This window comes from Xanthomonas sp. NCPPB 3442 (assembly GCF_056725145.1).
In genome coordinates, this window is record NZ_CM161514.1 from 1 (window position 1) to 57,200 (window position 57,200).

The window sequence follows — 57,200 nt, forward strand, 5'->3', positions numbered from 1 at the left end:
ATGGATGCTTGGCCCCGCTGTCTGGAACGTCTCGAAGCCGAATTCCCGCCCGAAGATGTCCACACCTGGTTGAAACCCCTGCAAGCCGAAGATCGCGGCGACAGCATCGTGCTGTACGCCCCGAACGCCTTCATCGTCGACCAGGTTCGCGAACGGTACCTGCCGCGCATCCGCGAATTGCTGGCGTATTTCGCCGGCAACGGCGAAGTCGCGCTGGCGGTCGGTTCGCGTCCACGTGCGCCCGAGCCGGCCCCCGCAGCGGCGGCGGTGCCAAGTGCGCCGCAGGCTGCGCCGATGGTGCCGTTCGCCGGCAACCTGGATTCGCATTACACCTTCGCCAACTTCGTCGAAGGCCGCAGCAACCAGCTGGGTCTGGCCGCCGCGATTCAGGCGGCGCAGAAGCCCGGCGACCGCGCGCACAACCCGTTGCTGCTGTACGGCAGCACCGGCCTGGGCAAGACCCACCTGATGTTCGCGGCCGGCAATGCGCTGCGTCAGGCCAATCCGGCCGCCAAGGTGATGTACCTGCGTTCGGAACAGTTCTTCAGCGCGATGATCCGGGCGCTGCAGGACAAGGCGATGGACCAGTTCAAGCGCCAGTTCCAGCAGATCGATGCGCTGCTGATCGACGACATCCAGTTCTTCGCCGGCAAGGACCGCACCCAGGAAGAGTTCTTCCACACCTTCAACGCGCTGTTCGATGGCCGCCAGCAGATCATCCTGACCTGCGACCGCTACCCGCGCGAAGTGGAAGGCCTGGAGCCGCGCCTGAAGTCGCGCCTGGCCTGGGGCCTGTCGGTGGCGATCGACCCGCCGGACTTCGAAACCCGCGCGGCCATCGTGCTGGCCAAGGCACGCGAGCGCGGCGCCGAAATTCCCGACGACGTGGCATTCCTGATCGCCAAGAAGATGCGCTCCAACGTGCGCGACCTAGAAGGCGCGCTCAACACCCTGGTGGCGCGTGCCAACTTCACCGGCCGCTCGATCACGGTGGAATTTGCCCAGGAGACGCTGCGCGATTTGCTGCGCGCCCAGCAACAGGCGATCGGCATTCCCAATATCCAGAAGACCGTGGCCGATTACTACGGCCTGCAGATGAAGGACCTGCTGTCCAAGCGGCGCACCCGCTCGCTGGCGCGCCCGCGCCAGGTGGCAATGGCGTTGGCCAAGGAGCTCACCGAGCACAGCCTGCCGGAGATCGGCGACGCGTTCGCCGGCCGCGACCACACCACCGTGCTGCATGCCTGCCGGCAGATCCGCACGTTGATGGAGGCCGACGGCAAGCTCCGCGAGGACTGGGAAAAGCTGATTCGCAAGCTCAGCGAGTAGGCCATCGGCTGCCATCGGCGCCAGGCTGGAAAAAAGCGTGGAAACGTTGGGGTCAAATGCGGGAGAATCTGTGGATAACGTTGCACCGCAGTCCGGCTGGGAAACTATCCACAGGTTTTCCGACCAGCTCAGGCGCACTAGTCCAACGCGTTTCAGATGCTGAAATGTCTTTGGAAACAAATAGTTACGGTGGTTATCCGCTGAAAACGGCCCTACCATCACCACCAAGCTTTTGATTTATTCCATATCTTTTAAAGCATAGGGGCACGGAACCACATGCGTTTTACACTGCAGCGCGAAGCCTTCCTCAAACCATTGGCACAAGTGGTCAATGTGGTCGAACGCCGTCAAACCCTGCCCGTCCTGGCCAACTTGCTGGTCCAGGTCAAGGACGGACAGGTCTCGTTGACCGGCACCGACCTGGAAGTGGAAATGATCTCGCGCACGCTGGTGGAGGACGCGCAGGACGGCGAAACCACGATTCCGGCGCGCAAGCTGTTCGACATCCTGCGCGCCCTGCCCGACGGCAGCCGCGTCACCATTTCGCAGACCGGCGACAAAGTCACCGTGCAGGCCGGGCGAAGCCGCTTCACCCTGGCGACCTTGCCGTCCAATGACTTCCCGTCCGTGGACGAGGTCGAGGCGACCGAGCGCGTCGTGGTGCCCGAAGCCGGCCTCAAGGAGCTGATCGAGCGCACCGCGTTCGCCATGGCCCAGCAGGACGTGCGCTACTACCTCAATGGCCTGTTGTTCGACCTGCGCGACGGCTTGCTGCGCTGCGTGGCCACCGACGGTCATCGTCTGGCGCTGTGCGAGATGGAGCTGGAGAAAGCCGGCGGCGCCAAGCGCCAGATCATCGTGCCGCGCAAGGGCGTGACCGAGCTGCAGCGTTTGCTGGAAGGTGCCGATCGCGAGGTCGAGCTGGAAGTGGGACGTAGCCATATCCGCGTCAAGCGCGGTGATGTGACCTTTACGTCGAAGCTGATCGACGGCCGGTTCCCGGACTACGAGGCAGTGATTCCGATCGGTGCCGATCGTGAGGTCAAGGTGGATCGTGAAGCGCTGCGCGCGTCGCTACAGCGTGCCGCCATCCTGTCCAACGAGAAGTACCGCGGCGTCCGTGTGGAAGTGTCGCCGGGTCAGCTGAAGATCAGCGCGCATAACCCCGAGCAGGAAGAAGCGCAGGAAGAGATCGAGGCCGATACCAAGGTCGACGACCTGGCTATCGGCTTCAACGTCAACTATTTGCTCGACGCGCTGTCGGCATTGCGCGACGAGCACGTGGTGATCCAGCTGCGTGATGCCAATTCGTCTGCATTGGTGCGTGAGGCCAGCAGCGAGAAGTCGCGCCATGTGGTGATGCCATTGCGTCTCTAACGCTTCGTTCCACGTGGAACACGCAAAAGCCCGGCATCTGCCGGGCTTTTTGTTTGCGCCATTCGGGGGCTTGTTGTGTGTAGATAAGCATCGCGGCCAAGTCGTCTGTGGCGACCAAATGGGGCGTGGGTCGAGCTATGGCGCCTGTGCATGATCTGAAGGGATAAAGCGCTGACGTAAGCGTGGGAGCTATGCCTTCGATCCGATCGATCGACCAAACGCGCTCCACGCGCTTGCCACGGCGCTGCTGTGTTGGCTGGACATCGGCGCCAGGGTTGAGACGCGGTACACATCGAGTTTCAGAATCCACATGGGACGGCCGCGGATCCAGCTCCGACTTGGTCGAACGTCAGGACAAGACTCACCGCGGCGCGTACGTGGGTCCTTTACGGCCTGTTGCCGTCGCCACGCCTCTTCGCGTTACGTCAGCAGTGTCCTGAAATTTTGGACGGGCCTGGCACCTGGCGACTCAGCGAGGTCCGAAAGTCTCAACGTGGCCGGAGCCGAGCCTGATTCATGCGCCCTGTCTTTGGCCGTCGAGCTGGCCTGGTCCGGGACACAGCGAAAGCAGGCAGAGAACAAGACATCTTCTCTCTCATGCGCCGTTGGGTTTAAAACTCTGCTCGTTCAACCTGAACAAATTCAGTCCAAGGTGAACCGACTGATTTGCTATCGCACCATGTCGGCGAGATCTAGCGTTCAGCTGTTCAGCTCCCTACTGTTTTTGACTTATGCACATAGCGCTTTGCTTTTAAATCTATAAATAACTTAAGAGCTTTGTGGTGATGGTAGACGCAGATTTCGCGTAAAAACACCTCAAGTGATTGTTCTTAAAGGAAATTAGCGGGTCGAAACCCTGTGTTTATCGACCTGTTTTACGGCTTACAAGCTGTGGATAAGCAAAAACACCGCCCTCGGCCCCTTTTTTGTCCACATGTTATCCCCTGCCTATCCCGCCGTTGTGCCGGCCACAACTGCGCGCGTTTCATGCCGATCCCGTATCCTTCGACCCGACCGGCATGCCGGATTACAGCCCGGAGCACACCGATCGATGCATGTAGTGCGGTTGTCCATTCATCGGCTTCGCCGGTTTCACACGGTCGAGCTTCATCCCTCCAGTACCTTGAATCTGCTGACCGGCGACAACGGTGCGGGGAAGACCAGCGTGCTCGAAGCGCTGCATCTGATGGCCTACGGCCGCAGCTTCCGCGGGCGCGTCCGTGACGGCCTGATCCAACAAGGCGCCAACGACCTTGAAGTTTTCGTGGAATGGAAAGAAGGCAACGGCGCTGCGGGCGAACGGACGCGTCGAGCCGGCCTGCGTCATAGCGGGCAGGAATGGACGGGACGTCTGGATGGTGAAGACGTGGCGCAGCTTGGCGCGCTTTGCGCTGCGCTGGCAGTGGTGACGTTCGAGCCCGGCAGCCACGTGCTGATCAGTGGCGGTGGCGAACCTCGCCGCCGCTTCCTGGATTGGGGCCTGTTCCACGTGGAACCCGATTTTCTCACTATGTGGCGCCGCTACGCCCGGGCGCTCAAGCAACGTAATGCGTTGCTGAAACAGGGCGCGCAGCCACGCATGTTGGACGCTTGGGACCACGAACTTGCCGAATCCGGCGAGAGCCTGACGTCTCGGCGCACGCGCTACCTGGAACGCCTGCAGGAGCGGCTGGTTCCCGTGGCAGATGCGATCGCGCCCGCGCTGGGACTGTCTGCGCTGACGTTCGCTCCCGGCTGGAAGCGCCACGAGGTCTCGCTGGCAGACGCCCTGCTGCTTGCGCGCGAACGCGATCGCCAGAATGGCTACACCTCGCAAGGCCCGCACCGGGCAGATTGGGTGCCCAGCTTTCAGGCACTCCCTGGACGGGACGCGCTTTCCCGGGGACAGGCCAAGCTCACCGCCCTCGCCTGCCTGCTCGCACAGGCGGAGGACTTCGCCTACGAACGCGGCGAGTGGCCGGTCATCGCCCTGGATGATCTGGGCTCGGAGCTGGACCGGCACCATCAGGGGCGTGTGCTGCAGCGGCTCGCGTGCGCGCCGGCACAGGTGCTCATCACCGCAACCGAAACCCCGCCTGGCCTTGCAGATGCCGGCGCACTATTGCAGCAGTTCCACGTGGAACACGGCCACATTACGCGACAGGCAGCGGCCCACTGAGCCGCGACGGCCGGCTCGTGCCGGGTATAATTTGCTCGCTATCCCCCTTTTCCCACGGTGCGGAGCGGCTATCGCCGCCTTCGCCCGTGTTGTGGAGCCAACGGCACGCGCATGACCGACGAACAAAACATCCCGCCAACACCCAACGGCACCTACGACTCCAGCAAGATCACCGTGCTGCGTGGCCTGGAGGCCGTCCGCAAGCGCCCCGGCATGTATATCGGCGACGTCCATGACGGCACCGGCCTGCATCACATGGTGTTCGAGGTGGTCGACAACTCGGTCGACGAAGCCCTGGCCGGGCATGCGGACGACATCGTGGTGAAGATCCTGGCCGATGGCTCGGTGGCGGTCTCCGACAACGGGCGCGGCGTGCCGGTCGACATCCACAAGGAAGAAGGCGTCTCGGCGGCCGAGGTGATCCTCACCGTGCTGCACGCCGGCGGCAAGTTCGACGACAACAGCTACAAGGTCTCCGGCGGCCTGCATGGCGTAGGCGTCTCGGTGGTCAACGCATTGTCCGAGCACTTGTGGCTGGATATCTGGCGCGACGGCTTCCACTACCAGCAGGAGTACGCGCTGGGTGAGCCGCAGTACCCGCTCAAGCAGCTGGAAGCCTCGACCAAGCGCGGCACCACGCTGCGCTTCAAGCCGTCCGTGGCCATCTTCAGCGACGTCGAGTTCCATTACGACATCCTGGCGCGGCGCCTGCGCGAGCTGTCCTTCCTCAATTCCGGCGTCAAGATCACCTTGATCGACGAGCGCGGCGAAGGCCGTCGCGACGATTTCCATTACGAAGGCGGTATCCGCAGCTTCGTGGAGCATCTGGCGCAGTTGAAGTCGCCGCTGCACCCGAATGTGATCTCGGTGACCGGCGAGCACAACGGCATCATGGTGGACGTGGCCCTGCAATGGACCGACGCCTACCAGGAAACCATGTACTGCTTCACCAACAATATCCCGCAGAAGGACGGCGGCACCCACCTGGCCGGTTTCCGTGCGGCGCTGACGCGTGTGCTCAGCACCTACATCGAACAGAACGGCATCGCCAAGCAGGCCAAGGTCGCGCTGACCGGCGATGACATGCGCGAAGGCATGATCGCGGTGCTTTCGGTCAAGGTGCCCGACCCCAGCTTCTCTTCGCAGACCAAGGAAAAGCTGGTCAGCTCGGACGTGCGCCCGGCGGTGGAGAACGCCTTCGGCGCGCGCCTGCAGGAGTTCCTGCAGGAGAACCCGAACGAAGCCAAGGCCATCACCGGCAAGATCGTCGATGCCGCGCGCGCGCGCGAAGCCGCCCGCAAGGCACGCGACCTGACCCGCCGCAAGGGTGCGCTGGACATCGCCGGCCTGCCGGGCAAGCTGGCCGACTGCCAGGAAAAGGACCCGGCGCTGTCGGAACTGTTCATCGTCGAGGGTGACTCGGCGGGCGGTTCGGCCAAGCAGGGACGCAACCGCAAGAACCAGGCCGTGCTGCCGCTGCGCGGCAAGATCCTCAATGTCGAACGCGCCCGCTTCGACCGCATGCTGGCCTCCGACCAGGTCGGCACGCTGATCACTGCGCTGGGCACCGGCATCGGCCGCGACGAGTACAACCCGGACAAGCTGCGCTACCACCGCATCATCCTGATGACCGACGCCGACGTGGACGGCTCGCACATCCGCACCCTGCTGCTGACCTTCTTCTACCGGCAGATGCCGGAGTTGATCGAGCGCGGCTACATCTACATCGGCCTGCCGCCGCTGTACAAGCTGAAGCAGGGCAAGAGCGAGCTGTATCTGAAGGACGACGCGGCGCTCAACGCCTACCTGGCCAGCAATGCGGTCGAGGGCGCGGCGCTGATTCCGGCTACCGACGAACCGCCGATCACCGGCGAAGCGCTGGAGAAATTGTTGATGCTGTTCACCAGCGCCAACGAAGCGATCGCGCGCAACGCACACCGCTACGACCCGGCCCTGCTCACCGCGCTGATCGACCTGCCGCCACTGGATGTGGAAAAACTGCAGGCAGAAGGCGACCAGCATCCGACCCTGGATGCACTGCAGGCAGTGCTCAACCGCGGCACCCTGGGTACCGCGCGCTACCAGTTGCGCTTCGACCCCGGCAGCGAGAACGCGCCTGCCACCCTGGTGGCCATCCGCCGCCACATGGGCGAAGAGTTCACCCAGGTGCTGCCGATGGGTGCGTTCGAAAGCGGCGAGCTGCGTCCGCTGCGTGAGGTCTCGCTGGCCTTGCACGACCTGGTGCGCGAAGGTGCCCAGATCGTGCGCGGCAACAAGAGCCACCCGATCACCAGCTTCGCGCAGGCCCATGCCTGGTTGCTGGACGAGGCCAAGAAGGGCCGCCAGGTGCAGCGCTTCAAGGGCCTGGGCGAAATGAATGCCGAGCAGCTGTGGGAAACCACGGTCAACCCCGACACGCGTCGCCTGTTGCAGGTGCGCATCGAGGACGCGGTGGCCGCCGACCAGATCTTCAGCACCTTGATGGGCGATGTGGTCGAGCCACGCCGCGACTTCATCGAGGACAACGCGCTGAAGGTGTCCAACCTGGATATCTGAGGCACCCGCATCGGCCGACACGTCGCAACCGCGGCGTGGTGGCCGGTGCGGTGTTCGCAGGATTGATGATGCGCACCGATCTTCCACCGCCCCCGGCACCATGCACGGTTGCCGGCAAGCCGCCGTTGCTGCCCGTGCTCGTGGGTTTCTGGGTCGACGTGCTCATCGCCGCCGGCCTGCTGTTGACCCTCAGCGTGGCCGGCTTTGCGTTGTGGGGCGCGGTGCGTGGCTTTGGCCACGTACAGGCGGCCAAGGCGCAGGGACTGACTCCCTCGCCCACCGAGGTCATGGCCGCCATTGGCCAACCCGGCGTGATGGTGCAGCTGCTCACCGCCTTGGTCAGCACGGCCACGCCGGCGCTGCTGTTGTACTACTGGCGCCGCCGCGCCACCGCTGCCGAACAGACCGCCTCGCGGGCTGCCGCGCGTCGCGCCTCCACCTGGGGCTGGACCGCGCTGGTCGCCGCCGCAGTGTTCCTGCTCAGCAACCTGGTCAGCGTGGCGGCTTCGGCGTTAGGCATCAAGCCGGTGCCCACCAACCTGCCGTTGATGGAAGACGCGCTCCAGCAGTGGCCGCTGGCACTGACGCTGTTTGCGGTGGTCATCGCGCCGGCTTACGAAGAACTGCTGTTTCGTCGCGTGCTGTTCGGGCGCCTGCTCGCTGCCGGCCGCCCCTGGCTGGGCATCGTGCTGAGCGGGGCGATTTTCGCGCTGGTGCACGAAGTACCCGGCATCAGCGGCAACGGCCCGGCCGCGATCGCGCAGCTGTGGCTGGTGTACGGCAGCATGGGCGCGGCGTTCGCATGGCTGTACTGGCGCACCGGTACGTTATGGGCGCCCATTGCCGCGCATGGCATCAACAACACCACGGCCCTGGCAGCGCTGTACTTTTTCGGGCTTGGCTGAGTCCACAAGCGGTCAGATGCGAGAACCCAGCCGCAGCGGCGCGGCGCCTGGGCACCGAATGGATCCGCACGCTTTGGACAGCCGATCGCCCCGGCTGGGCACGCGTCATCGGCCGCACGGAACCGTTTGACGAAAAGTTAAGACGAGCCTGCCAGAATGCCCCCATGGTTCTAGGGGGATCGAATGAAAGCTAGGCTGTTGATCGTTGTTGCCGTGCTTGCACTGACGGCGTGTGCCACCACAACTTCGCCAACCGGCCGCCGACAGGTGGTGGGCGGGGTATCGCAACAGCAATTGGACCAGTTGGGCGCGCAATCCTTTGCGCAGACCAAGGCCAAGGAAAAAGTCAGCACCGATGGCAAGCAGAACGCCTACGTGCAGTGCGTGGTCAATGCGCTGGTGGCACAACTGCCGCCGCAATGGCGCGAAACCAAGTGGGAAACCGCGCTGTTCGTGGACAACGAAGCCAATGCCTTCGCCCTGCCCGGCGGCAAGGTCGGTGTCAACACGGGCATTTTCACTGTCGCCAAGACCCAGGATCAACTCGCCGCCGTGCTCGGGCATGAGATCGGCCATGTCATTTCGCGCCATCACGAAGAGCGCATCACCCGTCAGCTCGGCGCGCAGACGGGCCTGGGCATCATCGGCGCACTCGCCGGCGCCGCCTATGGCGACGGGGCGGCCAGCGCGGTCAATCAGGTCGGCGGTATGACTGCCCAGACAGTGTTCCTGCTGCCCGGCTCGCGGACCCAGGAAAGCGAAGCCGATGTGGTCGGCCAACGTCTGATGGCCCAGGCCGGCTTCGATCCGGCACAGGCGGTGACGCTGTGGCAGAACATGATGGCCGCCAGCGGCAATCGCCAACCGCAGTGGCTGTCGACCCACCCCGACCCTGCCAACCGCATCCGCGAACTGCAGGCCGACGTTGCCCAGCTCGAACCGGTGTACCAGCAGGCCAGGCAGAGCGGGCGCGTGCCGCGTTGTGGCTAGTGCTGCTGACGACATCCGTGCGGCCGCCGTCAACCTGGACGAACACCGATTCGATGCGGCGCTTGCCCGCCTCCCCGCGTGGCGCACGCGTCGCTCCACCGGTCAAGGCCTGTTAGCGACGCTTAGACATCGGTTTCCCGCTTCTGATTGCCGCAACACAACATGGAAACCGTTTTCGGGAACTGAGACTTTCTGCTAAGTTTGCCGGCTCAGATTTTTCGTACAGCGCCCATTCCGCTTTTCGTACCGCCCGACGGCGGATCGTCCGAGGTGAAACATGAAACTGCTCAACCGCAAGCAAGCCCTGTTGTCCCTGTTCATCGCCGCGTCGCTGGGTGGGGCTGTCGTCACCGATGCGGTCGCGCAGTCGGACCGTTCCTCCGAACGCGCCAGCCGCAAATCCAAGAGCGGCAAGGCCGAAGAGCTGTACCCGCAGTCGACCCGCCAGGCACCGACGATCAAGCCGTCCTCCAAGTTGAGCAGCAAGCTGCAGAAGCTGATCGAAACCTTCAACAAGGGCGAGGACTACCAAGGCGTGCGCACCCAGGCCGATGAGATCCTGGCCAACAGCGCTGCCAACGACGCCGACAAGGCGCTGGCGGCCCAGCTGGCCGCGCAGGCTGCCTACAACCTGGACGACACCGCCGCTGCCAAGAAGTACCTGCAGCAGGCCATCGGCCTGAACGCGCTGGACAACAACGGCCAGTTCCAGTCGATGCTGATGCTGGCGCAGTTGCAGATGCAGGACGACCAGCAGGCCGAGGGTCTGGCCACGCTGGACAAATATCTGGAAGAGAGCAAGTCGCAGCGTCCGGAAGACCTGATCCTCAAGGGCCAGGCGCTGTACCAGACCGAGCGCTACAAGGAAGCCATTCCGGTGTTGAAGCAGGCCATCGCTGCCTCGCCCGAGCCCAAGGACAGCTGGAACCAGCTGCTGATGGCGTCCTACGCCGAAGCTGGCCAGACCGGTGAGGCCGTTGCGGCCGCCGAGGCGCTGGCCGCCAAGACGCCCAACGACAAAAAGGCGCAGCTCAACCTGGCCAACATGTACATGCAGGCCGACCAGATGGACAAGGCCGCAGGCGTGATGGACAAGCTGCGTGCCTCCGGCCAGTTGACCGAAGAAAAGGAATACAAGCAGTTGTATTCCATCTACGCCAACACCGAGAACAAAGAAAAGGACGTCATTGCCGTCATCAATGAGGGTATGCAAAAAGGCATCCTCAAGCCCGATTATCAGACATACCTTGCCCTGGCCCAGTCGTATTACTACAGCGACGATGTCCCGAAGGCGATCGAAAACTGGCAGAAGGCCGCACCGCTTTCCAAGGATGGCGAGACCTATTTGAATCTGGCCAAGGTGCTGCATTCGGAAGGTCGCATCCCCGAGGCCAAGCAGGCCGCACAGCAGGCGATCGCCAAGGGTGTTAAAAAACCCGAAGACGCCAAGAAGATCATCAACCTGAAGTAAAAAAAGAAAATAAACCCCCGAAATCCCTGTGTTTTTAGTGGTTACAGGACTCGGGATTGGTATAAGCTTGGGAGTTCCTGCGGTGTCAAAGCCGTCCGAAAACCTGGGGATCATCACAGTGATCCGGGCCCCCACTGAAAGAGCCATTGGCGCATGACGGAACAACTCGTTATCCACAGGCATGACTACGATGCCGGGAACCAGGGTCTGAGCTGGGCCCGCATTATCGGCATTGCTTTTGTAATTGCTTTGCACCTCACTGCACTGATGATGTTGCTGATCCCTGCAGTGGCGCCGAAGGCTCCGGCAGAGAAGGAGCGCACCACCATGGTCACCTTGGTGGATGCACCGCCTCCTCCCCCGCCGCCGCCGCCGCCGCCGCCGCCGCCGGAAGACAAGCCGCCGCCGCCGGTCAAGAATCTGTCGCCGCCGAAGCCGTCACCGGTTCCGCCGCCGCCGGAAGCTCCGGTGGTCGACGTTCCCGAACCGCGTCCGAGCGATATCGTCACGCCGCCGAGCCCGCCGAGCCCGCCGGCTCCGCCGAGCGACATTGGCGCCAGCGTCGATATCTCGTCCAAGAACATGAACCCGCCGAAGTACCCGCCGGCTGCATTCCGTGCCGGTGTCCAAGGTGAGGTCATCCTGATCGTGGATGTGGATGCCAGCGGCAACGTGACCAACGTGTCGGTCGAAAAGTCCAGCCGCAACCGCGACCTTGACCGTGCCGCGATGGACGCAGCACGCAAGTGGAAGTTCAACGCTTCCACCGTCAACGGGCAGAAAGCCGCCGGACGTGTCCGCGTCCCGGTCAACTTTGCTCTGAACTGATCCCACGGGCCGGCCACGGTCGGCCCAGGATCCTGTCTTCCTTTCGCTCCACCCTTCATCACCACACACAACAAAGGTAAGCGTCATGCTGCAGGAATTCTTTATCGCCGCCGCTGCAGGGGGCTCCAATCCGTCGGCCGCTCTGTCGCAGATGGGCTTCGAGCACTTGATCACCGAAATGACTTCCAGCCCCGGCGACTTCGCCGTGTCCTGGGTCGTGTTGATCACCCTGATCGCCATGTCCGCTGCCTCCTGGTACTGGACTGTCATCAACATCTTCCGTGCCACCCGCCTGAAGAGCGCGGCTGACCGCGTCACCACCGCGTTCTGGGATGCCCCGAATGCACAGGACGCCATCCGCGCCATGGAAGAACAGCCGGCTTCCGAGCCGTTCTCGAAGATCGCGCTGGACGCCGCCCAGGCTGCTGCGCACCACCAGCGTGCCGAAGGCAGCACCGGTGGCCTGGGCGAGAGCCTGAGCCGTTCGGAGTTCGTCGACCGCGCCCTGCGTCAGGCCGTGACCCGCGAAAGCACCAAGCTGCAGTCGGGCATGACCCTGCTGGCCACCGTCGGTGCAACCGCACCGTTCGTCGGTCTGCTCGGTACCGTGTGGGGCATCTACGGCGCGCTGATCAAGATCGGTGCAACCGGTTCGGCCTCCATCGACGCCGTTGCCGGCCCGGTGGGTGAAGCGCTGATCATGACTGCGATCGGCCTGTTCGTCGCGATCCCGGCCGTGTTCGCGTTCAACTTCTTCTCCAAGGTCAACAGCTCGGTGATCGCCAAGTTCGACACCTTTGCCCACGACCTGCACGACTTCTTCGCCACCGGTTCGCGCGTTCGCTAATCCGGTCGTCAAGAACGCCTTCGCAACGATTTAGACGGAGCCCGTTATGGCCTTCAGTAGTGGAAACAGCGGTGGCCCGATGGCCGACATCAACGTGACGCCCCTCGTGGACGTCATGCTGGTGCTGCTGATCATCTTCATCATTACGGCACCGCTGATGTCCCATAAGGTCAAGGTGGAGCTGCCAGAGGCCAACTTGATCCAGAAGGAAGATGCGGAGAAACGCGCCGCGCCGATCACTCTGGCCGTCAAGGAAGATGGGTCGCTGTACTGGAACGACGAGCCGATTTCCAAGGAAGCCCTGGAGTCGCGCCTGTCCACAGCCGCACAGCAGACCCCGCAGCCGCCGCTCAACCTGCGTGGCGACCGCACGACCAAGATGCGTACGATCAACGAGATCACCAAGATCGCGCAGGGTCAGGGCATGCTGGACGTCGGTTTCGTTGCAACCAAAGTGAAGGGGCAGTAAGCCATGGCATTTAGTACTGGTGGAAGCCGTGGGCCGATGGCCGACATCAACGTCACGCCCCTCGTGGACGTGATGCTGGTGCTGCTGATCATCTTCATCGTCACCGCGCCGATCATGACCTACCCGATCGCCGTGGATCTGCCGCAGCGGGTGCTCAACCCGCCACCGCAGACGACCGAACCGCCGCCGCCGATCGAGTTGCGTATCGACGCCAGCAACCAGGTGTTCTGGAACAACAGCCCGACTCCGGTCGATGTGTTGCAACAGAAGATGGAAGAAGTGGTGCAGGCCGATCCGACCAATCAGCCGGAACTGCGCATCGATGCAAATCCGGATGCGGAGTACGAGGTGATGGCCAAGGTGCTGGCCGCTGCGAAGAACTCGCAGATGAAGAAAATCGGCTTCATGCAGCAGTAAACGTATCTGCAAGACCGCAACACAACAGTCATGACGCGACTGCAACGCCACCGGAAACGGTGGCGTTTTTTTATGTGTGCTTCGACCCAAGCGCGTTAATGGCAGCGCTTGTAGACCCTTCAGCGTCAAGCACCCATTGCCGAGCCGATGCCGTGCCGCCAGCGCGCCCGTACCCGCGTCGAGTTGCCGGTGCAGGTCGCAGGTGTGTGCTCGGCCGTGCAGCACCCACGATCACAGCACGGGAGGCAGTCATGGCTTTCAGTACGACAGGGGATCGGGGACCGCTGGCGGAGATCAATGTCACGCCGCTGGTGGATGTCATGTTGGTGTTGTTGATTATCTTCATCGTCACCGCACCGATGGTGACGCGGACAATCGCGGTGGATCTGCCGCAGCACAGTTCGCAAGTGACCACACGGCCGGAGCCGCCTGCACCAATCGCCTTGCGTGTGGATGCCGACGGACAGCTGTTCTGGAACGCCAACCCGGTGACCTTGCAGGAACTCCAGTCCAGGTTGATCGAGCAGATGCAGGCAACTGCAGGACATCAGCCGGAACTGCGCATCGCCGCCAGTGCGGATGCCGAGTATGCCGTGATGGCCAGCGTGCTGGCGGCAGCGAAGAACGCGTAAGCGCAGCGCATCGCCTTCGTGCAGTAGTTTCTGCAAGCGCGTATTGCGCTTGGCCAAGTGCAGTGCATGCAACAACGCACGATGCGGTCGCCCAGGCGCCGCATCGCGGCTTCGGACGCGACAGGTATGGGGAGTTAATCGAGGTTGTTTCTCACCGGCAGCAGCTGGCCGTCGCTAACCAGGCGCTCGTCGTGATGTTCCTGCGTAGCATCCACCACGCGAACGTGGTTGTCGCCAACCCGGGCATCGATCATCGATGCCGACGTTAGCGCATGGACTCAAGCGCCAACGTGGCTGCCACGCAGGATGCCGACGTACGCGCGCACGCTTGCATCCAATCCCTGGTACAAGGCCTCGCTGATCAAGGCGTGGCCGATGGATACTTCCAGCACACCCGGCACAGCGGCGAGAAAATCGCCCAGGTTGGCTTGCGACAAATCGTGCCCGGCATTGATGCCCAGGCCTGCGGCACTGGCGCGCTGCGCGGCATCGGCGAACAGCGCCAACGTGGCATCGGCCTGGCCGCTGGCGTGCGCGTGCGCATACGGGCCGGTGTACAACTCGATACGGTCCGCACCGAGCGCGGCTGCGCGGGCGATGTCCGGGTTACCCGCATCAACGAACAGGCTGACCCGGCTGCCCAGCTGCTTGAACGCGGTGATCAGCTCGGCGAGCTGCGCGGTGTCCTGCGCAAAATCGAAGCCGTGATCGGAGGTCAGCTGCCCGTCGCCGTCCGGCACCAGGGTGATCTGCTGCGGGCGCGTGGCACGGCACAATTCCAGCAACCCCGGGTAGCCTGCGCGCGGTGGCGCGAACGGATTGCCTTCGATATTGAATTCCACCGCCTGCACACGCGTGAGCGCACTGAGCGCCAGCACGTCGTCGGCGCGGATATGCCGCTGGTCCGGGCGCGGATGCACGGTGATGCCGTGCGCGCCGGCGGCAATGCAGGCGCGTGCGGCCTGCACCACGTCCGGGTCGGTGCCGCCGCGCGAGTTGCGCAGGACTGCAATCTTGTTGACGTTGACGCTGAGCTGGGTGGTCATGCGGTGATCAGGCCTGCGGCTCGCTGTCACGTGCGGCGGCCAGGGCGGCCGACTTGCGTGCTTCTGCCAGCTCGCGCAGGCGGCGCAGCTCGGCCGGATCGATCATGCTGCTGGTATCGCGTTGGGTGTCGCCCATGCGCGAGGCGAACCAACCGCGCGTCCACAACAGCAGCAGCACCAACGCCACCAGCAGCGAGACCACCAGCAACCACACGTGCGGCGTGCTGAAAGCCAGCACTAGCGCACCCAGTGCCATAAGCAGAAACAGCCAGTGCATGACGCGCTCCCCCGTTGAGTGGCGGCAGTGTAGCGCCGCACCCGGCGCGGTTCCACGTGGGCGCCGCACCGTTGGTCAGAGCAGCGGCGACAACAGCCGGGCGAAGGCTTCCGGCAGGCGCGAGCGCCATAACGGCCGATGCCGCGCGAATTGCACTTCCTGCGCCTGCTGCAGATCGGTGCCGATCAGCCCGGCCATCTCTGCCGCCACCGCTTGGTCGCGGAACAGCATCGACAACTCGAAATTCAGCCGGAAGCTGCGGCTGTCGAAATTGGCGCTGCCGACGATGCAGACATCGTCGTCGGCCAGCAGCGCCTTGGTGTGCAGCATGCGCGGGCCGTACTCGTAGATGCGGACACCGGCTTCCAGCAACTCGTCGAAATACGAGCGCGCCGCGTAGGTGACCAAGCGCGAATCGCTCACGCGCGGCACCAGCAGGCGCACGTCCAGCCCGCCGAGTGCGGCGGAGGTCAGCGCCATGCGCGCCGCTTCGCCGGGCACGAAGTACGGAGTGACCAGCCATACGCGATGCTTGGCTTCATGGATGGCGGCGACCATCAGGCGGTGGATCGCTTCCCACGACGAATCCGGGCCGGACACCAGCACCTGCGCATCCACCGTGCCTTGCGCGCGGGTGGGCACATCGTCCGGCCACAGCTGCTGGCCGTGGAAGGCCGCGCGGCCCTGGCCGGTGGCATAGAGCCAGTCCTCCAGGAACACCAGCTGCAGACTGCGCACCACATGGCCTTGCAGGCGCACGTGCAGATCGCGATACGCCTGCTTGCGCACCTGCTCGTTCTCGTCGTCGGTGACGTTGATGCCGCCGGTGAAACCCACGCGGCCATCGATGACGATCACCTTGCGGTGGGTGCGCAGGTTCAACCACGGCCGCTTGAATGGCTTGAGCAATTGCGAGGGATGGAACCAGGCGGTTTCCACCCCGGCCTCGCGCAGCGTGCGCAGTGCGCGTCGGGTCATTGCCGATGAGCCGATCGCATCCATCAGCAGCCGCACCTTGACTCCGGCACGGGCACGTTCCATCAGCGCAGCGCAGATCGCGGTACCGCTGTGGTCGGGCTGGAAGATGTAGTACTCCAGATGGATATGGTCGCGTGCGCCCCGGATCGCTTCGATGATGGCGGCATACGTGGCAGCGCCATCCACCAGCCAGTGCACTTCGGTGGCGCTGCTGGGCGCCAGCCCGGTGGTGGACTGGGCGATCTTGGCCAGCTCGGTACAGTCGGCATCCGGCGGGCAGACGCTGCTGTAGCTCTCCATGCCCGAGCGCGAGCGCCCGCGCCGCAGCCGCTGCCGTTTGACCTTTTGCGGGCCCAGCCAGTAGTAGATCAGCAGCCCCAGGTACGGCAGCGCCGCCAGCGACAACACCCAGCTCAGCGTGGCCACCGGTTCGCGCTTCTGCAGCACGATCCAGCCGGCGATCCACAGCAGATACAGCACATAGGCGGCCAGGAGGAGCGCTTCGAGGTGGGGAATGGTGGCCAGCCACTCCCACGCGCCCTGTGCAAGTGCGAGCATGCGCGGATTCTACGGGGCGCATGCGGTGTTGCGATGATCACTGCCCGCGTGAGCGAGGTGGCGATGGCGGCGGCGGCACGCAAACGCTGCCGATAGCGGCCTGCACGCGCCGGTGCCCTCGAGCCGGCAAGACCTGCCCGTTCTGCAGGCGTCGGTCGCGTGCCCGGGCGCTTCCAGCCCTGGATGGCATTCGCCAGAGCGCACTGCAGCGCTGGCGGCCAACCTGCCGGGGAAGCGCCGTGTGGGGCGCCGATACCGCGTTGCGCGCCGTGCCCAGGCGGCAAGCCTGGCCGCAGCGCACGCGGTGTCTCCACGCGCCATAGGACGCTTCGCACTCACCTCAAAGTACATGACACGCTCTAGGATGAGCGCCGGAATGCAAGGCTGTCGCGCGAAGGCTGATGGATGTCCAGGACAACCCGCCTGTTTGAACTGCTTGGCCTGCTGCGCGCGCACAGACGGCCGGTGTCGGCAGCTGCGCTGGCGTCCGAGTTGGGGGTATCGCAGCGAAGCGTCTACCGGGATATCGACACCTTGCGCGCGCTCGGTGCGCCGTTGGAGGGCCAAGCCGGCGTTGGCTATTACCTGAAGCCGGGATTCTTCCTGCCATCGCTGGCGTTTTCGCAGGAGGAACTGGATGCGGTCATGCTGGGCCTGGATTGGGTCAAACAACGCGCCGATCCTGCCTTGGCCAGATGTGGTGAAAGCGCCCTGGCGAAGATCTTGTCTGCCAGAAAGCACGGCGATGGCGCCGGCACAGACATGGCGCCAGCGGCGATTCTGACCGCCGCTTCCACATCCGAGTCGGTCGATCATCCGCAGACCGCCGTGTTGCGCGAGGCCATTCGGCGGCAATGCAAACTGGCGATCGGCTATGTCGATGCGCACGAGACGCACTCCGAGCGCATCGTCTGGCCGATCGCCCTGGTGTATTTCGACGACGTACGCGTCCTGGCAGCCTGGTGCGAGCGCCGCTGCGCGTTCCGGCATTTTCGTGTCGATCGGTTGCAGGTGCAGGCACTGCTGCAAACGCGTTACCCGCAGTCGCGCCAGGCGTTGGTGAAGCAATGGCGACAGCAGGACCGCGACTGGCGTTCGCTACTGACAGTTTCTGACACGCCGCAACGCTAGCGTGTGTTGGCCGCTTCCACTGCGAGGAAGCCAGACCAAGGAGACTGACATGGTTGCGTTTTTACCCGATGCGCTCGGTGCGTTCCTGGATGACGAGGACACCTCGGCGATCGTCATGTTGAACCTGATTCGCTTCCAGGCCGATGGTGGCCGCGAGCGCTATCACCAGTATCTGCGGTTAGCCACGCCCATCCTGGCCCGGTTCGGCGCGCACATTGTCTTCAGTGGCGATGGCCTGCCGGTGCTGACCGCGGGCCAGGCACAGCCGTGGGATGCGGTCACGCTGGTGCAGTATCCGGGTCGATCCGCCTTCAAGCAGATGATTGCCGATGCGGAGTATCAGCATGCCTTCGAGGTGGGACGTTCGGCAATTGCCGAGATCGTGCTGCAACCCTTCCACGGCATCACGCTGTAGCCCTCTGCTGGACGCGTTGCAGCGCGTTTGCCGGCGCTGGCGCATTGGTCCTGCTGCCGAATGCGTTGCCTGCGCGTCGGGGCCAAGGCCACTGCAGGCAGCGCGGACCCGACAGGATCAAAACAAGTCCAGCTGCGGCGTATCCGGTCTGGGTGGCCGGAACTGCGTGGTATCGAGCCTGGGCAGCCGCCCGAATCCAAGGCGCCGATACGCGATGGAAAACCGCTGCGCGATCAGTTCTGCAAACGGGCCTTCGCCGACCATGCGCTTGCCGAAGCGGCTGTCGTAGTCCTTGCCGCCGCGCATCTGCTGGATCAGGCTCATGACATGCTTGGCACGATCGGGATAGTGCAGCTCGAGCCACTCGCGCCATAACTGGGTGAGCTCGTGCGGCAGGCGCAGCAACACGTAGCCGGCCGAACGTGCGCCGTGGGCTGCGGCCGCCTCCAGGATGCGCTCCAGTTCCTTGTCGTTGATCATCGGGATGACCGGAGCGACCAGCACGCCCACCGGTACGCCGGCAGCGTGCAGCGCCTGCATCGCGCGCAGTCGCGCGTGCGGCGCGGCGGCGCGCGGCTCCATCTTGGCCGCGAGGCGATTGTCGAGCGTGGTGACCGAGAAATACACCGACACCAGGTTGTGCTGCGCCATCTCGGCCAGCACATCGATGTCGCGTTCGATCAACGCTGCCTTGGTCACGAAGCTGACCGGGTGACGGGCCTGCGCAAGCACTTGCAGGCATTGCCGGGAAATGTGCAGGCGCCGCTCGGTGGGCTGGTAGGCGTCGGTATTGATCCCCAACGCGATCGGCGAGCACTGGTAGGACGGGCGTGCGATCTCTGCGCGCAGCAGCGCTGCCGCATTCGGCTTGGCGAAGATCCGCGTTTCGAAATCCAGCCCTGGCGACAGATCCAGATACGCGTGCGAGGGCCTGGCAAAGCAGTACACGCAGCCGTGCTCACATCCCCGGTACGGGTTCACCGACTGCGAGAAGCCGATGTCGGGCGAGTTGTTGCGGCTGATGATGCTGCGCGCGATTTCCTCGGCCACCACGGTCTTGGGACGCATGGCGGCCTCGCCGTCGGCATCGAGCGCGCCCCAGCCATCGTCTATCTCGACGGCGGTGGTGACCGCGAAGCGGCCGGGCACGTAGGCGGTGGTGCCGCGCCCCTTGATGACCGTACGCGAGCTGCGGACATCGCGCTCAGCTGCCGCGCTCGCGCCGGGGAGAGAGTTCTTCTGCATGCCGTTAGTATTCTTACTAACCAAGCCTGGTGCAAGCGACGTGTACCGGTCCGAGGAGCGAGCACAACTGCTACGACGCAGTGCAGGGCGCAGGCGCAGCTGGGGGAATGGAGAATCGGGAAACGGGAATCGGCAAAGCAACAGCAACAGCAACAGCAGAAAGCGCCGCCGTTGCGATTCCCCATTCCCTATTCCCGATTCCCTAATCCCCGCCGTAAAGCGCCTGCGCCGACTGAAACAGAATCCAGCTAGTGGCAATGAACTTGTCGCCGCCGACCGGGCGGTTGCCGCGGTGGGTGTGGGTGAAGGCGGTGGGAGCGATCAGCAGGCTGCCGGTGCGTGGGCGCGCCTTGCGTTGCTGGAACAGGAATTCGGTTTCGCCCTGCTCGAATTCCTCGTTGAGATACAGCGTCCACAGCAGATGCCGATGCAGCGTGTCGGCATTGGCATCGCGCGGATACAGCTCGCAATGCCAGTACGGGTAGCCGCCCTGGTCGGCGGTATACCACTGCAGATTGATCGCACCCGGGCGCAGGCAGGTGCGTGCCAGATCGCCCAGCGCCTGGTCGCTCATCTGCACGATATCCTCGGCCACCAGGCGATGCGCTGTGCCATCGGCGGTGGTGACCTGCAGCATCAGCGGTGAAATCAACGCCTGCGGATACTGCCGCAGATACGTGAGCACGCCATCGAACACGGCCTGTTGCAGGCGGTTTTCCACTTCCGCCCATTCGGCCATCCCACTGATGCGCAAGTCTCGGCTGTGTTTGAGGTCGGGAAAGACGCCGCCACCGATGCGGCCGGGATGCAGCTGCTGGCTCTGGCGCATGCGCTGCACGATGGCCACGCACTCCTCGCGCGCGATGGCGTTGTCGGTGATCTGGATGAAGTCGGGTTGGCTCATGCGCCTGACCATAGCAATCCGGCGCGCCGGCTGCAGCGTTCGACAGGCGGTGCGTGCCGGGGGATCAGCACGCGAGGTTGTCGGGATCACCCGTGCGTGGCCAGGTGGCGCCACCGCACACGGTGGGCAAGCGCGGTGCCGAGGCGATGTGTCCTGCCTGCTTTGCTTGTTGCTTGTTGCTTGTTGCTTGTTGCTCGTTGCCCGTGTCGTGGCTGGAGCATGCAAGGCGCCAAAGAAAAACCCCGCCGAAGCGGGGTTTTTCGTCACGCAACGCGTGCTGCGGCGATCAGAACTTGTAGTTGATCGAAGCGGCCAGCACGTCGCCCTTCACGTCGTAGCTGCCGGCCAGACGGTCGCCGGTGGCGCTGCGGGTGTCGCTGGTCGGGTCGCTGGTGAACAGGTGGGTGTAGCCGAAGTTGTACTCGGTCTGCGCCGACGGACGCCAGCTCATGCCCAGCGAAACCCACTTGCGGCTCGCGTCCGGCACGCGCACGTCGCGGTGTTCGGCCGTGGTCGGGGTCTGGTCGTACGCCAGGCCGCCGCGCAGGGTCACCGTGTCGCTCATGCGGTAGTCGGCACCGATCGAGGCGAAGGTGGTGTCGCGGTAGGAGAAGTCCAGCACGCTATCGGGCTGGTTGGAGGCGAAGTCCACGGTCACCTGGTCGAACTTGCTCCAGGCGGTGCGGGTGACGTCGGCCATGATCGACCACTGCTCGTTCACGTTATGCGTGAAGCTGGCGGTGGCGCTGGCCGGCAGCTTCACGGTGGCGCGGCCCTTGGTGTCGACGAAGGTACCCGGCGCGGCTACGCCCAGCACGGCGGCAGCACTGCCCGGCACGGTGAAGTCGGCGGTGCCGTCGGTGATCTTGTGTTCCACCTGCGAGCGGTAGCTGAAGCCGATGTGGGTGTTCTCGTCGATGCTGAACAAGCCGCCCAGGGTGAAGCCCACTTCGGTGCTGTCGCCCTTGATGCGCGAGTAGCCATCGGCGCTGCCCGGCGCGAAGCCCGGCACGCGGCGCGCAGCCAGCACGCTGCCGAAATCCACGGCGTTGGCCAGGTCGATATCCAGACGCTCGGCGAACACCGAGGCACCGAAGGACACGTACGGGTTCACGTCATAGGAGAACGCGACGTTGAAGTCGATCGCCTGCAGCTCGGTCTTGGTGCCGTGGTAGCGGCCGACCCAGTCGCGGTCGTATTCGGTCTTGAAGCCGAACGGCACGGTCAGCGAGGTGCCCAGGTGCATGTTGTCGTTCTCGCCGAACGGCACGTGGAAGTACATCGCCGGGACCGGCGCGATCATGCCGGCGTCGCCGCCGTTGCCGCCGGAGACCGGAGCGCCGTTGGCGTAGGCCGCGGTGTCGGGCTGGAACTTGGCCGAGAAGCTGATGGCGCTGACGTCGGCCTGGAACAGGCGACCGTCCAGCTGGCGCATGCCTGCCGGGTTGTTGGCGATGATGGAGGCATCATCCGGGGCGCTGCCCGAACCTGCGAATGCGCGGCCAAGGCCCTTGGCGCTGTTTTCCTTCAGCTGGAACGCGGCGCCGTGCGCCTGACCAACGGCCAGCACGCCAGCGATACCGACGGCCAACAGGGTGGCGCGGCTGAGAGTGGAAGCGGTAGACATAAGTTGTAGCTCTCCGGATAAGGACTGCAATGGTCGGTTCAGCGCCCGCGTCCAGCACCAATCCAGTGCCCGGAGCGCGCCGGAGACCCCCCCCCGACATACGACGCCGTACGCAGTATACCCATGACGATTAACCGAACAATAACGAGGCGCGCGCTGAACGTGCCGTCAGGTTAGGGCTGGGTTCAGCAGCGTGGACCGGCTATTGTCGCCGTCCGATGTTCGTCTCTCTTCCTTCCCGCAAGAAACCCACCCCGCGCTGGGCAGTGCCGTTGCTGTTCGCCACGGTGTGGCTGGCGTATCTGTGGTCGATCAGCCGGCCGGGCGAGGCGCGCAATACGTTGTGGCTGGACTGGGGCGCGCTCTCCAGCGGGGTCTCCAATCTGGGCGACTGGTGGGCCACCTTGCGCGACGGCAGCGTGCTGCGCCTGTTCACGGCGCTGTTCCTGCACGCGGACTGGTCGCATCTGCTCGGCAACCTGGTGTTCCTGCTGATCTTCGGGCTGCCGGCCGAACGCATCCTGGGCCCGTGGCGGTTGTTGCTGCTGTTTCTGGTCGGCGGCGCGGCCTCCAACCTGGCGGCGATCTTTGCCATCGGCACGCCGGACCGGGTGATCATCGGCGCCTCGGGTGCGGTGTCGGCGTTGATCGGCACGTACCTGGCGCTGTTTCCGGGCGCCAAGCTGGGCGTGGTGCTGCCGCTGGGCGTGTTTCTGGAATTCATTCGTGTGCCGGCGCCGCTGTTGATCGGCGCCTGGGCACTGCTGCAGGTGGTGTTCGCCTATATCGGCCCGGCGTTCGGCATGGTGGCGTGGTCGGCACACATCGCCGGCTTCGTGTTCGGCATCGTGTACGGCCTGTACGTGCGCGCGGCAATCGCGCGGCGGCTGCGCAAGCGCCACGGTTTCTGAGCCGCGCAGCATCCGGGCTGTAGCGGCAGGCCGCACCCCATGCGTGGCCGAGGTACCGGCACGATGCCGCGCACGTCGCTGTCCAGGCGCGCGCCTATAATCGTGTGCATGTCCAAGTCTCTGTACAAAGTCACCTTCCTCAATCACGGCAAGGTGTACGAGCTCTACGCGCGTGAGGTCACCGGCAGCCATCTGTGGGGCTTCAACCAGATCGGCGAGCTAGTGTTCGACGTGCACGACGGGCTGGTGGTGGACCCCACCGAAGAACGCCTGCGCGAGGAATTCGGCAATACCAAGACCTTGCACCTGCCGATGCAGAGCATCGTGCGGATCGAAGAAGTGGAGAAAAAAGGCCAGTCGGTGATTCGCGATGCCACCACCGGCGACAAGGTGGTCACCCCGTTCCCCTCGCCGATCAAGCCACGCTGATGCGCATTGTGGTGCCCGACGACTACCAGGGCGCCGTCGCTCAGCTGCCCTGCCTGCAGCAGATGCAGGGCCACCCGGTGCAGGTGCTCGGCGCGTTGGACGCGGAGCTCGACGCGCGTGCCGCATCTCTGGCCGACGCCGACGCATTGGTATTGATCCGCGAACGCACGCGCGTGGATGCGGCGCTGCTGCAACGGCTGCCGCGGTTGAAACTGATCAGCCAGACCGGGCGCGTTGGCGCGCATGTGGATGTGGCGGCGTGCACCGCATCGGGTGTGGCGGTGGCCGAAGGCGTCGGCTCGCCGGTGGCGCCGGCCGAGCTGACCTGGGCGCTGATCCTGTCGGCCAGCCGTCGGCTGACCGACTACCAGCATGCATTGCAGCAGGGACGCTGGCAGGCGCTTGGCGATCCCGGCCTGGGCCGCGTGCTGCATGGGCGCACGCTGGGGATCTGGAGTTATGGGCGGATTGGCCAACGCGTGGCCAGCTTCGGGCGCGCGTTCGGCATGCAGGTGCTGGTGTGGGGCGGGGCGGCATCCTGTGCGCAGGCAGCGCGCGATGGGTTCGCGGTTGCGGGCAGCCGCGAGGAACTGTTCGAACGCAGCGACGTGCTGTCGCTGCATCGGCGCCTGACTGCGCAGACACGTCATGACATCACCGCACAGGATCTGGCGCGCATGCGCGCCGACGCGTTGCTGGTCAACACCAGCCGTGCCGAGTTGATCGCCCCTGGCGCCCTGCTCGCTGCGTTGGACGCGGGCCGGCCGGCGCAGGCCGCGCTGGATGTGTTCGAGCACGAGCCGGTGCTGGACCCGCGCGATCCGCTGCTGCGGCATGCGCGCGTGCTGGCGACACCGCATCTGGGGTACGTGGAGCGCGACAGCTACGCGCTGTATTTCGCCGCGGCGTTCGATAACGTGCTGGCGTTCGCGGCGGGCACACCGCGCAACCTGGTCAATCCTGAGGTGTTGGCAACAACCCAGCGGGTGTGATTCCCCGCTGGGTGAGCGCGGCCCGGAAGCAGCCGACCAGCCGCGCGCGCTGCTGCCAGGTGAGCGGCGATTGATGTTGGGTGCCGCATGCACCACTCCCACACCAATCCTCTGCGAGACGACCAAACCCGCCTGACGACGGGCCACGACGTTGCATGGGCCGCTCTCAGTTGGCCGGTTCGGTGGACGCTGGCGTGTCCTTTGGCGGCCCCGGCTGCACCGGTTCGGCTGGCGCTGCGGGTGCAGTGGCCGGCTTGGCCTTGCCTGCCGGTTCGGCCGATGTGGGCTTGTCCGTGGTCGCCGGGCGCGCTGCGGCGGGCTTGGGATCGGCACCGGTCTTGGCTGGCTTGGCCTTCTGCGCGGCCTGCGCCTTGGCTTTGCGTGCAGCCTGCGCCTTGGCGGCGGAGCCGGGTTGCTTGAGTTCGGCCAGGGCTTCGGCGATCGGGCCGTCGCCCGGCAGTACGTCGCCGGCGCTGTAGCCCTCTTCGCCTTCGTCGTCGCCGCGCAGGTGGCCCGGCAAGGTGGCTTCGCTGTAGTCGGTCAGGCTGGCCGACACATCGGCATCCCCGGGTTGCGGTTCGGGGGTGAGCAGTACGTCCGGCACGATGCCGCTGGCCTGGATCGACTTGCCGCTGGGCGTGTAATAGCGCGCGGTGGTGAGCTTGACCGAGTCGCCGTTGTCCAGCGGCAGCACGGTCTGCACCGAGCCCTTGCCGAAGGTGCGGCTACCGATGATGCGTGCGCGCTTGTTGTCGCGCAGCGCGCCGGCCAGCACTTCCGACGCGCTGGCCGAACCGGCATCCACCAGCACCACGACCGGTGCGCCGCTCAGCAGATCGCCCGGAGTGGCGTCGAACTTGGCATCGCTGATCGAGATGCGCCCGCGCGTGCTGACGATATTGCCCTTGTCCAGCAGATCGTCGGCCACCTGCACCGCCGAGGTCAGCAGACCGCCGGGGTTGCTGCGCAGGTCCAGCACCAGCCCGCGCAACTTGCCGCCGGCCTGCAGCTGCTTGAGGTTCTTCTGGAAATCGGCACCGGTGTCGGCCTGGAAGGTGCTGATGCGGATGTAGCCGTAGCCCGGCTCCAGCAGCTTGCTGCGCACGCTGGCCACGCGGATGGTTTCGCGCTGAAGGGTCACATCGAACGGCTTGGGCGTCTTGTCGCGCATGATGGTCAACACGACCTTGCTGCCGGATTCGCCGCGCAGCGGCTCCATCGCCTTGCTGGCATCGATCGGCTTGCCGTCGATGGCCACGATCACATCGCCGGCGCGGATGCCGGCGCGCGCGGCCGGGGTGTCGTCGATCGGCGCGATCACCTTGAGGGTGTTGTCCTGCTGCTGTAGCAATTCCACGCCGATGCCGTCGTAGGCGCCGGTGGCCTGTTCGTCGAAGGCTTCGGCATCTTCCTTGTCGAAATAGGTGCTGTGCGGGTCCAGGTCCGAGAGCAGGCCGCGCACGGCGGAGTGCATCAGCTTCTTGTCTTCGACCGGGTCGACGTAGGCCTGCTTGACCGCGTTGTAGACCGCCACGAAACGGCGGATCTCATCCAGCGGCACCTTGGAAACAGCGGCTTCATTGGCTTCCGGATCGTCCGCGCTGGCCTGGGCGGCGGCGGGGCCGGCCTTCTGCGCCCAACCAGGCGACGCGAACAGGGCCAGCGACAGGGCAACGGACAGGACGGCTACGCGCATGAAGCACTCCGACAAAGAGATAAGGCGCCCCGCAGCGCGGAGCTGACCGGATTATGCGCGAAGCAGCGGTAAATCCGCGTTGAATCGCGGGCGGTGCGCGGCGCTCAGCGGCGTTGCAGCCAGCTCGATGGATCCACCGGCTGCCCGTTGCGTCGCAATTCGAAGTACAGCGCCGGCACGCCCTGCCCGCCCGAACTGCCGACCTTGGCGACCGCGTCGCCACGTTTGATCGATGCGCCGGCATCGCGCAGCAAGGTGTCGTTATGCGCGTACAGGCTCATGTAGCCGTTGCCGTGGTCCACGATCAGGATCATGCCGTAGCCAGTCATCCAGTCGGAAAACACCACCGTGCCATCGGCCACTGCGGTCACGGTGGTGCCCTTGGGCGCGCCGATCAGCACGCCCTTGCTGGTGTGGCCATCGGGCAAGGTGGCGTTGAAGCGCGCCAGCAGATTGCCCGCCACTGGCCAGCTGAGCCCACCGACCTTGGGGGCCGGTGCGTTGGCGACCACCTTGGGCGGGGTCTTGCCGGGGCGATCGGAACGCTCGGTTTTGCTGCGTTTGGCCTGCGCGGCGGCTTCGGCGGCAGCGCGTTTTGCGGCAGCGCGCCGTTCGGCTTCGGCCTTGGCGGCCGCCGCGCGCAGATTGGCGAGCAGTTGTTCCAGCGCCTTGGCGTCCTGGCCGATTGCCTTTTCGCGCTCGGCGCGCTGCTTGTAACGATCGTCCAGCTGCGCGACGGTGGCCGCCTGTTGCGAGCGGTCCTTCTGCAGCGAGGCCGCCTGCGCCTTCTGCTGCGCGCGTGCGGCATCCAGCGCCTGGCGCCGGGTGGCGATGTCCTGTTCCACTTTCGCCAGGGTATCCAGTTGCGTGGTCAGGGCGTGGATGCGTTGCGCACGTGCGTTTTGCACATAGCGGTGATCGGCCAGCATGCGCGTGGCATCGCCCACCGTGTCCTGCGACAGCAGCACCTTCAACGGTGCATTGCGGCCCACCTGATCGGCAGCGCGCAACAATGCCGCCAGCTGCGTGCGCTGGCTCTGCAGGCCGCGCTGCAACTGCGCGCGTTCCTGCTGCAGGGTGGACAGATGCTGTTCCTGCGCGCGCATCGCCGCTTCGGTTTCGCTCAAGGCGCGTGCGGTCTTGGCCACTTTCTCGTCGGCCTGGCGTAGCTGTTGCGCGGCAGTGCCGCGTTTGCCTTCCAGTTCGCGCCGATCGGCGCTGATGGTCTTGAGCTCATCGCGCAGCTGCTGCAGTTTGCGCTCGGTCTCGCGCTGGCTCTGCGCGCTTGCGCCCACGCTGCCCAGCAACGTGCAGGCCAGCAACGTGCAGGCCAGCACACCCGCCGCCAGCCACATCCGCCCACGGCCGGTGGCGGGAGCGAGCGGCAGGTGCGGCAGCGGTGCGGACGAAGGGGGCAACGAAAGATCCAGTGACTTCAGGCAGGTGCGCGATTGTAGCCAAGCATGATGTGATCGCCGCCACGCCCCAGACTACCGCCGCCGCGCGAGGTTCAGCATGAAGCCCCAAATTCTCCTCCTGGCACTGTCCCTGGTCTGCACGAGCGCCTGGGCCGAGGAGGACGTCAGCAAGGTCAACGGCAAGATCAGCGCAGATGCCGGCAAGACCTACGGCGCCCTGGAAACGGTCAACGGCTCCATCGAGATCGGTGCCGGTGCGCAAACCAAGAACGTGGAAACCGTCAATGGCGGCATCCGCATCGGCGACAACGCGCGCACCGGTGGCGTGGAAACGGTCAACGGCTCGATCACGCTGGGCCAGAAAGTCACCGTGTCCGGCGGGCTGGAGACGGTCAACGGCAGCATCCTGGCCGAGCGTGGCAGCCAGATCAGCGGCGGCGTGGAAACGGTCAATGGCAGCATCGGGCTGGTGGGAACCGAGCTCGGCAAGGGCATCGAGACGGTCAACGGCGACATCACTGTCGGGGTGGGGTCGCATGTGCGCGGCGGCATCGAAGTGAGCAAGCCGAGCTTCGGTTTTTCGTTCCAGCCCTCGCGCAAGCCGCGCGTGGTGATCGGCCCGGATGCGGTGGTCGATGGGCCGTTGCACTTCGAGCGCGAGGTCAACCTGTACGTGCACCGCAGCGCCAAGATCGGCGCGGTGAGCGGCGCCACCGCGCGCAGCTTCGACAGCGACGTCGCACCGAAGGACTGACCAACGCAGCGCGCACCTGCCGGTGCGTGCGCCGGATCCAGGGCGCCCGCTCCAGGCGCCCTGCCCGGCCCGCCATGCAACCGCCGTACACGCAGCCGCGCGCTCACCCCGCCGTCCGACGCACGCTCTAAGATCGGGACTCCGCCGCACGAGGAGTTCCGATGCCCCGCAAGATCCTGTTGTGCCTGGCCGCGACGCTGGCCCTGGCCGGCTGCAAACGCGAACCCGCCGCTGCGCCCGGTGCGCCTGCCGCGCAGACGCCGACCGAGAGCGCGCCCACCGCGCCGGTCAGCCGCCACACCTTCTCCCCGGAAATGACCACCGGCGACTTCGCCGAACTGGTCAAGACACTGGCGTCGGACGACTTCGAAGGCCGCGGCCCGGGGACGCCGGGCGAAGAAAAGACCGTGACCTACATCCGCGACCAGATGCAGCGCATCGGGCTGCAGCCGGGCAATGGCGACAGCTGGTTCCAGGAAGTGCCGATGGTGGAAACCACCGCCGATGCATCCACCGCGCCCAGCCTGCGCAGCGGCGAGCAGACCCGCACCCTCGCCTTCGGCACCGACATCGTGGTCGGCACGCGCTCCGGCCAGGCCGAGGTCAAGCTGGACAACAGCGAGCTGGTGTTCGTCGGATACGGCGTGGACGCACCCGAGCAGCAGTGGAACGACTATGCCGGCCAGGAGTGGAAGGGCAAGACGGTGGTGATGTTCGTCAACGACCCGGGCTTCCACACCGACGATGCCAAGTTGTTCGATGGCAAGCGCATGACCTACTACGGGCGCTGGACTTACAAGTTCGAAGAAGCCGCACGCAAGGGCGCGGCTGCGGCGTTGATCGTGCACGACACGCCCGGCGCCAGCTACGGCTGGGACGTAGTGAAAAATTCCTGGTCCGGCCCGCAATACGACTTGCCGGCCAAGGACGACCCCGACCCGCGCCTGCCGGTGCAGGGCTGGATCAGCGCCGAAACCGCCAAGCAATTGTTCGCCAACGCCGGGTTGGACCTGGCGCAGGCCTACAAGGACGCCAGCAAGCGCGGCTTCAAGCCGGTGCCGTTGAAGGCCAGCTGGTCGGTCGATCTCAAGAGCACCATCGCGGCCAAGACCTCGCGTAATGTTGTCGGCGTGCTGCCGGGCACCAGCCACGCCGACGAGGCGGTGCTGTACATGGCGCACTGGGACCACCTGGGCAAGCATCCGGGCGAACGCGGCGACAACATCTACAACGGCGCGGTGGACAACGCCACCGGCGTGGCCGGCATCCTGGAAATTGCCGATGCATTCGCGCACCAGGATCCCAAGCCGGCGCGCTCGGTGGTGTTCCTGGCGGTCACGCTGGAAGAATCGGGCCTGCTCGGTTCCAAGTATTACGTGGCCAACCCGAGCTTCCCGCTGGACAAGATCGCGGCGGTGATAAATCTGGATGCGATGTCGGTGGCCGGGCGCGCACGCGATGTCACCGTGGTGGGCATGGGCAGCTCGGAGCTGGAGGACATCCTCAAGCCGATCGCCGCCATGCAGGGGCGCACCCTGCACGCAGAAGCCACCCCGCAAAGCGGCTCGTACTTCCGCTCGGATCACTTCAACTTCGCCAAGGCCGGCGTGCCGGCGTTGTATGCCGATGGCGGCGAAGACCTGCGCGAGGGCGGCACTGCCGCCGGACGTGCCGCGGCCGAGGACTACGGACGCCATCGTTATCACGCCCCGGGCGACGAATACGACGCCGCCACCTGGAAGCTCGATGGCACCATCGAAGACCTGCAGGTGGTCTATGGCGTGGGCAAGGAGGTCGCTGCCGGCGAACGTTGGCCCAACTGGTACCCCGGCAACCCGTTCAAGGCCGCGCGCGATCGCATGATGGCCGGCAAGCCTGGCGCGAGCGCGGCGAGCGCGCAGCCGGCCGACGCTGACAGCGCGGCCACGCAGACGCACAAGGCCCAATCTCCACGCTGAGGCTGCCGCGCCGTCATTGCCGCACGGTGTGGCACGACTGCATCAGCGGCCTGCCTTGCGCGACCATCGCCGGAAACCAGCTGTTACGCAAAAGGCCTCCCACCGGAGGCCTTTTGCGTTGCCTCATGTGAGGCCTCTGGCGATCAGCCACGCCACATCGCGCAGCTGCGATCTTGCGCGCTCAGGCGCCTGCACTGACCTTACATCTCAGCCCATGGATGGGACGCATGGCCATGCGGCAAGCGCGCATGCTCTGCGACGCTCGATCTACCCTACCCGCCTGGCAGACGAACGAGACGTGCGCCACTCAGTCGTTCTCTACGCTCACCACGTGACCGTCTTCCGGATCCACGTGCAGTTCGACCTTCTGCCCGTTGCGCTTGGCATCGGCCTTCCATAGGCCATCCTTGAACTTGAGGTCGTGCACATCGGCATAGCCGCCGGTGGAGAGCGATGCGCGCACGTCGGCTTCGCTGAGCTTGGAGGTGGTCTGGTCGCCATAGACGCGGCCGGTCACCGGATCGATGTGCACGTCCACGTCCTTGCCGTCGCCGCTACGCGCGTCTGCCGTCCAGACGCCATGCTCGAACTTGACGTCGTGCACCTTGGTGTAGCCCTTTGCGGTGAGCATGCTGGTGACCTCACCGGAGGTGAGCGCCTTGGCCGGCTTGTCGGCCGCCTGTGCCAACGCACCCTGCGACAGCAAGGCAAGGGCGCCGATCAGTGCGGTCTTCATCAATCGCTGTGTCATGGGAATGCTCCTGCAGTGAAGTGCGCTCATGCTGGAGGGCGGCCTATCGCCATCAGGTGAAAACGGGCAAGCGGCCGCAACGAAAGTTCAGTTAGCTGAAACGCCAAGGTGCTTGCTCACCTGCGATGCACGCGATGTTTACATCGACGCGGATGTCGCGGCTGAGCACGCATCGTGTGTTATCCACGATCGCAATCGCAGCAACGTGCGTGTGCTTCTCACCTTGCCGACACCGTATGCCCGCGCGCGCTGCGTGCGCTGGAAAAGCCGCCTTGCGGCGGCTTTGCTTGGCATCAGCGTGTCGTGCGTGCAGCGGATGTGCTTGTTGCCGAGGTCGATGCAGCGGAGCTGCGCGCTGCGGCAGTCGCAACCGGCGCACGCGTGGCGAGTGCGGCCTGTGGCGAGAGGATCGCCATCTGCGGCTTGTCGGTACCGTCCTTGTTGGGGTGCACGTTGTACGCGTAGCTGAGGTTCCACCACGAACCGGCCGCCCACCAGGTCCAGCCCAGCCACACGTCTGCATTGGTTTCCATGTGCGCCAACATGCCTTGCAGCGCCTGGTTGCACACCGCATTGTTGGCGGTGCCGAATTCGCCCAGAAAGCCGCGCTTGCGGTTGGTGCGCAGCCACTGCGTGAAGTTGCGCAGGCGCTCGGCGCCGATGGTGCTGCTGACACAGGTGCTGCTGGTGCCGCTGGAATCGGCATCCAGATACTGGTGCACTTCGAAGGCGTAGCGATTGAGCGGGTCGTAGATGGCGGTCAGCGCGGTGGCGTTGGAATAGCCATCGCTCGTGGGGGAATACCAACTGTGCGCGCCGGTCCACAATGCGCCGGGCACCAGAATCAGGTTATTGGCACCGGTCCTGCGGATGGCATCGATGGCGGCCTGCGCTGCGCCGGCCCATTCGCTGGCCGAAATATTGTTGGGCTCATTCATCAGCCCGAACATCACCGCGTTGTCGCTGTTGAACGCCAGCGCCAGACGACGCCAGAGATCGGTAAACGTGGCCACCGGTACTTCCGGGCCGCCGATCTTGTAGCCGTAATACTTGGCGTAGTTGTGGATATCGATGAGCAGATACATACCGGCTGCCTTGGCGCGTGCCACCGCCTGCTGCAGCAACGCGAGCTGTGCCGGGTCCAGTTCGCCGTTCGCGCTGGGCTGCAGCCGCTCCCACAGGATCGGCAGGCGGATGGTATTCATGCCGACACCGGCGAAATAGGTGTAATCGTTGGTCGCGGGGTACATATAGTCCTTGTTGAGGACTCCGGGCTTCTTGGAAGATGCGTACTCGGCACCTGACAGATTGACGCCGGCATAAGTGAGCGCGCGCGTCTGCGCGTGGGCCAGCGACAGGCTCCCGAACACGATGAAAAGCAGCGTAGAGCGCAGTAGCGCGCGCAACGAAAAGCAGACAGCAGACATGACACAACTCCTCAGACGGGGGCGATGCGGGTAAGTGCATGCGCGTTACGTGCGATGCACTGCATCGGTCTAAGTCAATGCATCAGCCGTGCCCAATTGCTGCCGGTGGCCAGTTCAGCGCCAATATGCGAACTGCATCGCAGTCACACTCTGCAAGGCGCGTTGTCGAGATTGATAGGCCGCACAAAAGCGCCAGATATGGGCCGGTATTTGCGCAAGTGCGGCACGGGTTCGTCCGTGCTGTCGACTTTGCGTCGTATAGAAGCGCCTGCCGTCAGTGGCATGACGTCATGTCCATGACGCCATGCCACATTGAAGTGCCACCGAGGTTGCAGGCATAGGCTGCCTCGATCTTTCCGCGAAAAGACCAGGAAAAGTGGCCAATCGCGGCAATGCTCAGCCCGGTAGAAAGCGCGCTCGCTACCGGATGGAAGAGCGACGTGTGATGACGATTGCCTGCGGCGCCCGCACGTGCCTGCACTGGCGCTATCGTTGCCAACAGCAGCGACAGCACCCACGTGCAGGCGTCAGGCGGGCGCGGCAGGCGCTTGGCGTGGATCACCTACGGTGTGGTTTGCGTGCCATCCGCGCCCAGCTGACGACTATTTGCTGGGCGCGTTGGTCGCGCTTAATCGGTAATCCGGCGCGCACGTGGGCCCAATATCGACATCTGCGGCTTGTCGCGCCCCTGCGCATCCGGTTGCACGTTGAACGGATACGCCCTGCTCCACCACGCGCCTGCCGCCCACCAGGACCAGCCCATCCACACATCGCTGTTGGATTCCATGTAGCCCAGCATGCCGTTGAGCGCGAGATTGCAGGTGGCCGTGTTGCCGGTACCGAATTCGGCAAGAAACCCGCGTTTTTTGTTCAGGCGCAGCCATTCGGTGAAGCTACGCAGGCGCTCGACCCCGATCGTGGCACTGACGCACCCGCCGCTGGTGCCGCTGGAATCGGCATCCAGATATTGATGCGCTTCGATGGCATACCGATTGAGCGGGTCGCGAATGGATGCCATCGCCACTGCATTGGATTGCCCGGCCACTGTGGAGTACCAGCTATGCGCGCCTGTCCATAACGCACCCGGCACCAGAATCAGATTGTTTGCACCGGTTTTACGAATGGTGTCGATCGACGCCTGCGCGGCTCTTGCCCACGCTTGCGGATCGATGTCGTAAGGCTCGTTCATCAGCCCGAAGATCACGGCGTTGTCGCTCTTGAAGGCGATCGCCAGCCGTCGCCATAGATCGTTGAAGGTGCTGATCGGCACTTTCGTGCTGCCGATGGTGTGGCCGTAATACTTGGCGTAGTTGTGCACATCCACGATCACGTACATGTTGGCCGCCTTGGCGTTGGCGACCGCCTGCCGGATCAACGCCAGCTGCGCCGGATCCAGCTCGCCGCCCGCTTTTGGCTGCAGCCGTTCCCACAGGATCGGCAGGCGAACCGTGTTCATGTGCTTGCCGGCGAAGTAGGCGTATTCGTCGGCCGCCGGATAGTGATAATCGATGTTGAGCACGCCGGGTTTTTGCGAGGATTTGATCTCGGCGCCGGATAGATTGATGCCTGCATACTTCAGGCCGGAAGTGCTTTGCGCCTGCGCGAGCGGCATGAGGGCAAGCAATAGCAAAGACAGCGCGCGGCAACGCGGCCGGCGCGTACGCGTGGTGAGGGATTTCATGGGGGAACTCCTGAGACTTCTGCGTGCGAAAGACCTGTGCAAGGACGGCGCGCTGATGCGGGTATGAGCTCGTTCGATGTAAGACAGCAACGCGTCCATCACCAGACTAGGCGTATACGCCCGCACAAACCACGGTTGAGAGGGATCAATCGGCCAAGCTGTGCAGTGACCCGCAGTTCTTGTGTTAGAGCGCGCACGCATGGCGCGAACGTACCGCACCGTTTGCACACGCTTCGAACAGTGGCGCGCATCGCCTGCGCGATGGCGTGCTGTACATCGCGGGCGAATGCAGCTGCATTCGTGCAATGCCTTTGCGCTGCAGCGCCTATCTGTCCATCACGATGGGTTGCCTGATTGGCGATGCTGTCGCCGGGCAATGCCAGCCACAGCGGCAGACAGTGCGCAGGTTTAGTGCGGACGTCGACGCGATAGCGCGGATTGGATGAGATCGCTCGCGCGTCGTCCATGCATCGTGGCGCGCAGGCGTCGCATCAGGGCGTCGCCGAGACGGCAGCCTCGCACTGCAAGTTGCACCAGCGCATGGACGATATGGCCAGCGCTCGATACCGGGCTGTTGCATGCGATCGAACAGCGCACATCGGCAACACGCAGCGCGTGAGCTGGCGCGCGATTGCCTCTGCCTTCTGCTGCCCGCAGCGAGCCAGCGGCGGTCTGCCCTTCTCCGAAGCAGGCGGCCCCACGCGCTGCGGCAACGACAAAAAAGTGGCCGCAACACCGGTTGCGACCACCTCTGGCTGCGCCGCTGCTTACCTGCCGGCGCGGCGTGCGTACTTGCTCAGGATCGCCATCTGCGGCTTGTCGCTGCCGTCCTTGCCCGGTTGCACGTTGAAGGGATAGTCCGGCTTCCACCAGGCGCCCGCCGCCCACCAGGTCCAGCCCAGCCACACGTCGCTGTTCTTTTCCATGTAGGTCAGCATGCCTTCCAGCGCCTTGTCGCAGACCGGATTGTTGGCCGTGGCGAATTCGCCCAGAAAACCCTTCTGCTTGTTCTCGCGCAACCACGAAGTGAAGCCCTGCAGCTTTTCTTGGCCTACCGAGTCGCTGGTGCACACCGGCTTGGTGCCGCTGTAGTCCTTGTCCAGGTACTGATGCGCTTCGAAGGCCAGGTTGTTGCCCGGGTCCTTGAGGATTTCCAGCGCCTTTGCGTTGGAGACGCCGTAGCTGGTGCTGCGCCAGCTGTGTGCGCCGGTGTAGGCGGTGCCCGGCACCAGGATCAGGTTCTTCGCGCCGGTCTTGCGGATCGCGTTGATCGCCCCCTGCGCGGCATTGGCCCAGTCGGGTGCGGAAATGCCATTGGGCTCGTTCATCAGCCCGAAGATCACCGCCTTGTCGTCCTTGAACTCCAGCGCCAGCCGGCGCCACAGATCGGCCAACGCGCCGGCCGGCACATCGCTGGTGCCGATGCGCTTGCCGTTGTACGTGGCGTAGTTGTGCAGATCCAGGATCAGGTATTGCTTGTTGGCCTTGGCTGCTTCAAGCGACTTCTTGATCAAGCCCAATTGGGCCTGGTCCAGCTGACCATTGAGCTCGGGCTGTACGCGTTCCCACAGGAACGGCAGGCGGATCGTATTCATGCCCTTGCCGGCGAAATAGCTGAAATCCGAGGCGGCAGGGTAGGTGTAGTCCTTGAACAAGGTGCCAGGCTTCTTGCGCGAGTTGAACTCGGCGCCGGACAGATTGACGCCGACATACTTCAGGCCAGCGGTGTCCTTCCTGGGGCCGGGCGGCTCCTTGGCCTGGACCAGTGGGGCGGCGGCGAGCAAGGTCAACGCGAGCGCGGCGATGCGCAAGCGGGGAAAGTGCGGGGGAGTGCGGAACATGGAAGTCTCCTTCGGCATCGACGTGGGCGGCCGCGGGGGAGGGCACGGCCAGCGCAGATGGTGCAGCGCCATCTGCTGCTGCGTGAGTCTGGGAGCTCGCACGTTAGTGCGCCATTCACGCGCATGGCGCGGATTTGACCGCCTGCGAACACGCGCAAGGCGCATCATGCTGCTGCGCTCGCGTTCGCAAGAGACCAGGTAAGACGCACTGTCGCAGGAGTGCGACATCTGCGCGTTTTAAGCTACCGACCCTTTCTCCCCGTTGTTGGCGCGCCTTGCCGACGACGCAACACCCCCCGGAGTTTTCCCATGAGCACAGCCCACGCCTACGCTGCCCAGGCCGCCGATCAACCACTTGCCCCGTTCGTGTTCGAACGCCGCGCGCCCGGCCCCAACGACGTGCAGATCGACATCGCCTACTGCGGCGTGTGTCACTCGGACCTGCATACCGCACGCAACGAATGGCACAACACGCTGTACCCCTCGGTGCCCGGCCACGAGATCGTCGGCCGCGTGACCGCCGTCGGCAATGCGGTCACCGGCTTCAAGGTCGGCGACCTGGCCGGTGTCGGCTGCATGGTCGACAGCTGCCGCAGCTGCGCCTCCTGCCAGGAAGGCGAAGAACAGTATTGCGAACAGGGGTTCACCGGCACCTACAACGGGCCGATGTTCGGCGGCGGCGAGAACACCTACGGCGGCTATTCCGACCATATCGTGGTCGACCAGAAATACGTGCTGCGCATCACCCACAGCGACAACCTGGCCGCGGTGGCACCGTTGCTGTGCGCCGGCATCACCACCTATTCGCCGCTGGCACACTGGAAGGTGGGTCCGGGCCAGAAGGTGGGCGTGGTCGGCCTGGGCGGCCTGGGCCACATGGCGGTGAAGATCGCCAAGGCGATGGGCGCCACCGTGGTGTTGTTCACCACCTCCGAGAGCAAGCGCGCCGATGCGCTGCGCCTGGGCGCCAGCGAAGTGGTGATCTCCAAGGACGAAGCGCAGATGGCCGCGCAGTACAACACCCTGGACTTCATCCTCAACACCGTGGCCGCGCCGCACAACCTGGACCCGTTCCTCAACGCGCTCAAGCGCGACGGCGCCATGGTGCTGGTCGGCGTGCCCGAGCAGTCGCACCCGTCGCCGGCGGTGTTCAACCTGGTGATGAAGCGCCGCACCCTGGCCGGCTCGCTGATTGGCGGCATCCGCCAGACCCAGGAAATGCTGGATTTCTGCGCCAAGCACAACATCGTCTCGGACATCGAAACCATCCGCGCCGACCAGATCAACGAGGCCTACGAGCGCATGCTCAAGAGCGACGTGAAGTACCGCTTCGTGATCGATATGGCCACGCTGGATAAGGCGGCCTGAGTAGTTGTTACGTCACGCTGTAATGTTGCCGTCTGCGTCGCTGTCGATGCGGACGGTAATACACCTCGCTACTCTGCTGGCGAGCTAATCAACGATGTGGATAGAGGGTTCCTTTGTGCATAGAACGTTGATGCACTCAGAGTGGTCAGCGATGAAAAACTCCATAACTTCGCCGTAGAATCCTGTTGGAATATACGACTCAAGTACTTCATCGTGCTGGCTCCAACCGCCAAAGAGAACCTGTGAGACGGTTGCTCCCTCTATCTCATCAAATGATTCCATATTGCAGCGCCAGAATTCAGAGAAATCGCGTTCGTCCAGTATCTTTACGCCGACCACATCGCTAAAAATGATTTGGACAGTCCTATTAGAGGCATGGGCGGTCAAGTGTACGACGCAGCAGTTTTTTTCATAAACGATTTTCGAAACTGATGTGTACTCAGGTAAAACTGAGCTAGGCAGGCTCCGCAAGGTTAATTTCTTCATGTCTACGTCTAATCGACCCGAGTCTCGGTTTGGCTTGTAGTGATTCTCGTTGAAGCCGAACGTGTAGAACCCGGCAAAACAAGACGTTGATTTCGCAAAACCAGCAATAATCGCCTGAATAGTGATCGGGCTGTTGAGTGATTCCGAAACGAGTTCCTTCAGATGAATCGATGCAAAGTGCCGTGCACTTCTCTCTCACCAGGCTGCCACACGCTTCGACGGAGAGAAGCGTACGGGCAGCGCAAGGTTATGTGACATGCCCAAGCTAAGAGCGCAGCTTGCCTGTACCCTCGGGCATCATTGAGTTCGTTGATCTTTAGATGTCGAATGCGAGGCGCAACGTCCAGCTCAGGTATTGCTAGTTCTATCTCACGTAGCTCTTGAGGCGCGACTTCGGGGTCTCTGTAGGAAAGATTCTTCGCCTTGCTGAGCTAGGCGCGATCCATATGCTCCTCATCACCCTCATGCCGCAGCCGGCTCCTTGACCTGCGCGTTCACCCCCAGCAGCTGCACGATGCTTCCCGCCGCATCGCGGCCTTCGGCCACTGCGGTGACCACCAGGTCCGCACCGCGCACGCAGTCGCCGCCGGCGAACAGGCGCGGGTTGCTGGTCTGGTAGGGCAGGCGGCCGTTGCCGTCGGCCGGGGCGACGATGCGGCCGTTGCTGCCGGCTTCCACGCCCTGCGAGGACAACCAGTCGGGCAGGGTGGGCGAGAAGCCGAAGGCGATGATTACCACGTCCGCTTCCAGCAGCGATTCGCTGCCTTCCACCGGCACCGCATTGCGGCGGCCGCTGGCGTCGGGCTCACCCAGCTTGGTTTCCACCACGGTCACGCCGATGGCTTCGTCGTCGGCGCCGGATTCGATCGACAGCGGCTGGCGGTTGAACAAAAAGCGCACGCCTTCTTCGCGCGCGTTGGCCACCTCGCGCGCCGAGCCGGGCATGCTGGCTTCGTCGCGGCGGTAGGCGCAGGTGACCTTGGCCGCGCCCAGGCGAATGGCGCTGCGCACGCAGTCCATGCCGGTATCGCCGCCGCCCAGCACCACCACGCGCTTGCCGCTGAGGTCGGGCAGGGCGAGCTGGTCTTCCCAGCCGGCGATCGGCCGGCCGTGCGGGTCGTTGCCGCTGACGATGCGGCTGTTCTGCACCAGGAACGGCAGCGCCGGCAGCACGTTCTTCAGGTCTTGCCCGGGCAGGCCGCCGTCGGTGTAGCGATAGGCGCCGGTCCCTAAGAACACCGCATCGTATTCGCCCAGCAACTGCTCGATGCTGACGTCCTTACCGATCTCCACGCCCAGGCGGAACTGCACGCCCATGCCTTCGAGGATCTCGCGGCGCTTGCCGATCACCGACTTGTCCAGCTTGAAGCTGGGGATGCCGAACTGCAGCAGCCCGCCGATCTGCTCATAGCGGTCGTAGACCACCGCCTCGATGCCGGCACGCGCCAGCCGGTCCGCACACGCCAGCCCAGCCGGGCCGGCGCCGATCACCGCCACGCGGTGGCCGGTCGGCTGCACGTTGCCCAGATCCGGGCGCCAGCCCATCTTGAAGGCGGTGTCGACGATGTACTTCTCCACCGCGCCGATGGTGACTGCGCCGAATTCCTCCAGCGTGCAGCTGCCTTCGCACAGGCGGTCCTGCGGACACACCCGCCCGCACACTTCCGGCAGCGGGTTGGTGGAATGGCATAGCGCGGCGGCTTCCTCGATGCGGTTTTCCTGCACCAGCTGCAGCCACTGCGGGATGGCGTTGTGTACCGGGCATTTCCAGCTGCAATACGGGTTACCGCAGTCCAGGCAACGGCCGGCCTGGTATTGCGCATCGGCCTTGTCGAACTTGCCGTACAACTCGCCCCAGTCGCCGGAGGTGCGCAGTTCCACCGGAATGCGCGTGGGCATGGTCCGGGGCAGGTCGAGGAATTGGAAGGCTTGCTTGCGGCTCATAGGGGCTGGGATTCGGGAGTTGGGATTGGGGATTCGCAACAGCGGGCGACATGGGTCTGACGCAGTGCGAATCTCGAACAGCAATCGACGCGTGAGAGCAGGGAGTGGAGATTCGGACATCGGGATTTGCCAAGGCGACGACAGGTCGCATGGCTTGAGCGAATCCCCAATCCCGAATCCCCAATCCCGTCACTCAGGCCGCCCGCCTGAGTGACTCCGTCAGCGACTCGATGCTGGCGGCCTTGGGTTTGACCAGCCAGAACTTGCCGATGTAGTCGCGGAACTCGTCCAGGATCTGCTGCGCCCAGATGCTGCCGGTCAGCTCGCGGTGGCGGCTGATCAGCGTATGCAGATGCTGGCGATGGTTCTCGAAGCCTTCGGCCGAGACGCGGTGGATGTCGATGAGCTCGTGGTTGTAGCGGTCCACGAAGTCGCGTTCGATATCCAGCACGTAGGCCAGGCCACCGGTGAAGCCGGCGCCGAAGTTCAGGCCCACCTTGCCCAGCACCAGCACGATGCCATCGGTCATGTATTCGCAGCAGTGGTCGCCGGCGCCTTCCACCACCGCCAGCGCGCCGGAGTTGCGCACCGCAAAGCGCTCGCCCGCCCGCCCGGCCGCGAACAGCTCGCCGCCGGTGGCGCCGTACAGGCAGGTGTTGCCGACGATCGGCGTGTTGCGTGCCTCGAAGCGCGCGCCGCGCGGCGGACGCACCACCAATCGCCCGCCGGCCATGCCCTTGCCGACGTAGTCGTTGGCTTCGCCTTCCAACTCCAGCTGCAGGCCACCGGCGTTGAACGCGCCGAAGCTCTGCCCGGCGGTGCCGCGGAAGCGCAGATTCAAGGGCGCATCGCTCATGCCGTGGTTGCCGTGCACGCGCGCGATGGCGCCGGACAGGCGTGCGCCGATCGAGCGGTCGGTGTTGTGGATCAGGAAGCGATGGTCGCCACCGCTCTTGTGCGCGATCGCATCGGCGAGCAAGCCATCCATCTGCGTGGCCAGGCTGTCGGGCGATTCGTACAGGCGCTGGGCGGCGCAGTGGCTGCCGTCGTAGCGGGCATGCGTGAGCAGGCGCGAGAGGTCGACCTTGACGCCGGGGCGCGGCGAAACCTCCAGCTGTTCCAGCAGGTCGGTGCGGCCGACGATCTCGTCCAGCGAGCGCACGCCCAGGTACGACAGCCACTGGCGCACTTCTTCGGCCAGCAGGCGGAAGAAGTGCTCCACCCGCTCCGGCAGGCCGGTGAAGTAGCCGGCGCGCAGGCGCTCGTCCTGGGTGGCCACGCCGGTGGCGCAGTTGTTGAGGTGGCAGATGCGCAGGTACTTGCAGCCCAGCACGATCATCGGCGCGGTGCCGAAGCCGAAGCTGTCGGCGCCGAGCAGCGCGGCCTTGACCACGTCCAGGCCGGTCTTCAGGCCGCCATCGGTCTGCAGAATGGTGCGCTCGCGCAGATCGTTGGCCACCAGCGCCTGGTGCGACTCGGCCACGCCCAGTTCCCACGGCACGCCGGCATAGCGGATCGAACTGACCGGGCTGGCACCGGTGCCGCCGTCATGGCCGGACACGGTGATCAGATCGGCGCCGGCCTTGACCACGCCGGCGGCAATCGTGCCGACGCCGGCATGCGCCACCAGCTTCACCGAGACCAGCGCCGTCGGGTTGACCTGCTTGAGGTCGTAGATCAGCTGCGCCAGGTCTTCGATGGAATAGATGTCGTGATGCGGCGGCGGGCTGATCAGGCCGATGCCGGGCTTGGCGTAGCGCAGCCGGGCGATCAGTTCGTTGACCTTGTGGCCGGGCAGCTGGCCGCCCTCGCCTGGCTTGGCGCCCTGGGCGACCTTGATCTGCAGCACCTCGGCATTGACCAGGTATTCCGGGGTCACGCCGAAGCGGCCGGAGGCCACCTGCTTGATCTTGGAGCGCTTCTCGGTGCCGTAGCGGGCCGGATCTTCGCCGCCTTCGCCGGAGTTGCTGCGCCCGCCCAGGCGGTTCATCGCAATGGCCAGCGCTTCGTGCGCCTCGGGCGACAACGCGCCCAGGCTGATGGCGGCGCTGTCGAAGCGCCGCAGCACATCTTCGGCCGGGGCGACCTGATCCAGTGGCGTCGGGGTGTCGGCACGCTTGAGCTGCACCAGGTCGCGCAGCGTGGAGGCCGGGCGCGCATGCACCGCGTCCACGTACTTCTGCCAATCGCCGGCATCGCCGGTGCGGGTGGCGCGCTGCAGCGTCATGACCACGTCGGGGTTGTACATGTGGTACTCGCCGCCGTGCACGTACTTCAGCAGCCCGCCCACTTCCGGCTTGAGCTGGTCGTTCCAGGCGCGCACGGTCAGCTCGCGCGCCTCGGTGTCCAGCCGTGCCAGATCCACGCCGCCGATGCGCGCCGGGGTGTCGGCAAAGCACAGGTCCACCACATCCGGGTCCAGCCCGACAATCTCGAACAGCTGCGCACCGCGATAGCTGGCGATGGTGCAGATACCCATCTTGGAGATGATCTTGGACAGGCCCTTGTAGATGCCTTTGCGGTAGCGGCGGCCGATCTGCGACTGCTCGCCACCCTTGCTCAGTTGCAGGATGCCGCGCCGACCCAGGTCGAACAGCGTCTGGTAGGCCAGGTACGGATACACCGCGGTGGCGCCGACGCCGAGCAGGCAGGCCATGTGGTGCGGGTCGCGCGCGGTGCCGGTCTCGATGATCAGGTTGACGTCGCAGCGCAGGCCTACCTTGCACAGGTGGTGATGCACCGCGCCGGTGGCCAGCAGCGCATGCGCCATCGGCCGGTCCGGCACCGGGTAACGGTCCGACAGCAGCAGCATCACCGCGCCGTCGCGCGCGGCGGCTTCCACCTCCTGGCAGATGCGCTCCAGCCCGGCCTTGAGGCCTTCTTCCAGGCTGTAGGACAAGTCGATCAGGCGGTTGCGCTCGACGTACTGCTCCATCTTCAGCAGCTGGCGCAGCTTGCGCTGGCTGAGCACCGGCGAGTTGAGGATGACGTGGTTCACCGTCTCCGCACCGGCGTGGAAGATATTGGTCTCCCTGCCGAGCTGGGTGGTGAGCGACATCGCGATGCCTTCGCGCAGCGGGTCGATCGGCGGGTTGGTGACCTGCGCGAACGCCTGGCGGAAGTAGTCATATAGCGGCCGGGTCTGGCGGCTGAGCACCGCCATCGGGGTGTCGTCGCCCATCGAGCCGGTGGCTTCCTGCTCGGTCTCGGCCAGCGGGCGCAGCACCTGTTCCACTTCCTCGGTGCTGAGCTGGAACAGCTTGTGATAGCTGCGCAGGGTCTGCTCGCTGAAGGGTTCTTCCACCAGCGAGGGGTCGATCAGCTCGGTCTGCAGGTAGGTCACGCCCTGCTGCAGCCATTGCTTGTACGGCGCGCGCGCGCGGTTGATGCGGTCGATGGCATCGGAATCGAGCAGGTCGCCGCGCTTGAGGTCGATGGCCATCATCTCGCCCGGGCCCAGCTTGCCCTTGCGGGTGATGCGCTCGGCCGGCAATTCCCACACGCCGGCTTCGGAGGCGACCAGGAAGTGGCGGTCGGAGGTCAGCATCCAGCGCGCCGGGCGCAGGCCGTTGCGGTCGAGCATGCAGGCCGCGTAGCGGCTGTCGCAGGCCACGATGCCGGCCGGGCCGTCCCAGGGTTCGGTATTGAGGCCGTAGAACTCGTAGAACGCGGCCAGGTCGGCGTCCTTGAACTCCAGCGACTGGGTCGCCGGCGGCACTAGGATGCGCAGCGCCTGCAGCAGGTCCATGCCACCGGCGATCAGCAGCTCCAGCATGTTGTCCAGGCTCTGCGAATCGGAGCCGTGCATGGAGATCACCGGATCGAATTCGGCAATGTCAAAGCGCGGGGTCTGCCACACCTTGCTACGCGCCTGCGCCCAGCGCCGGTTGCCTTCGATGGTGTTGATTTCCCCGTTGTGCGCGAGCAGCCGGAACGGGTGCGCCAACGGCCAGCGCGGCAGCGTGTTGGTGGAAAAGCGCTGGTGAAAGACAATTGCGCTGGAGGACAGGTCGCTGCGCTGCAGGTCCGGGTAGAACGTGCTCAGCTTGTCCGGCAGCACCATGCCCTTGTAGCTGATGCCGTTGGGCGAGAGGGTGGTGACGTAGAAGTCCGGCACGCCCTGCAGCTGCTGCTCGGCGCGACGGCGTGCCAGGAACAGCGCCAGGGTAAAGCCGTCTTCGGTCTGCTCCGCACCGGCATCGACGAATACCTGCTCGATGCGCGGCAAGGTGTCGCGCGCCAGCTGGCCGCACACGCTGTCGTCGGTGGGCACCACGCGCCAGCCGCGCAGCTGCACGCCGGCGGCCTGCAGCTGCGCTTCCAGTTCGGCGCGACATCGCGCGGCGTCGGCCTCGTCCAGCGGCAGGAACACCACACCGGCCGCGTAGCGCGTGCCCAGGGGGATGCCGGCATCGCGCGCGAGCCCGCGCAGGAATGCATCGGGTTTGCGAATCAGCAGGCCGCAGCCATCGCCGGTGAGCCCGTCGGCGGCGACACCGCCGCGGTGGGTCATGCGCGAGAGCGCCGCAATCGCGGTATCCACCAGCGCGCGGGAGGGTTGGTCGTCCAACTGGGCGACCATGCCAAAACCACACGCGTCGCGCTCGTCGCGCACGCTGTTGTAGAGACCGTAGTCGTTGAGCCCTTGGCGAGTGCGGGGGGCCATGTCTGCCTCTTTGCGATCTTAGGAGAGCGGCGACGACGTCGCAGCGCTCGATCCGTGGAGCGTTCGAAGAGGTCACCGGATGATCGACTAGACCACAGTTGATGCGGTGCCGCAATACACCGTTACAGCTGCAACGAGAACCGCTGCAACCCCTTGTGCCAGCAGGCTTGGCGCCGGTCTTGCGACAGGCGCCAAGGCCGTCTCAGCCGCAGCGCACCGAGGTGATCACGTTCTTGGCGTCCACTTCCAGATTGAGCCGTTCGCCATTGAATTCCATGGTGGTCATCTGGCCGGGTTTGAGCACACGCACCGACTTGGCGCCGGCATCGCTGCGTGCCTGTTCGCCCACCGCATCGGTCAACGGCTGGCCCACCAGCGATTGCACCTGGGTGGCATCGCAAGTGCCGATCGGCGGCGCTTCCGGCGCTGCATCCGGTGCGGGCGCAGCGGCTTGTTCGGCCGCGTGCTGGGCCTTGGCGGTGACGGCTTCCTGCTCATCGGGTTGCGGTTTGTTGCAGGCAGTCAATGCAGCCAGCATCACCAGGGTGCAGGTCAGGCGAGCAACAGGTAGAACAGCGCGCATCGATCACTCCAGCAAAGGGGGATGCCCAAGCATAAGCACAAAGTCACGCGACGGGCATGGCTTGCGCACACGGCGTTGTCGTAGCGTTGACGCAGCCTAGTCTTGCTGCGGCCAACAATCGCGGCCAGTCCCTCGACCTGTGCGCAATGAAAGCCAAACGTGTTGTTCGCAATGCCGCAGTCGCCGTCAGTACGGCCGGCAAGCTCGCGGCGGTCGCCACCGGCGCCGCCGTCGCCACGGCCGCTGTGGCAAGCGCAGCCGCTGTGGCGCAGGCCAAGGCGACCGCGCGTGCGGCCGGGCTGACCTATGTCAACGACCAACAGCCCGGCATCAGTCGCCGCAAGGCCGGCAAGAGCTTCAGTTACCGCGATGCCGACGGGCAACGCATCGCCGATGCCGACACCTTGCAGCGCATCCGTTCGCTGGCGATTCCGCCGGCCTATACCGACGTGTGGATCTGCGCCAAGCCCAATGGCCACCTGCAGGCCACCGGGCGCGATGCGCGGCGGCGAAAGCAATACCGCTATCACGCCGACTGGGCGCAGGTCCGCGGCGAAGGCAAGTTCGAACGCGTGATCGCCTTCGGCACTGCACTGCCCAAGTTGCGGCGGCGGTTGCGTCGCGATCTGGTGCTGCCGGGATTCCCGCGCGAAAAGGTGCTGGCGATCGTGGTGGCGTTGCTGGCCGACACCCTGGTGCGCGTCGGCAATGCCGAATACGCGCGCAGCAATCGCTCCTACGGGCTGACCACGCTGCGCAACCGGCACATGGAATTTCTGAAAGGCGGGCGCGCGCGGCTGAAGTTCCGTGGCAAGAGCGGCCAGGACCACGATATCGAAGTGGACGACAAGCAACTGGTCAAACTGATCCGGCAATGCCAGCAGCTGCCGGGGCAGTCGCTGTTCCAGTACCGCGACGACGACGGCCAGTTGCAGCCGGTGGATTCGGGCGAGGTCAACGACTATTTGCGCGAGGCCATGGGCGAAGACTTCACCGCCAAGGATTTCCGCACCTGGGGCGGCACATTGGCCGCGCTGCAACGCCTGGCCCGGCTGCCGCTGCCGGAGCGCAGCAGCGAACGTGCGCTCAAGCAAGTGCAGAACGATGTCATCCGCGAAGTGGCCGACGCCTTGGGCAATACGCCCTCGGTGTGTCGCAAGGCCTACATCGACCCATGCGTCTTCGAAGGCTGGCGTGCGGGCCAGCTGCAGGCCATGGCCACCGGTGTGCGTGGCGAGCGCCAGTGGGAAGCGGCCACGCTGAAGTTTTTGAGCGCTTCGCGCAGCAGGCTCAAGACGCAGTCGACGTCTGCGGCAAGGCGCAAGTCGGCGTAAGCGGCCGAGGCTGACACGCCACGGCATTCGCCACAGCCGGGGTGTCGGCGTGTGCGGGCATCGCGTACCGTGCGCACGCCGGTTCCTGCGCGTCGCTCATGTCCGCCTGGCGACGATCAGCGACGCGGTGTCAACATTCCAGGTGGCCGCCTCGGGATGCAGACAGCAGCGAGTGCCGTACCGAATCCCGAATTTCGATTCCCGAATCCCGAATCCCGAATCCTCAACCGCAATAGATGGCCGTGATGCTGTTGTTCGGGCCGGTTTCGATGGTGAGCTGATCGCCGCCGCTTTCGCTGGCGCCCTGGGCCGGGTCGGCCAGGCCGCTGGCGGTGGTGCCGCCTGTGGCGCGCTCGCCGCGGCGCACGATGACGCGCTGGCTGTCGCTATCCACACGTGCACGTTCGATGGTCTGCGCGGCCGCCGCCAGACCCACCGCACCACGCACCTTGTCGCCATGGCACTGGCCGGAGATGGCGCCGTCGATGGGCTGCACCTGTGCCACCTGGTTGGAGGCACAGGCCGACAACAACGCAGCGGCAGCGAGTGGGGCGAGGATACGGATCATCGGGAAGCTCCAGGGCAAGAATGCCGCAAGCGTGAAGGTGGCGTTGTCGGGATGGCATGAAGATGCTGCGCGGCACCGTGTCAGAGACGGGCCTCACCCGTGTATGCCGGTGATCGTCAGCGCGCCGGACACGCTGCGCCAACGCTGGGCTACCTGGATTCGCTTGCCAATCCAGTGTTTCCGGACAGCGCCTCGCCCAGCAGCGCGAGAGGTGCAGACTCCTGCTTCCAACCCAGAGGATCAGTAGCATGACCATCAAACCGCTGCTGCTTGCATTGGTTGCCTGCGCGGCGCTGCCGCCTTCGGTTGCACGTGCAGCGCCCGCGCCCAGCCAAGCCACCATGACGGTGGCAGGTCTCCAACGGCCGGCGCAGATCCGCGTGGACAGGTGGGGCCTGGCACATATCTACGCGCAGACCGACGACGACGCGTTCTTCGTGCAGGGTTTCAATGTGGCGCGAGACCGTTTGTTTCAGCTGGATCTACTTCGCCGCAAAGGGCTGGGCCATCTCTCCGATGCGTTCGGGCCAACCTATGTGGAACAGGACCGTGCCGCGCGGCTGTTTCTGTATCGCGGCGACATGGCACAGGAATGGAGCAGTTACGGGCCCACTGCCCGGCGCGACGTGGGCCGATTCGTCGCCGGCATCAATGCGTATATCGCATGGCTGGACAGTCACCCGCAGGCACTGCCCTACGAATTCGACAAGCTGGGGTATCGCCCCGAACGCTGGGCGCCGGAGGATGTGCTGCGCATCCGCACCACCGGCCTGAGCCGTAATGTCAAAAGCGAAGTGGCGCGTGCGAACGTCGCCTGCAAGGCCTCGCTGGCTGTCGATGCGATACGCCTGAGACTGCAGCCGGCCTGGACCACCACGCTGCCGGACGGGCTGGACCCGTGTCTGCCGAAAGACGTGCTGAAGGTCTACGAGCTGGCGACGCAAAGCCCCAAGCTGAGCGCAAGCACGCAACTTGCGGCAATCGCATCGACGTTATCGGCCATTGACGATGACGCCTCTGCCGAAGGCAGCAACAACTGGGTCATCGCGTCGCAGAAATCCGCCACCGGTCACGCTGTGCTGGCGGACGACCCGCATCGGGCCTACAACGTGCCCAGTCTTCGCTACTTCGTGCATCTCAACAGCCCTGGTCTGGACATCATCGGTGCCGGCGAGCCCACCGCGCCTGGCATCGCGATCGGGCATAACCGAACCAGCGCGTTCGGCCTGACCATCTTCAACATCGATCAGGAAGATTTATACGTGTATCGGTTGCGTCCAGACGACAACGCGGCGTACTGGTACCAGGGCAAATGGGAGCCGCTGCGCAGCGAGCACGAACAGATCGCCGTGCGCGGCGCCGCGCCGGTGACAACAGAGCTGCAATTCACCCGTCACGGGCCGGTGATCTATGTCGATGTCGAAAAACATGTGGCGTATGCGCTGCGGTCGGTATGGAGCCAGCCCGGCGCGGCGCCCTATCTGGGCTCGCTACGCTACCTGCGCAGCAACGCGTTCGTGCAGTTCAAGGCCGCACTCGCCCATTGGGGAGCGCCGTCGGTCAACCAGGTCTATGCAGATGTCGGCGGAACCATCGGCTGGGCCACCGCCGGCATGACCCCGCGCCGCGATCACGGCGATGGATTGCTGCCCGTGCCCGGCGATGGCCGCTACGAATGGAACGGCTTCTGGGACAGCACGGTGTTGCCCTGGTCGAAGAATCCCAAAGCCGGCTTCATCACCACCTCCAACGAGATGAACCTGCCCGCCGGCTACCCGGTTGCGCAGCGCAAACTTGGCTTTGAGTGGGCCAATGAGGCTCGCCATGCCCGCATCACCCAGGTGCTCTCGCAGCTGCCCAAGGTGACGCTGGAGGATTCGGAAAGACTGCAGAACGATCAGGTCTCGTTGCCCGCGCAACGCCTGGCCGCATTATTGCGACCGCTGCGTTCGCAGGACCCTGATATCAGCGCCGCACTGACGCTGCTGCGGCCATGGAATGGCGAGGTCAGCGCTACGTCGCCCGCCGCAGCGCTGGAAGAGGTCTGGTTCAGTCGCTATCTGGGCAATGCATACAAAGCGTTGCGATTGCAGCCGTCGGAGGCCGACAGCTTCGGCGCGCCCGATGCCGCGGCCATGCTGGATGCGCTGGAACATCCCGGCGCCGCGTTCGGCGCAACGCCGGCCGCACGCCGCGACCAGTTGCTGCTGCAGTCGTTGCGCAGTGCGTACCAGGCGCTTGTCTCGCTGCAAGGCCCCGATGCCTCGCAGTGGCGATGGGGCAAACTGCATACCAACAAGATCTTGCATGCGATGAGCGCGGTGGCCGGTGCCGATCGCGCGCTGCTTGATGTCGGTCCGTTCGCCAAGGGTGGCAGCCCTTATACGCCGAATCAGTCCAGCTACGACCCTGCCGATTTTCGCCAGACGATCGGTCCTTCTGCACGATTGATCATCGACCTGGGCAATTGGGATAACTCTCGCGCCATGAATTACCCCGGCCAGTCCGGCGACCCGGCCAGCCCGCATTACCGCGACCTCGCACCGCTATGGCTCAAGGGACGCTATTTCCCGCTGTTGTACACGCGCGCTGCGGTAGATGCGGCAACCGAACAGATCTTCGACCTGGTGCCTGCGCAGGCGCACTAACGCAACCCGAACCGACCTGACGCCGCGCACATCGCGTAGCAAGCGCGAGAATCCCCGCGTTTGCTACGCCGCCTGCGCTCACGCCGGCGCAGTCGCCTCGCGCACGAAGGCTTCATAGGTGCGCAGCGGACGTCCCAGCACCGCCTGCAACTGCGCCACCGTGCCCTCTGCCGCGTGCATGCCCAGGCGCTGGATGCCGGCCATCATCAGGCGCATGTCATAGGCCAGCCACGACGGGCCGTACGTCGCCAGCTGTGCTTCGAAGGCGGCCACGTCATCGCCGGCGTAGGCGATCTCGCGCCCAAGCGCTGCGCTCCAGATCTTGGCCGCATCCACCCCGGTCAGTGCCTGCGGGCCGACCAAGTCGAGCGTGACGCGTGGCAACGGACCGTCTGCACGGTCGCGGCGCAGCAGCTCGACCACTGCGATATCGGCGATGTCGCGCGCATCGATCATCGCGATGCCCTGTGCGCCGATCGGCATCGGGTACAGGCCGTATTCGGTGATCGTCTGCTGCACCATGCCTTCGTTCTGCATGAAGTACGCCGGCCGCAGGATCGTTGCCGGAATTTCCAGGCTTTCGATCATGCGCTCGACGGTGTGCTTGCCGGTGAAGTGCGGCACGTTGGTGTACGTGTCGGCATGGATCACCGACAGATACACGATGCGCTCGATGCCGGCTTCCTTGGCCAGATTCAATGCGATCAGCGCCTGGGTCACTTCGTCGGGGGTGACCGCATTCAACAGGAACAGCGTGCGCACCGATGCCAGTGCGGCGCGCATCGATGCGACGTCGGTGAGGTCTGCCACCACTTCGGTGACACCTGCCGGAAAGGAGCGCTTGCCTTGCTGGCGGACCAGCGCCTTGACCTGCGCGCCGGCGTCGACAAGGCCTTGGGTGACCAGGGAACCGACGGTGCCGGTGGCACCGGTGACGAGAATGCTCATGGTGAATCTCCTGCGTTGGATGGACGGTTGGATCGGAGCGAAGCGGCCGGTGCGGTGGTGCTGCTGCCGGTGCGGCCGCCTGGTGGGTGGGGCAACGATATGCCGTTGCACTGCCAGTACGAAGACGCCAGGATGTAGACATCCCGTTTCAGATGTGGAACAGCATGGACCTCAATGCCCTGATCGATTTCTCGCTGGTGGCCGCCAACCAGGGGCTGGGCAAGGCCAGCCGCGCGAGCGGCAGATCGAAGGCGACCTTGTCGCGGCGCATCACCGAGCTGGAGGAACAGCTGGGGGTGCGCCTGGTCGAGCGCAGTGCCCGTGGACTCAAGCTCACCGAGGCAGGACAGCAGTTGATGGAGCGCACCCAGGTGCCGTTGAGCGAGGTGGCCGAGGCGATGACAGCCGCGCGCGAGGGGTTGTCATCGCCGCGCGGCCGCTTGCGCGTGGCGTCCCCGGTGTTGTTCTCCCAACTGGCGATGGGGCACATCGGCGCCGACTTCTGTGCGGCCTATCCGGAGATCACGCTGGAGGTGGTGGCCGAGGACCGCACGGTCGATCTGATGGAAGAGCAGTTCGATGTCGCCATCCGCATCAACCCAAGCCCGGACAGCCGCCTGGTCGGGCGTTGCTTTGCCAAGGACCGGTTGGTGGTGGTGGCCGCACCGTCCATCGCCATGCCGTCTGGCGATGCGGTGCATCCGGTGCCCGGCGTGGTGATGTCCAGCTTCGAGCCCACGACCTGGACGCTGGATGGTGGGCGCCTGGTCCTGGAGCCGATTCCGCGGATGCGGTTTTCCTCGTTCCTGATGGTGCGCGATGCGGTGATTGCCGGTGGCGGCGTTGCGTTGATTCCGCAGTCGATCGCGTGGCAGCAACTCGCCCGCGGCCAATTGCTGCAGTGGGGAACGATCTCCGGCGTGGCGCCGGCGTTGTGGGTATTGCACACCTCCCGGCGCCTGGCAGCGCCGAAGGTACGCGCCTTCGTGGATTTCATCTGCGCCCGCTATCCGGACGCGTCGTTGGTGTTGAAGGGGTAGGGCGGTGGCGCGGTTCTGTTGAACGTGCGCCAGGTCCGCCAGCGCGTGGCGAGCTTCTGCGCGCAAGCGGTTGCCCGTGCCATCGGGCCTTGGCAAAGGCACACAGACACCACGGCCACCCACACGCCCCCCTGCCATCCGACCTATTGACTACAGCTGTCGTCAGGCCTACGGTAGCGACAACTGTAGTCATGGAGAGCGCCATGCGCGGCAAGACCATCGGGGACCAGGAGCTGGCCCTGCTGCAATACATCGAAGAACAGCGGCATGCCAGCGTGGGCGAAGTGGCGGGGGCGTTCGGCGAGCCGCGCGGGCTCGCCCGCTCCACCGTGCTGACCATGATGGAGCGGCTGCGGGCCAAGGGCTTCCTGCGCCGCAAGCAGGTCGAGGGTGTGTACCGCTACAGCGCCACCGCCGGCCAGGACGATGTGGTGCGCGGGGCGGTGGGGCAGTTCGTCGAGAAGACCCTGCAGGGCTCGGTGTCGCCGTTCGTGGCGTGGATGTCGCAACGCGCCGAAGTCAGCGATACCGAACTGGCCGAACTCGAAGCATTGGTTGCCAAGCTGCAATCGCAGCGCAAGGAGGATTGAGTCATGTCGCCCCTAATCGAAGCGGTGTTATGGAAGCTTGGCGCCACCAGCGTGCAGACCGCGGTGCTGGTGTTGGTGGTGTGGGCGCTGTGCCGCGGCGTGCGCCGCCTGCCGGCAGCCACGCAGACCTGGTTGTGGTGGCTGGTGGGCGTGCAGGCGGTGGTGGGCCTGGTGTGGAGCAACCCGGTGCAGTTGCCGGTGCTGCCGGCGCACAGCGTGACCACGGCGCTGGGCTCGGCCGACAGCCTGGCGCCACTGGCAAACGCCACCGCCGCGGCATCCACGGCCGCGCATGCAGGCGTCACCGCGCAGGCCATGCAGGTTGGCGCCTGGTCGACCTGGCCGGTGGCATTGCTGGCACTGTGGGCGGCCGGCGTGCTGGTGCTGGCTGCCGGCACGGCGCGCGCCTATCTGCGCAGCCGTGCATTGGTGCGCGCCGCGCAGCCCTGCAACGACCGCGCCCTGGTGCAGGCGTTGCAGATGGCTGCTGAAGCGCATGGCTTGTCGCGCCCGCCGGCGCTGCGGCTGTCGGCGCAGATCGATTCGCCCCAGTTGATCGGCCCGTGGCAACCGGTGTTGCTGTTGCCCGCTGCACGCTTGCCGCACATGGCCGATGACGATCTGGACATGGCGCTGACCCATGAGCTGATCCATCTGCGTCGTGGCGATCTGTGGTGGGGCTTGCTGCCGGCGCTGGCGCAGCACCTGTTCTTCTTCCACCCGCTGGTGCATCTGGCCGCGCGCGAATATGCAATCGCCCGCGAAGCCGCCTGCGATGCCGCCGTGGTCGCCGGGCACCGCCATTGCCGCCACGACTACGGCCGCTTGTTGCTGCAACTGGGTGTGGCGCCGCGCCCGCGCGGTGGCGTGGCAAGTGCCTCGCCTTCGTTCATCAGCTTGAAGCGCAGGCTGTCGATGTTGCAGGACACCCACGCGTTTCCGCGGCTGGCTGCCGCGATGATTCTGGCCGCGGTGGCGGTCTGCGGTGTGCTGCCGCTGCGCCTGGTGGCCATGCCGGTGCCGGCACCGGTGACGTCTGCCGGCATGCAGCCGGTCGTGGTGACGGCCCCGGCAGCGCCGCGTGCACAGGTCAGCAGCACGGCGGAGCCTGCCGACGCCGCAGCGCCGATGCGCGCGTTGCCGGCGCTGCCAGCTGCGCCGGCGCAAGTGGCCGCCCCTGCCACGCACGGTGTCATCGCCGATGTGCTGGGCGCCGAACCGCTGCATGACGAGGACGCAGACCCGATAGACAGCGGCTGGAATCTCGACCTGGACCGCATCCGCCGCGATGCCAGCCGTGACGCGCAAGCCGCCGTGCACGATGCGCTCGCTGCCGACAACCACGACCTTGAACTGCAGCAAGACCGCATGCAGGCCGCGCAGGACGCATTGCAGGACGCACGCGAACAACTGGCCTCGTTAGGCCCGGAACTGGCGCAGGCCAAACAGGAAGCGCAACAGCAAGCGCGGCAAGCCGAGCAGCAGATTCGCGAAATGACGCAACAGCATCGTCAGGCGCAATACGCGTATGCGGCCGCGGTGCGCCAGGCGGACGCGCTGTCGCGGCACCAGGTCGAAATGGCCAAGCAGGCCGCTCTTCAGGGCCGCGCCGAGGCCGAACGTGGGCAACGGGAAGCGGCGCAAGCGCAACGCGAGGCAGCGCAAGCGCAGGTCGAGGCCGAAAAAGCGCAAGCAGAGGCAGACCAAGCGCAAGCAGAAGCAGAGCGGGCGAAGAACAACTAGGCGCGATTGACCAGACGGCTGCGCTCACCGTCAGGGGCGTATGGTCGGTACGAGCAGTCGGCATGCACCACGTGCAGGTTCGGGAACGCATCGCTTCTTGGCGCGCGCATTGCGCCAGCCGATCGCCATCGCCGACAGCTGTTCGCACCGGTTTGCCGGCTGCCGCAGCAGTCCAGTAAGGAGAACCAGCGCGGGTCGCGGTAGACCGCACGTTACCGCGGCGATGGGGTTCCGTTGGCCACGGAGCAGCAACGCATGGCATGCAGCCCGCTCCACATCCGGCCGTGCACGGCCGGCACACGCGCGGCCGCAGTAACAGCGGAGAAAAGAGCGTCGCGAGCAGTCGTCGGGTGGGCGTGGCCAGCGCGATCGGAATCGCAGTGTAGGCGCGGTACATGCCGTTTCAGAGCACCGCCCGGCGCCCACCGGGCGGTGAGTGGAGTCACCTTTCGCTGCTTTTCGGCGCAGGTCCCGACGCCAAGCAGCGGCCGGCGCACTGCATTGGCATCGCCTGGGTAACGGCAGCACCTGCATCACCACGGGCCCGCCACAGCCCGTCACTCCTGCGTCACGACGCCTGCAGCGTCGGCAACGCCGTGGCCGCGTGATCGCTGTTTCCATCCGCCTGCGTGCCCTGCGCAGGCGGCACTCAACTCGCTGTGCCTTTCGTGGAGATCTCACATGATCCAGACCACTTCCCCCGTGCTGTGCCTGCGCTCGGCGTTGCTGTTGGCCCTTGCCGCAGTTGCCGGCGGCGCGGCCATCGCACACGCCTCTGCCGTGCCTGCAGTTGCCGGTGTGCGCAGCTCACCTGCTGCACCGGTATTTGCTGGTTCTGCTGCGTCAGCAACAACGCAGCTTGCATCCATTGCCGATGTCTTGCCTGTGGATGGCATTGCAACGGTTGCGCCAGTCACGCCGGAGAGTACCGTTGCGCGAACCGTGCCGGTTGTCGCGGCACGGCGCGCGCCTGCGATCGCTCCGCTAGCGCCGGCCGCCTCGATGACGCCTGCGCTTGCCGTCGCCGGTGCCCGGACGGCACCAGCAGCGCCCGCTGCGCCTGCCATTTCTCCAGCGCCACCGGTCGCTCCCGCTGCACCGACTGCAGTTACTGTGCCGGCACGGCCGCGCATGGGCATGCCGACATCCTGCGGCCATGCCATTGCAAACACGCAGAGCCAAGGCGATGCCTACGTGCTGGTACATGGCGATCGCGAAGTGATGCACGGCACGCCCGATGATCTGCAGACGGCGCGCCGCTACGCTGGCGATGGAAGACGGGTGTTGTGGTTTCGCGCCGATGGCAAGCAGTACCTGGTGCGCGACCCGACCTTGCTCCATCAGCTGGCCGTGGCGCATCTGCGCAGCCGGCAATTGGCCGACGCGCAAGCCGGATTGGCCGCACGTCAGCAGGCCTTGAGCGAACGGCAGGCCGCACTCGCCGCGCAGCTGTCTGCGCATGCCGCGCCGCGCCTGCTGCAGGCCTCGACACGCACCGCATCGGCCACGACCTCCACCTCGGCGCAGCCGCCTGCAACCCCCGATGCGCTGCAGGCGTTGTCCAGGCAGCAACAGGCACTGGCGCAACGGCAGGCCGAGTTGGCGAGCAAGCAGGTCGGTGCATCCCGCCTGGCCACGCAGCAGGCATTGAAGGTATTGCGCGAAGCACTGAGAAGCGGGCGCGCGACGCGTATCGACGGTTAGTCGCAGAGTGCCCTCGCGCAACAGCACAAGCGCAGATGACGGTGCGCTCGCCGATACTGTGCACAGACACAGGCGGCGAGCAGGCCATGACGTATCGGGTAGTGGTGTTGGGCGGCTTCGGTCATTTCGGCGCACGCATCGTGCGTGCGCTGGCGGCAACGGCGCAGATCCATGTCATCGCGGCAGGGCGGCATCCGGGCGATGTCGCGACCAAATGGCCGGGTGCCGCACCCGGTCGCATCTCCACCTGTCGCCTGGATATCGATGCCAGCGACTTCCCTGCGCAGCTGGCGGCCACCGGTGCCGATGCGGTGGTGCATACCGCCGGGCCGTTCCAGGGACAGGAGTACGCGGTGGCCCGCTGTTGCCTGCAGGCCGGCATGCACTATATCGATCTGGCCGATGGCCGCGCCTTCGTCCGCGATTTCCCCGCGGCGATGGATGCCGCCGCGCGGCAGGCCCAGCGCGTGGCGATCAGCGGCGCCAGTACCTTGCCGGCGTTGTCCAGCGCGGTGATCGATGCGCTGTTGCCGCGCTTTTCGGCATTGCACGAGATCGGCATCGTCATCGCGCCCGCACAGGGCACGCCGTTGGGCCTGGCCACGGTGCGTGCGGTGCTGTCGTATTGCGGCACGCCCTTCCACTGGTGGCAGGCCGGCCGCTGGCAGCAGGTGGTGGGCTGGGCGCGCCCCACGCGCGTGCGCTTCGCGCAGCTCGCCCCACGCCTGGCCTCGCCGTGCGATGTGCCCGATCACGACCTGTTGCCGCAGCGCTATCCCGGCGTGCAGACCGTGCAATTTCGTGCGGCGCTGGAAGTGCCGTTCCTGCAGCGCTGCCTGGCCGGCGTCGCCTGGCTACGTCGACGCGGCGTGCCGCTACCGATGCAGCGCCTGGCCGATGTGTTTGCCAACGCCGGGCGCTGGTTCGACCGCTTCGGCACCGATCTGGGCGGCATGCGCGTGGAGCTGCGCGGCACCTGCGATGGCACGGACGGGGCAAGCCGCCCGCTGGTGCTGCACTGGGACCTCACCGCCGCGATGCTGCACGGCCCGGAAATTCCGTGTTTCGCCGCGGTCTTGCTGATACGCAAACTTGCCGCCGGGCATCGGTTGCCGATCGGTGCGCATGCCTGCATGGGGCTGCTGACGCTGGCCGAGTTCGAGCAGGAGTGTGCCGCGTGGCAGATGACCACGGCGGTGACGCAAGCGCACCGGTAGCGGGCGATGCGCAAGACGAGCGCAGCGCCAGGCCTTTGCCGAGCACGCCAGGCAGAAAACCAAGCGCTCTGTGCGCGGCGGGGAGTTCTGAAACCACGTGGCCGGCGCACATCGCTGCGCCGCCGACTTCAGGCAACCTCAGACCTCTTGCACCGTGCGAAACGCGTCCATGTCGTCGAACGTACAAAAATGAAAGCGTGGCACCGTGATCGGCCCCGCGGCTGCCAGCTGTGCGAGCCAGCCGCGCACCGCGGAGCGATACGCCGTCTGTTCTGCCGCATCCAGCGTGTCGCACAGGTAGGCCAGCGAAATATGAAACTGGAAGTTGGTGTAGTCGGGGCGC

Annotated in this window: 47 protein-coding genes, 1 other RNA gene and 1 pseudogene (1 of these 49 running past the window's edge); 27 read left to right on the forward strand and 22 right to left on the reverse strand. The window is 65.3% G+C overall.

Annotated elements, in window-relative coordinates:
* The 12 genes from dnaA (at nt 1) to AC1POX_RS00060 (ending at nt 13,979) form a co-directional block, all read left to right on the forward strand.
* Complete coding sequence (gene dnaA, locus AC1POX_RS00005) at nt 1-1,329, forward strand: chromosomal replication initiator protein DnaA (protein WP_008572980.1); 1,329 nt, start codon at nt 1-3, stop codon at nt 1,327-1,329.
* A 276-nt stretch (nt 1,330-1,605) separates the two neighbouring features.
* Nucleotides 1,606-2,706, forward strand: a complete 1,101-nt coding sequence (gene dnaN, locus AC1POX_RS00010; RefSeq protein WP_005912436.1) for a DNA polymerase III subunit beta — start codon at nt 1,606-1,608, stop codon at nt 2,704-2,706.
* A gap of 1,051 nt (nt 2,707-3,757) precedes the next feature.
* Nucleotides 3,758-4,864 carry a DNA replication/repair protein RecF gene (recF, locus tag AC1POX_RS00015; protein WP_122272022.1) on the forward strand — a complete coding sequence of 369 codons (1,107 nt, stop codon included), beginning with the start codon at nt 3,758-3,760 and terminating at the stop codon, nt 4,862-4,864.
* 111 nt (nt 4,865-4,975) lie between these two features.
* On the forward strand, nt 4,976-7,420 hold the full coding sequence (gyrB, locus tag AC1POX_RS00020; protein ID WP_008572975.1) for a DNA topoisomerase (ATP-hydrolyzing) subunit B: 2,445 nt from the start codon (nt 4,976-4,978) through the stop codon (nt 7,418-7,420).
* 68 nt (nt 7,421-7,488) lie between these two features.
* Nucleotides 7,489-8,325 (forward strand): CPBP family intramembrane glutamic endopeptidase, encoded by an 837-nt coding sequence (locus AC1POX_RS00025; RefSeq protein ID WP_209261922.1) that lies wholly within the window; start codon nt 7,489-7,491, stop codon nt 8,323-8,325.
* Between the two features lie 183 nt (nt 8,326-8,508).
* Nucleotides 8,509-9,315, forward strand: a complete 807-nt coding sequence (locus AC1POX_RS00030) for a M48 family metallopeptidase (protein WP_071117765.1) — start codon at nt 8,509-8,511, stop codon at nt 9,313-9,315.
* A 277-nt stretch (nt 9,316-9,592) separates the two neighbouring features.
* Nucleotides 9,593-10,786, forward strand: a complete 1,194-nt coding sequence (locus AC1POX_RS00035) for a tetratricopeptide repeat protein (protein ID WP_008572970.1) — start codon at nt 9,593-9,595, stop codon at nt 10,784-10,786.
* A gap of 153 nt (nt 10,787-10,939) precedes the next feature.
* Entirely contained in the window at nt 10,940-11,614 is a 675-nt protein-coding gene (locus tag AC1POX_RS00040; RefSeq protein ID WP_046735624.1) for an energy transducer TonB, read from the forward strand.
* Nucleotides 11,615-11,699: 85 nt separating this feature from the next.
* On the forward strand, nt 11,700-12,461 hold the full coding sequence (gene exbB / locus AC1POX_RS00045; protein ID WP_005912445.1) for a TonB-system energizer ExbB: 762 nt from the start codon (nt 11,700-11,702) through the stop codon (nt 12,459-12,461).
* Nucleotides 12,462-12,507: 46 nt separating this feature from the next.
* Entirely contained in the window at nt 12,508-12,930 is a 423-nt protein-coding gene (locus AC1POX_RS00050; RefSeq protein WP_005912447.1) for an ExbD/TolR family protein, read from the forward strand.
* Nucleotides 12,931-12,933: 3 nt separating this feature from the next.
* The gene (locus AC1POX_RS00055; RefSeq protein WP_005912449.1) at nt 12,934-13,347 is read left to right on the forward strand and encodes an ExbD/TolR family protein; all 414 of its coding nucleotides are present in this window, start codon (nt 12,934-12,936) and stop codon (nt 13,345-13,347) included.
* 251 nt (nt 13,348-13,598) lie between these two features.
* Nucleotides 13,599-13,979 carry an ExbD/TolR family protein gene (locus AC1POX_RS00060; RefSeq protein WP_218488971.1) on the forward strand — a complete coding sequence of 127 codons (381 nt, stop codon included), beginning with the start codon at nt 13,599-13,601 and terminating at the stop codon, nt 13,977-13,979.
* A 278-nt stretch (nt 13,980-14,257) separates the two neighbouring features.
* Here AC1POX_RS00060 and AC1POX_RS00065 read toward each other — a convergent pair whose 3' ends face one another.
* The 3 genes from AC1POX_RS00065 to cls all read right to left on the reverse strand — a co-directional run bounded on the left by AC1POX_RS00065 (nt 14,258) and on the right by cls (nt 16,838).
* A complete protein-coding gene (locus AC1POX_RS00065) occupies nt 14,258-15,025 on the reverse strand; it encodes a pyridoxine 5'-phosphate synthase (protein ID WP_372356595.1) in 768 nt (255 codons plus the stop codon).
* A gap of 7 nt (nt 15,026-15,032) precedes the next feature.
* Nucleotides 15,033-15,302: a hypothetical protein gene (locus tag AC1POX_RS00070; RefSeq protein WP_008572960.1), complete on the reverse strand. Its 270-nt coding sequence runs from the start codon at nt 15,300-15,302 to the stop codon at nt 15,033-15,035.
* Between the two features lie 75 nt (nt 15,303-15,377).
* Nucleotides 15,378-16,838, reverse strand: a complete 1,461-nt coding sequence (cls, locus tag AC1POX_RS00075; protein WP_011345777.1) for a cardiolipin synthase — start codon at nt 16,836-16,838, stop codon at nt 15,378-15,380.
* A 405-nt stretch (nt 16,839-17,243) separates the two neighbouring features.
* Between cls and AC1POX_RS00080 the strand changes: the two genes are divergently transcribed.
* Nucleotides 17,244-17,969: a helix-turn-helix transcriptional regulator gene (locus tag AC1POX_RS00080; protein ID WP_372356596.1), complete on the forward strand. Its 726-nt coding sequence runs from the start codon at nt 17,244-17,246 to the stop codon at nt 17,967-17,969.
* A 49-nt stretch (nt 17,970-18,018) separates the two neighbouring features.
* Entirely contained in the window at nt 18,019-18,384 is a 366-nt protein-coding gene (locus AC1POX_RS00085) for a DUF1330 domain-containing protein (protein ID WP_003482184.1), read from the forward strand.
* A gap of 117 nt (nt 18,385-18,501) precedes the next feature.
* Here AC1POX_RS00085 and AC1POX_RS00090 read toward each other — a convergent pair whose 3' ends face one another.
* The 3 genes from AC1POX_RS00090 to AC1POX_RS00100 form a co-directional block, all read right to left on the reverse strand.
* On the reverse strand, nt 18,502-19,629 hold the full coding sequence (locus AC1POX_RS00090) for a PA0069 family radical SAM protein (RefSeq protein ID WP_218507378.1): 1,128 nt from the start codon (nt 19,627-19,629) through the stop codon (nt 18,502-18,504).
* 202 nt (nt 19,630-19,831) lie between these two features.
* Nucleotides 19,832-20,533 carry a 2OG-Fe(II) oxygenase gene (locus tag AC1POX_RS00095; protein ID WP_031420463.1) on the reverse strand — a complete coding sequence of 234 codons (702 nt, stop codon included), beginning with the start codon at nt 20,531-20,533 and terminating at the stop codon, nt 19,832-19,834.
* A gap of 286 nt (nt 20,534-20,819) precedes the next feature.
* Complete coding sequence (locus tag AC1POX_RS00100) at nt 20,820-22,160, reverse strand: outer membrane protein transport protein (RefSeq protein WP_011345782.1); 1,341 nt, start codon at nt 22,158-22,160, stop codon at nt 20,820-20,822.
* A 218-nt stretch (nt 22,161-22,378) separates the two neighbouring features.
* On the opposite strand from AC1POX_RS00100, the gene AC1POX_RS00105 reads away from it, so the two are divergent.
* From AC1POX_RS00105 to AC1POX_RS00115, 3 genes are all read left to right on the forward strand, one after another.
* Nucleotides 22,379-23,071 carry a rhomboid family intramembrane serine protease gene (locus tag AC1POX_RS00105; protein WP_003482177.1) on the forward strand — a complete coding sequence of 231 codons (693 nt, stop codon included), beginning with the start codon at nt 22,379-22,381 and terminating at the stop codon, nt 23,069-23,071.
* A gap of 108 nt (nt 23,072-23,179) precedes the next feature.
* Nucleotides 23,180-23,500 (forward strand): DUF1820 family protein, encoded by a 321-nt coding sequence (locus AC1POX_RS00110; protein WP_008572943.1) that lies wholly within the window; start codon nt 23,180-23,182, stop codon nt 23,498-23,500.
* Nucleotides 23,500-24,492, forward strand: a complete 993-nt coding sequence (locus tag AC1POX_RS00115) for a D-2-hydroxyacid dehydrogenase family protein (protein ID WP_057682033.1) — start codon at nt 23,500-23,502, stop codon at nt 24,490-24,492. The genes AC1POX_RS00110 and AC1POX_RS00115 overlap by 1 nt, the downstream gene beginning before the upstream one ends.
* A gap of 166 nt (nt 24,493-24,658) precedes the next feature.
* Here the strand turns inward: AC1POX_RS00115 and AC1POX_RS00120 are convergent, their stop codons facing one another.
* Nucleotides 24,659-26,188, reverse strand: a complete 1,530-nt coding sequence (locus AC1POX_RS00120) for a S41 family peptidase (protein WP_136733093.1) — start codon at nt 26,186-26,188, stop codon at nt 24,659-24,661.
* 104 nt (nt 26,189-26,292) lie between these two features.
* Nucleotides 26,293-27,606, reverse strand: a complete 1,314-nt coding sequence (locus AC1POX_RS00125; protein ID WP_372356597.1) for a murein hydrolase activator EnvC family protein — start codon at nt 27,604-27,606, stop codon at nt 26,293-26,295.
* 97 nt (nt 27,607-27,703) lie between these two features.
* Between AC1POX_RS00125 and AC1POX_RS00130 the strand changes: the two genes are divergently transcribed.
* Together AC1POX_RS00130 and AC1POX_RS00135 are read left to right on the forward strand one after the other, a co-directional pair.
* The gene (locus AC1POX_RS00130; RefSeq protein ID WP_008572935.1) at nt 27,704-28,360 is read left to right on the forward strand and encodes a DUF4097 family beta strand repeat-containing protein; all 657 of its coding nucleotides are present in this window, start codon (nt 27,704-27,706) and stop codon (nt 28,358-28,360) included.
* A gap of 161 nt (nt 28,361-28,521) precedes the next feature.
* Entirely contained in the window at nt 28,522-30,318 is a 1,797-nt protein-coding gene (locus AC1POX_RS00135; protein ID WP_029818099.1) for a M28 family metallopeptidase, read from the forward strand.
* Nucleotides 30,319-30,625: 307 nt separating this feature from the next.
* Here AC1POX_RS00135 and AC1POX_RS00140 read toward each other — a convergent pair whose 3' ends face one another.
* From AC1POX_RS00140 to AC1POX_RS00165, 6 genes and pseudogenes are all read right to left on the reverse strand, one after another.
* Nucleotides 30,626-31,069 carry a PepSY domain-containing protein gene (locus AC1POX_RS00140; RefSeq protein ID WP_011345787.1) on the reverse strand — a complete coding sequence of 148 codons (444 nt, stop codon included), beginning with the start codon at nt 31,067-31,069 and terminating at the stop codon, nt 30,626-30,628.
* A gap of 293 nt (nt 31,070-31,362) precedes the next feature.
* Nucleotides 31,363-32,496, reverse strand: coding sequence for a glycoside hydrolase family 5 protein (locus tag AC1POX_RS00145; protein WP_008572930.1), 1,134 nt, complete (start codon nt 32,494-32,496; stop codon nt 31,363-31,365).
* A gap of 274 nt (nt 32,497-32,770) precedes the next feature.
* On the reverse strand, nt 32,771-33,058 hold the full coding sequence (locus AC1POX_RS00150; protein WP_218507372.1) for a hypothetical protein: 288 nt from the start codon (nt 33,056-33,058) through the stop codon (nt 32,771-32,773).
* A gap of 66 nt (nt 33,059-33,124) precedes the next feature.
* Nucleotides 33,125-34,177 (reverse strand): glycoside hydrolase family 5 protein, encoded by a 1,053-nt coding sequence (locus AC1POX_RS00155; RefSeq protein ID WP_014088879.1) that lies wholly within the window; start codon nt 34,175-34,177, stop codon nt 33,125-33,127.
* Between the two features lie 132 nt (nt 34,178-34,309).
* A pseudogene (locus tag AC1POX_RS00160) lies at nt 34,310-34,711 on the reverse strand (hypothetical protein); the annotation flags it as partial.
* Between the two features lie 233 nt (nt 34,712-34,944).
* Complete coding sequence (locus AC1POX_RS00165; protein ID WP_218502466.1) at nt 34,945-36,018, reverse strand: glycoside hydrolase family 5 protein; 1,074 nt, start codon at nt 36,016-36,018, stop codon at nt 34,945-34,947.
* A 309-nt stretch (nt 36,019-36,327) separates the two neighbouring features.
* Here AC1POX_RS00165 and AC1POX_RS00170 point away from each other — a divergent pair, with 309 nt between their 5' ends.
* Nucleotides 36,328-37,386, forward strand: coding sequence for an NAD(P)-dependent alcohol dehydrogenase (locus tag AC1POX_RS00170; protein WP_184423030.1), 1,059 nt, complete (start codon nt 36,328-36,330; stop codon nt 37,384-37,386).
* Between the two features lie 84 nt (nt 37,387-37,470).
* On the opposite strand, the gene AC1POX_RS00175 is transcribed toward AC1POX_RS00170, so the two are convergent.
* The 4 genes from AC1POX_RS00175 to AC1POX_RS00190 all read right to left on the reverse strand — a co-directional run bounded on the left by AC1POX_RS00175 (nt 37,471) and on the right by AC1POX_RS00190 (nt 45,065).
* Nucleotides 37,471-37,872 carry a hypothetical protein gene (locus AC1POX_RS00175; protein ID WP_126952716.1) on the reverse strand — a complete coding sequence of 134 codons (402 nt, stop codon included), beginning with the start codon at nt 37,870-37,872 and terminating at the stop codon, nt 37,471-37,473.
* Nucleotides 37,873-38,334: 462 nt separating this feature from the next.
* Nucleotides 38,335-39,816: an FAD-dependent oxidoreductase gene (locus tag AC1POX_RS00180; RefSeq protein ID WP_218543334.1), complete on the reverse strand. Its 1,482-nt coding sequence runs from the start codon at nt 39,814-39,816 to the stop codon at nt 38,335-38,337.
* 193 nt (nt 39,817-40,009) lie between these two features.
* A complete protein-coding gene (gene gltB, locus AC1POX_RS00185; protein WP_372356598.1) occupies nt 40,010-44,482 on the reverse strand; it encodes a glutamate synthase large subunit in 4,473 nt (1,490 codons plus the stop codon).
* Nucleotides 44,483-44,684: 202 nt separating this feature from the next.
* The gene (locus tag AC1POX_RS00190) at nt 44,685-45,065 is read right to left on the reverse strand and encodes an I78 family peptidase inhibitor (RefSeq protein WP_011345797.1); all 381 of its coding nucleotides are present in this window, start codon (nt 45,063-45,065) and stop codon (nt 44,685-44,687) included.
* Nucleotides 45,066-45,121: 56 nt separating this feature from the next.
* Here AC1POX_RS00190 and AC1POX_RS00195 point away from each other — a divergent pair, with 56 nt between their 5' ends.
* A complete protein-coding gene (locus tag AC1POX_RS00195) occupies nt 45,122-46,399 on the forward strand; it encodes a DNA topoisomerase IB (protein ID WP_218499415.1) in 1,278 nt (425 codons plus the stop codon).
* 223 nt (nt 46,400-46,622) lie between these two features.
* Here the strand turns inward: AC1POX_RS00195 and AC1POX_RS00200 are convergent, their stop codons facing one another.
* Nucleotides 46,623-46,967 (reverse strand): hypothetical protein, encoded by a 345-nt coding sequence (locus AC1POX_RS00200; protein WP_372356599.1) that lies wholly within the window; start codon nt 46,965-46,967, stop codon nt 46,623-46,625.
* A gap of 248 nt (nt 46,968-47,215) precedes the next feature.
* Here AC1POX_RS00200 and AC1POX_RS00205 point away from each other — a divergent pair, with 248 nt between their 5' ends.
* Nucleotides 47,216-49,615, forward strand: a complete 2,400-nt coding sequence (locus AC1POX_RS00205) for a penicillin acylase family protein (protein WP_372356600.1) — start codon at nt 47,216-47,218, stop codon at nt 49,613-49,615.
* 78 nt (nt 49,616-49,693) lie between these two features.
* On the opposite strand, the gene AC1POX_RS00210 is transcribed toward AC1POX_RS00205, so the two are convergent.
* A complete protein-coding gene (locus tag AC1POX_RS00210) occupies nt 49,694-50,563 on the reverse strand; it encodes an NmrA family NAD(P)-binding protein (RefSeq protein ID WP_372356601.1) in 870 nt (289 codons plus the stop codon).
* Nucleotides 50,564-50,727: 164 nt separating this feature from the next.
* Here AC1POX_RS00210 and AC1POX_RS00215 point away from each other — a divergent pair, with 164 nt between their 5' ends.
* The 3 genes from AC1POX_RS00215 (at nt 50,728) to AC1POX_RS00225 (ending at nt 53,936) form a co-directional block, all read left to right on the forward strand.
* Complete coding sequence (locus AC1POX_RS00215) at nt 50,728-51,603, forward strand: LysR family transcriptional regulator (protein ID WP_014088886.1); 876 nt, start codon at nt 50,728-50,730, stop codon at nt 51,601-51,603.
* Between the two features lie 191 nt (nt 51,604-51,794).
* A complete protein-coding gene (locus AC1POX_RS00220) occupies nt 51,795-52,193 on the forward strand; it encodes a BlaI/MecI/CopY family transcriptional regulator (protein WP_008572904.1) in 399 nt (132 codons plus the stop codon).
* Between the two features lie 3 nt (nt 52,194-52,196).
* Nucleotides 52,197-53,936: a M56 family metallopeptidase gene (locus AC1POX_RS00225; protein ID WP_031420478.1), complete on the forward strand. Its 1,740-nt coding sequence runs from the start codon at nt 52,197-52,199 to the stop codon at nt 53,934-53,936.
* A gap of 320 nt (nt 53,937-54,256) precedes the next feature.
* On the opposite strand, the gene AC1POX_RS00230 is transcribed toward AC1POX_RS00225, so the two are convergent.
* A non-coding RNA gene (locus tag AC1POX_RS00230) (sX9 sRNA) lies at nt 54,257-54,333 on the reverse strand.
* Between the two features lie 740 nt (nt 54,334-55,073).
* On the opposite strand from AC1POX_RS00230, the gene AC1POX_RS00235 reads away from it, so the two are divergent.
* Nucleotides 55,074-55,640, forward strand: a complete 567-nt coding sequence (locus AC1POX_RS00235) for a hypothetical protein (RefSeq protein ID WP_372356602.1) — start codon at nt 55,074-55,076, stop codon at nt 55,638-55,640.
* Nucleotides 55,641-55,675: 35 nt separating this feature from the next.
* Nucleotides 55,676-56,857 (forward strand): saccharopine dehydrogenase family protein, encoded by a 1,182-nt coding sequence (locus AC1POX_RS00240; RefSeq protein WP_181388225.1) that lies wholly within the window; start codon nt 55,676-55,678, stop codon nt 56,855-56,857.
* 138 nt (nt 56,858-56,995) lie between these two features.
* On the opposite strand, the gene AC1POX_RS00245 is transcribed toward AC1POX_RS00240, so the two are convergent.
* Nucleotides 56,996-57,200, reverse strand: partial view of a DUF1868 domain-containing protein gene (locus AC1POX_RS00245; protein WP_372356603.1) — the 3' portion only. It continues 581 nt past the right edge of the window; 205 of the gene's 786 nt are visible here — the last part of the coding sequence; its start codon lies off the right edge, out of view; it ends in the stop codon at nt 56,996-56,998.

Excerpts from the sequence above, each read along its gene's own strand:
- AC1POX_RS00135 (WP_029818099.1), top strand. The coding sequence starts at position 28,522 with ATGCCCCGCAAGATCCTGTTGTGCCTGGCCGCGACGCTGGCCCTGGCC.
- AC1POX_RS00130 (WP_008572935.1), top strand. The coding sequence starts at position 27,704 with ATGAAGCCCCAAATTCTCCTCCTGGCACTGTCCCTGGTCTGCACGAGC.
- AC1POX_RS00025 (WP_209261922.1), top strand. The coding sequence starts at position 7,489 with ATGCGCACCGATCTTCCACCGCCCCCGGCACCATGCACGGTTGCCGGC.
- AC1POX_RS00060 (WP_218488971.1), top strand. The coding sequence starts at position 13,599 with ATGGCTTTCAGTACGACAGGGGATCGGGGACCGCTGGCGGAGATCAAT.
- AC1POX_RS00140 (WP_011345787.1), bottom strand. The coding sequence starts at position 31,069 with ATGACACAGCGATTGATGAAGACCGCACTGATCGGCGCCCTTGCCTTG.
- gyrB (WP_008572975.1), top strand. The coding sequence starts at position 4,976 with ATGACCGACGAACAAAACATCCCGCCAACACCCAACGGCACCTACGAC.
- AC1POX_RS00165 (WP_218502466.1), bottom strand. The coding sequence starts at position 36,018 with ATGTTCCGCACTCCCCCGCACTTTCCCCGCTTGCGCATCGCCGCGCTC.
- AC1POX_RS00220 (WP_008572904.1), top strand. The coding sequence starts at position 51,795 with ATGGAGAGCGCCATGCGCGGCAAGACCATCGGGGACCAGGAGCTGGCC.
- AC1POX_RS00065 (WP_372356595.1), bottom strand. The coding sequence starts at position 15,025 with ATGACCACCCAGCTCAGCGTCAACGTCAACAAGATTGCAGTCCTGCGC.
- gltB (WP_372356598.1), bottom strand. The coding sequence starts at position 44,482 with ATGGCCCCCCGCACTCGCCAAGGGCTCAACGACTACGGTCTCTACAAC.
- AC1POX_RS00145 (WP_008572930.1), bottom strand. The coding sequence starts at position 32,496 with ATGTCTGCTGTCTGCTTTTCGTTGCGCGCGCTACTGCGCTCTACGCTG.
- AC1POX_RS00030 (WP_071117765.1), top strand. The coding sequence starts at position 8,509 with ATGAAAGCTAGGCTGTTGATCGTTGTTGCCGTGCTTGCACTGACGGCG.
- AC1POX_RS00090 (WP_218507378.1), bottom strand. The coding sequence starts at position 19,629 with ATGCAGAAGAACTCTCTCCCCGGCGCGAGCGCGGCAGCTGAGCGCGAT.
- AC1POX_RS00085 (WP_003482184.1), top strand. The coding sequence starts at position 18,019 with ATGGTTGCGTTTTTACCCGATGCGCTCGGTGCGTTCCTGGATGACGAG.
- cls (WP_011345777.1), bottom strand. The coding sequence starts at position 16,838 with ATGCTCGCACTTGCACAGGGCGCGTGGGAGTGGCTGGCCACCATTCCC.
- AC1POX_RS00055 (WP_005912449.1), top strand. The coding sequence starts at position 12,934 with ATGGCATTTAGTACTGGTGGAAGCCGTGGGCCGATGGCCGACATCAAC.
- AC1POX_RS00235 (WP_372356602.1), top strand. The coding sequence starts at position 55,074 with ATGCCGACATCCTGCGGCCATGCCATTGCAAACACGCAGAGCCAAGGC.
- AC1POX_RS00175 (WP_126952716.1), bottom strand. The coding sequence starts at position 37,872 with ATGAAGAAATTAACCTTGCGGAGCCTGCCTAGCTCAGTTTTACCTGAG.
- AC1POX_RS00100 (WP_011345782.1), bottom strand. The coding sequence starts at position 22,160 with ATGTCTACCGCTTCCACTCTCAGCCGCGCCACCCTGTTGGCCGTCGGT.
- AC1POX_RS00095 (WP_031420463.1), bottom strand. The coding sequence starts at position 20,533 with ATGAGCCAACCCGACTTCATCCAGATCACCGACAACGCCATCGCGCGC.
- AC1POX_RS00050 (WP_005912447.1), top strand. The coding sequence starts at position 12,508 with ATGGCCTTCAGTAGTGGAAACAGCGGTGGCCCGATGGCCGACATCAAC.
- AC1POX_RS00190 (WP_011345797.1), bottom strand. The coding sequence starts at position 45,065 with ATGCGCGCTGTTCTACCTGTTGCTCGCCTGACCTGCACCCTGGTGATG.
- AC1POX_RS00215 (WP_014088886.1), top strand. The coding sequence starts at position 50,728 with ATGGACCTCAATGCCCTGATCGATTTCTCGCTGGTGGCCGCCAACCAG.
- AC1POX_RS00225 (WP_031420478.1), top strand. The coding sequence starts at position 52,197 with ATGTCGCCCCTAATCGAAGCGGTGTTATGGAAGCTTGGCGCCACCAGC.
- dnaA (WP_008572980.1), top strand. The coding sequence starts at position 1 with ATGGATGCTTGGCCCCGCTGTCTGGAACGTCTCGAAGCCGAATTCCCG.
- AC1POX_RS00110 (WP_008572943.1), top strand. The coding sequence starts at position 23,180 with ATGTCCAAGTCTCTGTACAAAGTCACCTTCCTCAATCACGGCAAGGTG.
- AC1POX_RS00180 (WP_218543334.1), bottom strand. The coding sequence starts at position 39,816 with ATGAGCCGCAAGCAAGCCTTCCAATTCCTCGACCTGCCCCGGACCATG.
- AC1POX_RS00035 (WP_008572970.1), top strand. The coding sequence starts at position 9,593 with ATGAAACTGCTCAACCGCAAGCAAGCCCTGTTGTCCCTGTTCATCGCC.
- AC1POX_RS00105 (WP_003482177.1), top strand. The coding sequence starts at position 22,379 with ATGTTCGTCTCTCTTCCTTCCCGCAAGAAACCCACCCCGCGCTGGGCA.
- dnaN (WP_005912436.1), top strand. The coding sequence starts at position 1,606 with ATGCGTTTTACACTGCAGCGCGAAGCCTTCCTCAAACCATTGGCACAA.
- AC1POX_RS00155 (WP_014088879.1), bottom strand. The coding sequence starts at position 34,177 with ATGAAATCCCTCACCACGCGTACGCGCCGGCCGCGTTGCCGCGCGCTG.
- exbB (WP_005912445.1), top strand. The coding sequence starts at position 11,700 with ATGCTGCAGGAATTCTTTATCGCCGCCGCTGCAGGGGGCTCCAATCCG.
- AC1POX_RS00170 (WP_184423030.1), top strand. The coding sequence starts at position 36,328 with ATGAGCACAGCCCACGCCTACGCTGCCCAGGCCGCCGATCAACCACTT.
- AC1POX_RS00120 (WP_136733093.1), bottom strand. The coding sequence starts at position 26,188 with ATGCGCGTAGCCGTCCTGTCCGTTGCCCTGTCGCTGGCCCTGTTCGCG.
- AC1POX_RS00040 (WP_046735624.1), top strand. The coding sequence starts at position 10,940 with ATGACGGAACAACTCGTTATCCACAGGCATGACTACGATGCCGGGAAC.
- AC1POX_RS00205 (WP_372356600.1), top strand. The coding sequence starts at position 47,216 with ATGACCATCAAACCGCTGCTGCTTGCATTGGTTGCCTGCGCGGCGCTG.
- AC1POX_RS00070 (WP_008572960.1), bottom strand. The coding sequence starts at position 15,302 with ATGCACTGGCTGTTTCTGCTTATGGCACTGGGTGCGCTAGTGCTGGCT.
- AC1POX_RS00240 (WP_181388225.1), top strand. The coding sequence starts at position 55,676 with ATGACGGTGCGCTCGCCGATACTGTGCACAGACACAGGCGGCGAGCAG.
- AC1POX_RS00210 (WP_372356601.1), bottom strand. The coding sequence starts at position 50,563 with ATGAGCATTCTCGTCACCGGTGCCACCGGCACCGTCGGTTCCCTGGTC.
- AC1POX_RS00195 (WP_218499415.1), top strand. The coding sequence starts at position 45,122 with ATGGCTTGCGCACACGGCGTTGTCGTAGCGTTGACGCAGCCTAGTCTT.
- AC1POX_RS00080 (WP_372356596.1), top strand. The coding sequence starts at position 17,244 with ATGTCCAGGACAACCCGCCTGTTTGAACTGCTTGGCCTGCTGCGCGCG.
- AC1POX_RS00200 (WP_372356599.1), bottom strand. The coding sequence starts at position 46,967 with ATGATCCGTATCCTCGCCCCACTCGCTGCCGCTGCGTTGTTGTCGGCC.
- AC1POX_RS00115 (WP_057682033.1), top strand. The coding sequence starts at position 23,500 with ATGCGCATTGTGGTGCCCGACGACTACCAGGGCGCCGTCGCTCAGCTG.
- recF (WP_122272022.1), top strand. The coding sequence starts at position 3,758 with ATGCATGTAGTGCGGTTGTCCATTCATCGGCTTCGCCGGTTTCACACG.